Source organism: Pseudomonas sp. YuFO20, assembly GCF_035064975.1.
Taxonomy (GTDB): domain Bacteria; phylum Pseudomonadota; class Gammaproteobacteria; order Pseudomonadales; family Pseudomonadaceae; genus Aquipseudomonas; species Aquipseudomonas putida_AE.
In genome coordinates this window covers 1-47,535 of record NZ_JAXDEO010000052.1, presented here as the reverse complement: position 1 = coordinate 47,535, position 47,535 = coordinate 1, and the positions used below count along the sequence as shown (strand labels likewise).

Here is a 47,535-nt window from a genome sequence, read left to right as displayed (position 1 = left end):
GCGCCGACCTCACCGACGCCATCGCCAGCAAGCCGGCTCCTACAAATAATCGAGATCACCGCCAAACCTGTAGGAGCTGGCTTGCCAGCGATCGGCCCTCAAGCCAAGCGCCGACCTCACCGACGCCATCGCCAGCAAGCCGGCCCCTACAAAGAATCGAGATCACCGCCAAACCTGTAGGAGCTGGCTTGCCAGCGATCGGCTCTAAAGCCCTGCACCGACGCCATCGCCAGCAAGCCGGCTCCTACAAATAATCGAGAACAACCAACGAACCTGTAGGAGCTGGCTTGCCCGCGATTGGCCCTCAAGCCTGGCGCCGACCTCACCGACGCCATCGCCAGCAAGCCGGCTCCTACAAGTAGGGCGAGTACATCCGACAGATTCAGGTGCGGTGATCAGTTCGCAGTCAACCGATGGCGCCCGCCCGAGTTACTCGGCGTCAACGCCAACGCCAGTTGCGTGCGGTTGTGCATATGGGTCAACCGCAGCACCTGCGACACGTACAACTTCACCGTGTTCTCGGTAATGCCCAACTCGCAGGCAATCTGGTAGTTGGTCTGCCCCTTGCCCACCAGGCGCGCCACATCCAACTGACGTGGCGACAGTTGATTGAAAATCGCCGGAATCTCGGCCCGTCCGGCATCGCTGACAGCGCCGTCATCCGTACCCGGTGCAGACGGTGTGCGCCTGACCCGGTCGAGGTCCTGGTACAAATCATCCAGCGACTCGGACAGGTATTGCAGCTTCTGATTCAGATGCCCCAACTGCAACGCCTTGTGCCGCTCCTGCAGTACCACTTCCTGGCGTTGCACGCCTTCGAGCAATTCATTCAGATCAATCGGCTTCTGGTAGTAATCGGCAAAGCCGGCGCGCAGTGCCTTGATCACATCCTGCTTGCCCGCCTGCCCGGTGAGCATGATCGCCTCGAAAGCCCGGTGCTTGCCGGACAGCTGTTGCAGCTCCTGGACCATCTGGATGCCGTCCAGGCCAGGCATATGCAAATCGCAGAGCACCAGGCCGATTTCCGTGTCCTGGTTGAAACGTTCGATCGCCTGATGGCTGGATTCGCAGGCAACGCAACGGTAGCCGCTGTTCTCAAGAAATTCGCAAAGTTCTGCAACGATCTGGGGCTGATCGTCGACCACAAGGACTTTTACTGCCGAAGTACGCTTGTTCACGTGCAACTCCCTGCAAGGCCAAGGACTGACCGTCCCTTTATCGACAGCCTGAGGCTGTACAACCTCTGAATGAAAGTAGTCGCTCTTTGGCCGCTGTACAAAAACGGATGTCTAGCCGAACCAGGCCAATGTCAGCATCAGACCCACCAGGAGGAAGGGGGCAAAGGGTTGTTTCTTTGACAGACCAGGCTCCAGGTAAACCAGGTGACCTCTAAGCCCTTGACCGATATGAAGCCAGACTCTTGGCGCCAGCAGCCACCAACACACACTGGCGAGACCCGCGCCGATCAATACTCCCAACACATGCCGACCATCGGTCGCCAGCCCCAGGGCGGTCATGAGTTTGACGTCCCCGGCGCCCAGTCGGCGCATCCCATAGCCGGGCAAAGTAAACGCCAATGCCAGCAGCGCAGCCCAGCCGCCCTGCTCGGCCGGCGCGCCGATCCAGGTGGTGCCGCTCCATAACAGATACGCCAAAGCCAGCGCCCCGACGCCCAGGGTCAGGCGATTGGCGATGTGCCGTTCCCGGGCATCCTGCGCTGCGCATAGCGTCAGCCAGATCAGTAGTACAAAGCTCTGCATCCGGTAAAAAACGTCCGTTTTGGCTGAATGATTCTATGCTGACATTACCTCGAGTTGTCAGGGTAGACGCACTCATGAAAAGCAGCCTCCCACGTAAGCAAAAAGGTGCCGTCGCGATTGAATTTGCCTTGGTGTTCGTGATTTTTTTCGCGGTGTTCTACGCCATCGTCGCTTACAGCCTGCCGCTGCTGCTGATGCAGTCGTTCAACCAGTCGACGGCCGAAGCCGTGCGTCGTAGCGTGGCGCTGGACCCGAACACGCCCGGTTACGAGGCTGCGCTGAAAAACGTCGTCAAGCTGGAACTGACCCGTCAGTTGGCCTGGATTCCCGCCGGGCTGAATTTCGATGTCGCCACTGACACGACCACCACTTACACAGGTGGCGTGTTGAAGGTCGTCATCCACTATCCCTCGCAAAAGTTGAACGCGGTGATTCCGTTTCTGAGCCTGCCGGGGATTGGCTCCGTGCCGAGTTTACCGGTGACGCTCACCGCCAGTTCGAGTCTGCAGTTTTGAGTGCCGGGGACAAACTCTTCGGGCGTCTGCTCAATCGCCATCCGCCCGCGCCCCAGGAAATCCCGGAGCCCTTGAGTGTGCTCGGCGTCGGCCTGCAGATGCAGCTCAATGCCCAAGGACGCGTGCTGCTCCTGACCGGCCCGTTGCGGCATCAGCTAGCCCAGCAGGTCCCCACGGCACAGCTGCCGCACCTGCTGGATTTTCTCTTGCCCCATTGCAGCCTCGCCATCGAGGGCGCTCCCGCCGATTGGCAGGGCCAGCTCCTGGACCTGGATTTCTACAGCCTCAACGGCCCACCCCTGCACCTGCGTGGCTGGGTGCAGCCGATGGCGGACGCCTGGCTGCTGCAGTTGCTGGACATCGGCGACTTGCTGCTGGAACGCCGGCAAGCGCGCCTGCGCGAGCAGTGCCAGTTGCTCGCGGCACAGATCGGCGAGCAGTTGCGCCTGTGCAGCCTGACGCGCCTGCCCGAGGTGTTGATCGACCAATTACAGGCACTGGCCCAACGCTTTCACATTCCCTGTATCGCCCTGGCGTTGCTCGATGAGCAAGAACAGGGCTGGCAGATTCACCAGCACTACACAGGCTTCGATACGCCCAGCCTGTGGCGCACCGGTCAGCGCCTGGGCACCGGCCTCGATAGCTTGAACGGCTCCACGCCGCATCACCTGAACCTGGGCGAACATCCGCGCCTGCAAGGCATCTTTGCCAGCACGGAGGGTTTCGCCGTGCCCTATCACGATGCCCAAGGCGTGGTGGCCTGGTTGCTCTGCGGCTGTTACCCGGTCCAGCAGCAGGCCCCGGATGTCAGCGAGCGTGACTGGTTGCAGTTCGCCGCCGCCCTCGCCGGCCCCTTGCTGGAACGCTTGCGCGAACATCGCCACCATCTGCAGTTGGAGCGCCTGGAGGCGTTGCAGGCTTTGCTCGGCACCGGCTGGTGGGAAGTCTTCAGCGACAGCGCCGAGGTGCAATTGGCTCCCTCGCTGACCCGCGCCCTGAATCTTCAGCAAGAGCGTTTGCCGCTGCAGGACTGGCTTGCGCAAGTGCACCCCGCCGACCGCGAAGAGTTGCGCAGCCGCCTGCAGGATTTGCAGCACGAAAGCACGCCACTGCTGTTGTGCGTACGCCTGTACCGCGCCGACGGCAACGCCCCGGCGACCTGGTATCGCTTGCAGGGCCAGGCCCTGGGCGTGGGCAGCCAGCAGCGCCTGGTAGGATTCATGCTCGACATCAGCGACATCAAGAACCAGGAGCAACTGGCCGCCGCCGCCCATGCGCGACTGGACAATCTGATCGCCAGTTCGCCCGCGGTAATTTATGTGCAGCGTTATGTCGAAGGCGCGCTGCAACCGACCTTCTTCAGCGACAGCCTGCAACCGTTGCTGGGCTGGACGCTCGCCGAGTGTGCCGGTGCGGCGTTGATCGAGCGCGTGCACCCCGAGGATCGCGAGCGCTATTTCGAACGCACCCGCCTGCTGCTGCGCGAAGGTTCGGCACGGGCACGCTATCGCCTGCGCGACAGTCGTGGCGATTACCACTGGTTGCTCGACGAAGCCCGGTTGCTGCGCGATGACCTGGGTCTGCCGGTGGAGGCCGTCGGCCTGTGGCTGGACGTCACCGAAGCGACGCTGGCAGCCGAGCACGTCAAACAGAGCGAGGAGCGTTACCGGATGTTGGTAGAGGACTCGCCGGCGATGATCTGCCGCTACCGCCCGGACCTGACCCTGACCTTCGGCAACCGGCCGCTGGCGACCTATCTGGAATGTTCGCCCGAGGGCTTGCCGGGAGTGAACCTGGGCAGCTGGATGTCGGCGCAGCAGCGCGAGTCCTTCCTCCAGCGCCTGAGCCAATTGAGCCCGGAGTTCCCGGTGAGCACGGCGGAAATCAACCTGCAGTTGCCCGGCCGCGAACACGCCTGGTGGGTCTGGTCGGATCGCGGGGTGTTCGACGAGGAAGGTCGCCTGCTGGAAATCCAGGCCGTGGGCCGCGACAACACCGAGGTTCGACGCGCCCAGCAACAACTGACCCAAAGCGCGAAGATGGCCACGCTGGGCGAGATGGCCACCGGCCTGGCCCATGAAATCAACCAGCCGCTGAACGTGATGCGCATGGCGATCGTCAATGTGCTCAAGCGCCTGGACAATGGCAATCTGCAGATCGATTACCTGACCGACAAACTCAACCGCATCGACACTCAGGTCCAGCGCGCCGCGCGGGTGGTGGACCATATGCGCGTGTTCGGCCGGCGCTCGGAGATCGAACAGCACCCGTTCAACCCGGCCCAGGCCATTGAAGGCACGTTGTCGTTATTGGCCGAAGGAATGCGCGGTAAAGGGGTGGAACTGCGGGTCAGCGAAAGCGGTTTTTCGGTGCAGGTGCGCGGGCATGTCGATCAACTTGAACAGGTGTTGATCAACCTGATGGTCAACGCCCGCGACGCGCTGCTCGGCAAGTGTGAGAGCGACCAGCAGTTCAAGCCGTGGATCGCGCTGTACGCCGAGCGCGATCAACACGCGGTGCGCCTGTGGGTTGAAGACAACGGCGGCGGCATCGATCCGCGTCTGCTGGAGCGGATCTTCGAACCCTTCTTCACCACCAAGCCGGTGGGCGTTGGCACCGGCCTGGGGTTGTCGGTGAGCTACGGCATCGTGCAGAACATGGGCGGAACGCTCAGCGTCAGCAACTCGACCGAGGGCGCGCGGTTTTGCATCGAGCTGCCGATCGTGCCCGACGATCAGATCACCAGCGATGCGCGACCGGCGTGACAGCTGAGGTTGGCGCCAACTTCGACCTTGTTCAAGTCGATGCCCAGGCTCGCCAGCAAGGTGTTGATGAGGGTATCGAGCAGCGGGCTGAGCACGCTGTTGATCGCATTGCCCAGCGCGGTGGTGACGTCGTTCAAAAGGCTGCCCAGGCCACCGATGATGCTGCCCGACGGCCCATACATGTTCACCCCGAGGTCGCTGACCGTGGTGCCCAGGCTGTTGACGATGTTGTTGGTGGTATAGGCGAAGAAAAACGGCGGCTGGTTGATTTCCGGCAGGTTGGCGGCGGCTGGCGCGGAATACACGTGGAGCATGTTGGGGTTTTGCGCCACCGAGGTGTTGACCCGGATGCCGATGTCGCCGGTGGGCCGGTGGTTGTAGCAGACCGCTGGTAAAAACAGCAGCCGCTGGCAGGTCTGCACGCCGACATAGATGAGCTGTAGCGGGTTCACGTCATTGGTCGGCGGGACCAAAGCGGAGCCAAACACATCGGCCGGGTCGATCTGCCCGACTTTCAATCCGATCAGCGTGGTCGTGGTGTTGGTCGTCAGGCTTTTGTTGGTCGCGCTGATGCAGCTGTAGGCCGTGACATAACTCCAGGCACCGCCCGCCTCCAGGGCGACATCGAGCCGTATCGGCGGTGGCAGGAGCTTGGTTTCCGGCGTGTCACACGGCGCGCCCAAGCCGCAGGTCAGCAACTTGTCCACACGCAGTCCCAACAGGTCCTGGAGGAAGCTGGTCAGCGACGTCGCAAGATCCAGTACGGCATTGACCAGGGGCGTGATGGCGTCCAGCACCGGCAGGTTGATCGACAACAACGTCTTCACCTGCGCCGTTCGAACATAGATGCGGTTGGAACCCAAGGGCGCCAGCGCGGCGTTTTTCGGATTGCCTACGGCCGACAGTTGCGGCGGCTGCATGACCTGCACCCGCGCGGTGATCTGCGCCAGGCCCGCGAGGTTGATCGGCAGGGTCGCCACCAGGCCGGTTTGCTTGTTGGCCAACTGCACGACGCCTTCAATCAGGTCGAAGGCTTTGAGGTTCACTGCCAGGGCCGAGATGTCACTGCCGCTTTCGACGTGCAGCAAATCGCCCAGCACCACGCTGGTGGTACCGGCCGCCACCTTCAGCGCCTTCAGGCTGACGATCGTGGCACTCGCCGCCAGAGTTCCGTTGGGGTCCAGGACATTGATGGCGGCCTGGATCAACTGGCTGACGTTGATGCTGTTGGCCAGCACCTGGTCATAACCTGCGGCGGTCAGGCCGAGGTCGATTTTCAGGCGATTGAGGTAGCCGAGCAGGCTGATGTTGCTATTGACCAGGCCATTCCAGCCGGCGGCATTGATCGTCACGTTGCCGCCCAGCAACCCTCCGAACAGCAAGCTGGTGATGGCTGCCTTGCTGGTATCGAATGCCAGGGCGGTGCTGCGGATGGTCAGTGCGGCCAAAGGCGGCGGCAGCGCGGCGACAGCCGTCGCCTTCAGGGTCAGGGTCGAGCCCGCAGCGGCACCACCAAACAGTGCGCCGATGCCGCCGACAAGACTTTGCGGCACGACATGGCTGGCGATGACCTGAATCGCTTCGCTTTTAGCAGGGTCGACGGCAAACACCCGAAGGCTGTTGGCATCCAGGGACAGCGCGCCGCAGCTGACCGCCAGTGCACGCCCGTCGCCGGGCAGGGTGAAGCCGTTGCGCTGGGCGCTGGCAGTGGCGTAGCTGGTGGCGGTTGCGCCGGTGGAACAATCACCGCCCCGTGTGGCGGCTTCGAGGGCGGCCATGTCGGCGATGCGCTGCAGGTTGCGTTTTTCCAGGTACAGCCGCCCGCTGTCGATGACCAGCAGCGTGAATGCCAGCGCCAGCGCCAGCGTCACCGCCGCCATCAAGCCAATCGCCCCCCTTTGCCGGGCCGGGCCGCGAAACTGCATGCGGGGCGACATCACGCACTCCTTTGCCGGCGCACTGCCGAACGTGACCTCCGTGGGTGTAAGACAGTGTAGACAAGGGATGGCGCGACTGCTGGCAACTCACCACTTCCCAGCAACAACATTCCCTCTGTAGGAGCTGGCTTGCCAGCGAAGAGGCCCGCACAGCCGACATCTTCCTCGCCTGACAAACCGCCTTCGCTGGCAAGCCAGCTCCTACAAGGTGATCACCGCCAAACACAATTCCCGGCAACACCCAACAACCTGTAGGAGCTGGCTTGCCAGCGAAGAGGCCCGCACAGCCAACATCTTCCTCGCCTGACAAACCGCCTTCGCTGGCAAGCCAGCTCCTACAAGGTGATCACCGCCAGACGCAATTCCCGGCAACACCCAACGAACCGGCTCCTACAGATGTGTGTCGCTTAGCTTCTGACGAAAGCCAGCAAGTCGGCGTTGATGGCATCGGCGTGGGTGGTCGGCATGCCGTGGGGGTAGCCCGGGTAGGTTTTCAGCGTGCCGTTTTGCAACAGCTTGGCTGACAACGGCCCGGAGTCTTCATAAGGCACGATCTGGTCGTCATCGCCATGCATCACCAGCACCGGGATCGTGATCTTCTTCAGATCTTCGGTGAAGTCGGTCTGGGAAAAGGCCACGATCCCGTCGTAATGGGCAATGGCACAGCCCATCATGCCTTGTCGCCACCAGTTCTGGATGTTGCCCTCGGACCGTGTTGCACCCGGGCGGTTATACCCGTAGAAAGGCCCCGCCGGAACGTCACGGTAGAACTGTGCGCGGTTGGCCTTGAGCTGCGCCTGCAAGTCATCGAACACCGACTTGGGCAAGCCGCCCGGATTGCCAGGGGTCTGCACCATCAAGGGTGGCACGGCGCTGATGATGACGGCCTTCGACACGCGGTTTTCGCCGTGCCGGGCAATGTAATGGATGACTTCACCACCGCCGGTGGAGTGCCCTACATGGACGGCACCCTGCACGCCAAGATGGTCGACCACGGCCCTGACGTCATCGGCATAGTGATCCATGTCGTGCCCATCCCAGACCTGACTGGAGCGCCCGTGGCCGCGCCGGTCGTGGGCAATCACCCGGTAGCCGTTCGCCAGGAAAAACAGCATCTGGGCATCCCAGTCATCGGCACTCAGTGGCCATCCGTGATGAAACCAGATCACCGGGGCCTCGCGCGGCCCCCAGTCCTTGTAAAAGATCTCGACACCGTCCTGCGTAGTGACATACCCCATGTTCGCGTCTCCTCAATGAAAGGTTGCACCGCCTGGCCGCCAAAACACCTGGGAACTGAAGGCAACTTCAAGGTCAATGTTTTTGGCTGGAGTTTGAGAATAGGCGAACCGGGGAAAATCAGCGGATGTTCAAACAATTGATCAGGACGACTGACGGGCGGTCGCTCGATGTGCCTGCCATCGAAAACAATGAATTATGCGTTGCCGCCGACACCTACATGCGAGCACTGCACAGAGATAGGGTTTCACGGAAATGGTCGTTGGTAACCGACAAACCAGGCCGAGATCACCGTGGCTGGCCATTGCAAATAATCAACGTAATCCGAAACCCGCTCCCTTTTAAAATGGCATCCAATACCCCGTCCGATGCCGTGTTCGGCCCTATCGCCTGGAGCGACATCTTGCCGTTTCGTTCCAGGACCGCAAACGTGCTCCTACCCTCGTTCACCTGCCAGCGCGCGGCGGTGGAAGTGCGGTAAATGCTTCAACGCGTATTCGGCGGCCTGGAGCTGCACCTGGCAACGAGTGTCGAAAAAGCGATGCAGGTCTTCGCAGTTGACCCCTGCAAGGCTCGTTCATTCCAAATTCTGCTCACCGGTCATTCATTTCCCTATTCCAAGCCAATGCACTGCGTGTACGACAACCAATCCAAGCTTATAAAATCAATAAAATCAATGAGTTACCATACCATAAAATTGCTTTGAATTTTTTCTGACGCCGCCACTCCTTTGTCTATGAGCGAATGGAGGGGGATCTCATGAATACCGGTCTTTACGTCATTGAATACAAGCTTCATGGGGAGCCAAGGTCATTCATTATCAGGACGAAGATAAAGAGCAGCGCTGATGCATGGCACTGGGCAAGTTGTGACGCAGGAGTGGCGCCCATACCCAAACCGGGAAGGCCGCCGCTCAAGGTCGTTTCCAAGCCTCAAGCCGAGAGGTACGGTATCAGTGACGTGACATGGCGTGAGACAGCAACGTTGAGCTGGACGGAGGTTGCAACTTGATGAGCCGTTTTTTGAGGCCGATATTGATGAACTGCCTATTTGTAAATAAACCAGGTGTAAAGAGGTTTAATAAGCGCGCAGTCAATTGAGTACCATTTCGATGTCTACGAGGAGTCTTTCACTATCGGTACGGGTCCAGTCGCGTTGCAATTCAAGCAGGTATTGCAGGGATGTCATCGGACGTGCCCCAAGTTGCACCATGCGCTGAATGGCCATCTCATGAGCTTCGACCGAGATGTCACCACAAGCGTCAGCGATGAAATACACCTCGAAGATCAATGAGAAGCCTGCCGCAAGGCAGGCTTCATTTTGGAGGCTCAGTTCAAATGCGTTTTGAGCTCCAGTGCTGCCTGACGCACCGCAGCCTTGACCTCGGGAATCGAGCTCAGCGGATTGAGCAAGCCGAAGTCGTGGATCATGCCGTTGTAGCGCACAGAGGTGACCGGCACACCGGCCGCATCCAGGTGGCGGGCGTAACCTTCGCCTTCATCACGCAACACGTCGAACTCGGCTGTTTGCACCAGGGCTGCCGGCAGCCCTTTGAGCTGTTCGGCGCTGGCGTTGAGCGGTGAAGCGTGGATCTGTGCGCGCTCGGCCGGGTTGGTGGTGTAGTTGTCCCAGAACCACTGCATCATGCCCTTCGTCAGGAAGTGGCCCTCGGCAAATTGCTGATACGAGCCACTGTCGAACCCGGCGTTGGTCACCGGCCACATCAGTAACTGAAAGCGCAGGGCCGGGGCTTTCTGTTCCTTGGCCATCAACGCCACGACCGCCGCCATGTTACCGCCGACACTGTTGCCGGCAACCGCCAGCCGCTTACCGTCGACACCGATGTCCTTGCCATGCTCGGCCACCCAGCGAGTCGCGCCATAGGCCTGGTTGATCGCGGTCGGGAACTGCGCTTCTGGCGACGGCGTGTAATCGACATACACTGCGACGGCGCCGGAGCCCACCACCAGGTCGCGAATCAGGCGTTGGTGAGTTGGGAAGTCGCCCAAGACCCAGCCACCGCCATGGAAAAACATGAACACTGGCAACTCACCTTTGACCTTGGCCGGGCGGACGATTTTCAGTTTTATGATTTGCTCTCCCACCGAGATAGAGCGGTCGCTGACTTCGACGCCGGACAGATCAACCTTCACCGATGCCTGTGCTCCGGTTAGAACCGCACGGGCGTCCTTCGGGCTCATTTGCTCCAGCGGTTTTCCGCCACCGGCCGCCAGGGCTTCAAGAAAGGCCTGGGTGTTGTGTTCGACGCCCGGACTGCCTGCGGCAATGGCATTGTCTATGGAAAGAGCCAGGAGAGAGATGGCCAGGGTTTTCTGGAGGATGTTCATGGGTAATCCTTTTTGGTTGCTAGAGGTTGAGTCAGACGCGGGTGCCGCGGGCGTTACTCGATCAGCGGAACGTTGGCCGCTCGTTTGTACGGCCCGTACTCCAACGGCACCCATTCGAAATGCTTGTCCACGGCGCTGATATGACCGATACCGGGGAACGGCAAGTGCGCGGCCGTCACCCAGGTCTTGCTCGCGGCAGCGGCGCTGAACACCTGATTGCGACTCTTGATCGCTTGCTGATTGTCGACGTCGAACCCGATCGACACCTCCGGGTGCAGGAATTGCACGGCGAGGTTGTGCACCAGGTCCCCCATGAACAGGATGCTTTGCCCCTGGGAGGTAAAGCGGTAAGTGCTGCTGCCCGGCGTGTGTCCGGTCTCCAGTTGGGCCTCGACCACACCCGGCAACGGCGACTGACCCGGAGAGAAGGTTTTGAAGCGCCCCGCGGCGATGTAAGGTGCGGTGGAGTCCTGCGCGATCTTGAAGAAGCCTTTGGCCGCTTCCGCAGCTTTGGCCAGCGCCTGCGGGTCCAGCCAGTAATCGGCTTCGGCCTTGGCGGCATACACCGAGGCGTTGGCGAAGATCGGCTGCTGCTGACCATCCACCAGACCGCAGACATGATCCAGATGCAAGTGCGTAAGCAGGATGGCATCGACCTGCTCCGGCTTGTAGCCGGCGGCTTGCATGTTGGCCGAGAGCTGGCCGGCGGTGGCACCGATGCACTGCCCTGCCCCGGTGTCGACCAGAATCAGTTGTTTGCCAGTGTTGATCAGGAAAGCGTTGAACGCCGTTTGCACGCCCGGTGTTTCAATTGCGCGACGGGCGAGCAGCGCGCGGATCTGACTCTGGTTCATGCCCTGCAGCAGCTTCGGTGAAAGATCGTTGTAACCGTCGAACAGCGCCGTCACTTCGTAATCCCCCACCGCCAACCGGTAGTAGCCGGGGACCTGAGTGGCCTGAATCGGCGCCTGAGCCTGTGCGCCAACCGAAGTCAGCACGAATGCCAGGCCTATTCCACGCAGTGTGCAAACCAGAGAATGCTTCATGCCTCACCTTTGATCGAGTCAGAAAACGGCTGATCATGTCAGCCGGGTAAACTCGATCATGCACCTGCCCGACACCCTGAAAATTGCAGCGATGTGCTGATTAACGCCTGTGGCAAGGCCCACTTCATAACTCTTAAGGTTTGCTTAAGGACTTTAAATGTCGCTGGCGGACAGACTTTCCTGAACGATCAGGAGAGCCACCATGAACCCGCCATCGGTGAATACAAACCATCCATGCCCTGTTGTACGGCCGTTGGGCGCCCTGTCCGGCTGGCAGGAGCGCCGTGCCAAGGAGCTGATGCTGCGTGACATGGGCAGCTGCGTTCGCATCAGCGCGATTGCCGAACACTGCAACCTGTCCCGTAGCCATTTTTCCCGAGCATTCAAAAAAGTTACCGGCCACTCGCCGCAGGGCTGGCTGGTGATGATGAAAATCGAAAAAGCCAAAAGCCTGCTGATCACCTCGATGCCGATCACCGATGTCGTCTATGAATGCGGTTTCGCGGACCACTCGCATTTCACCCGCACCTTCAGCCGCCTGGAAGGAATGACCCCCAAGGCATGGCGCCGGGCCTTTGTTCCTGCAATGAGCCACCCTCTCCAGACGCCAGTGATTGATCGGGACATACCCAACTGGCGCATTCACGAAAGCCTGGTCGAAGGCGTGGGACAGTCGCACGCGCGAGAACTACACGCGTGAAATGATCGAGACCGACAAAACGAACTCCTCCCTTTGGCCGCTCATGCGGCCTTTTTTCATCCGGCGCTGGCCGGTGCCAGGGGCAAGTTGAAGCAAATTCGCGCACCCTGCTCGCTGTCCTGAACCACCAATGTCCCGCCATGCGCACCGATCACCGACCTGCAGATGGCCAGGCCCATTCCCATGCCGCTACCTTTGGTGGTGAAGAAGGCATCGAAGATCTGCTCGCGCTGGTGTGCGTCAATTCCGGGGCCGTTGTCCTGGAAGCAGACCTGGACATGAGCGTCCTTTACCACTGAGCCGATGATGATGCGTCCATTGGGCAACCCTGCTCCGGCGATGGCATCCAGCGCATTGGTGATCAGGTTGAACACCACCTGCTGGATCTGCACCTCGTCGACCGACACCGGGCATTGCGCCTCAAGCCGGGTCTCCAGGCGCACATTGCGGTTCGCCGGGTCGGTGGCGGTCAGGCGCACGACCTCTGCGATCAAGTGATCGATTTGCACCGGTAACCGTTGCAACGGAGCCTGTTTGGCGAGTGCACGAAGTGCCTGGACTATGTCCGCGGCGCGAGCGCTGTCCGAGCGAATGTCTTCCAGCCCCTGAATCGCCTCCTCCAGATCGGGCTGGTCACGCTTGAGCCAGCGCAGACTGGCCGAGGCGTTGGACACAATGCCCAGCAGCGGCTGGCTGATTTCATGGGCAATCGAAGCAGAAAGCTCGCCCATGACCTTGAGGTGCGAGCTACGCGCCAGTTCCGCGCGAGAACTGCGCAAGTCCGCCTCCATTTGTGCGTGTAGCCGGTTATCCTCGACCAGCTGTTCATACAGCTTGGCGGTTTGCAGTGACACCGCGGCCGCAGAGGCGAGAATTTCCAGCATGGTCAGGCGCTGGGCGTTGAACAGCTTGGGGACCAGGCTATTTTCCAGATAGACCAGGCCGACCAACAGGCCTTGTTTGAGCAACGGCAGGCACAACACCGACCGCACCTGGCGCCGTTGCAGATCGCTGCTGTAGGCCTCGGGACAATCGGCCCGGGCATCGTCGAGCAGCAGGGTCGTGCGCGTGCGCATCGTGGCGTTGAGCACCGAGGCCGGCGCCATCGCTTCGAGCGGTTGTGCGCAGTCCAGAGTGACCCGCACACTGCCGGCTTCGACCGAAGCCGTCGCAGCCAGTTGCAGTTCGGCGCCGTTGACCATCATCAGCACGCCATTGTCGGCACCGGCCTGAATCATCAAGTGATTCATCAGGGTTTCGACCAGTCGCTCGTGCAGAACCTCCTGCGACAGTGCACGCGCCGCTTCGATCCCCACTTCAAGATCGAGGCGGGCCTGGGTCATTGGCCGGACCGGTTCGAACGATGGCTGCGCACTCAAAAACGGGTGCAAGGTTTCCAATAGGCGTGCCTTGCTGTTGGCGCCCCAAAGGTCGTAGCAATCGCGCGCGACACGCAGGTGGTAATTGGCACCCGACACCAGCCCGTTGGGTAGGCAGATATCGGCCAGCTGTTCATGGGCCAGCGCCTGCTCATGGATGAAACCTGCCGCCGCTGCAGCGATCTGCGACTGATCGAAACAACGGATAGCGACCAGTTCCTGACCACGCAAACGGGCGATGACTCCCTCGATCAGCAGCAGTTTGTTGCGGAAGGTTATCGGGTTGAGTTCGACCCAGGGCAGGAAGCGCAGGCGTTGCCGCTCGAGTTTTTCCAGTTTTTCCGTCACCTCGCCCGGCGCTTGCGCACTACCCAGGGACAGGCTGTAGAACAGGTAGTAATCGGCGAGATTGATATGCGCCGGGATGGACCAGGCGAGCGCGGCGGCTTCTTCGAAACGTCTTAATGCGTAAGGGATATCGCCAAAATAAAACGCCGACATGCCTGAATACAGCCACGACCAGAACAACGTCGGCTGCGACACACGGGCACGGTCGATGGGGCCGAAACGGTCATGCTCGATGCCATCCAGTTCGGCCAACGGTCGATGGAGGCGCCCGTCACGCAGATCGGTGGCGAAAGCCTGTTGCGCCAGCAGGATACGCTCGATATCGATGTAATGAAATTGCCGTACCCACGCCAACCCATGCTCCAGTTCGTTCAACACCCCTTGCAAGGGTTCGCCCATGAACAGCAGGTCGGAACCGATGTGGTTGCAGGCGTAACAGGACATGCCCAGGTCGCCGCCGGCCTGGCCGCACTCGAATGCGGCGAACGCCTTCTGTCGAGCGTACGCCATCGGTCGGGTCCACGGGCTGACTTGATCGAGCGCCACCAGCGTGCCTGTGCGCCCGGCTTCGTAGCCTTGCTTGTCGGTGATTTCAAGCGCCACTTCGGCGAAGGCCTGCCCGTCCACATATTCGCCATAACGTTCGGCAATCATCACGCCAAACCAGGCAAAACCGTAACCGCTGCCTGACGTGGTGCCATGCAGCAGTGTGAGTTCGACCATTTTTGCCAAATGCAGAAAACGAATGTCGTCGTCGACGAAGAACGAAGAAATCAACGTACTGAGCAACTCCATGGCCGCTTCGACAGACGGGTCATCGGCCTTGGGCAAATGCACCAGATCGGCGATGCGGCGTGAGCCTACATACTCACGAACCTGGGTAAATGCCAGGGTCAAATCGTCCTGCGAGGGCCTGCGCTGAAGGGGAATATCGAGCAAGGCCAGACCGTTCAGCGCCTCGGTGATCGCCCCCTCGTAATCGGAGTGCAGCGTGCGCAAGGTGGCCCGTAACCGGTAGGTCTTCGCGCGGTCGAGCACTGTGGTGGCCTGGGTGAGGCAATCGTCGAGGCGGCGCCGGGCGCCTTCCAGATCGGCCAGGAGCATGTCGCACTCGGCAGCCAGCCATTGGGTGGCAAACGCCTGCCTGTAGAGGCTCGACCAACCTGTCTGGCCGAGCAGGCTCTCGGCCGTGCGAAGATAGCCCACGGCCTGCTCGACAGCGGCGGTGTCGCGGGCGCGTTCAGCGGCTTCGACCAACAGCTCGACGAACGCCGCCCGGCGATGCGCCTGCAGTTCATCGGCTTCAATGCGCTGGACCTGACTGGCGATTTCGAACACACGCTCATGGATCTGCTTGCCACAATGATCAAGCATGGCGCCAGCGATACGCGCATGCTCGGCGGCGCGTCCCGCTGACGCCGCAAGCTGACAGGCCGCCTCAAGCACACGGTCATGGGGAAACACCAGTTGCTCGCGTTCACGCAACAGAAAACCTCCATCGACCAGGCTTTGCACATCACGGGTGATTTGCTGCGGCTCACACGGCAACAGCCGATGCAGCAGTGACACATCACAGCGTCCGCCGATGTAACCGGCCGTGCGCAGCACTTCGCGCTCCATCGGTGACAGGCGCTCGAGTCGCAATACCATCAAGTCCGCGACGTTGTCGGCGTAGCGATAACCGTCCACGTCCTGTTGATTCCAGACCCAGCGGCGCCCCTGCACGTCAAAGCGCACCAGATGCTCATCGATCAATGCGCGCAACACCTGGCTGACGAACAGAGGGTTGCCGGCCGTCTTGTAATGCACGACTTGCGCCAGGGCCGCAATCTCCCTGGTTTCGGTGTCCAGTTCAGCGGCGATCAGCTGCGCGACAGCGGCCACCGACAATGGCCCCAGCATGACGCTTGCACAAGGCAAAGATTGCTCGCGGCCCAGCACCTCCAGCACTCCCCCTTCGCGCTCGAGAGCCTGCGTCTGCGCCTCGCGATACGCCAGTATCAGCACCAGATGCCTGGGCCGCCGATCGACGAAGGCCTGCAAAAACGACAGCGTCGAATCATCCGCCCATTGCACATCATCCACGAACAGCACCAGGGGACATCCCGGCTGAGCGAAGACTTCCAATACATCGAGCAGGGTCCGGTTGGCGCGATCGAGCGCATGTCGGGCCGGCATGTTCGGCAGCTCAGGTGTGACCCCGATGACCAGCTCGGCCTCGGGCGCCAGTTCCACCAGAAGCCTGCCCCGCCCCTTGAGCCGTTCGACCAGTTGCTCGCCCAGCGTCTGCAGCTCCAGAGCCGGCTTGCCCAGCAACTGGGTCATCAGCGACTTGAGGATTTCTGCCAAGGGCGCAAATGGAATTTCCTGCTGCAACAGATTGCTCTTGCCGCTGGCCCAGTAGCCTGGCGCCAGGGGCCGGACACCCTGATGTATCAGCGTCGACTTTCCGGCGCCCGGCGCTCCACCGACCAGCAGGACCCGGGCAACGCCATCGCGACCCACCTGATCCATCAGCTCGACCAACTGCGTGCGTTCGGCCTCTCGACCGAACAGCACATCGCCGCGGGCCGAGGCAGGCAACACATCGATCGCGCCCAGGCGGAACGCGTCGATACGCTCATGTTCCAGCCACTGCTGTTGGCACCAGGCCAGATCTACGGCCATTGATTCGGCACTCTGGTAGCGGGCACCCGGTTCTTTCGCCAGGCCTTTGAGCAGCACTCGGCAGATGCCTTCCGGCAGATCGGTGACATGAATCGCCGGTGATTCAGGCTGGACAGCGGCATGCACGTGCAGCCATTGGGCCGGGTCGCGAGCAGTGAGCGGCAGGCGGCCGGTCAGTGCCTGATAAAGAATCGCGGTCAGCGCGTAGATATCGCTGCGCGCATCAAAACTGGCGGCATCGCGTCGTACCTGCTCGGGGGCCAAATAAGGCCATTGCTCCAGGTCGGGAAGTTCAACGGCGGGCGCCTCCCCGGCATGGTTGTGAACACTCAGCAGCCTGACCGAGTCGGCCGCATCCACCACCAAGTGGTGGGGTAGCAGGCTGGCATGTCGCACACCCCTCTTCTGGGCGCCCGCCAGTGCGTTGGCCGCGGCTACGGCGATACCCAGCAAGCGTGCCAGTGGCAGCCCTGTGTCACTGATCAAATCAGTCAGCGGCACCCCGGACGCGGGATAGATCAACAAAGGCCCCTCGGCCGAGCGGATGAACGCGACAGGGGCAATCGCCCAGGCCGGATCCAGACGCAAGTGAAACTCGCGTTCCAGCCGCTGACATAGGGAAGGCCGCTGGATCGGCGCTCGGGCGGCGAGCCAGCGTGTGCCCGATGGACGATCCTGGAGCGCGAACCAGGTCAGGTCGTTTTCCCTGCGCACCAGGGTGAAGGTGCATCGCTCAAGCCAGGCTTCATCGTGTACGACATCAAGAATGTGCAAACCGGATGCTGAGAGAGAGCTGCTGGGCATGAACAATCACCGCTGAAGATTCGGGCTGAGCCGGTGAGTATACGCAAGGCTCTGGCCCGGGGGCTGCGCTTGAGCGATCCTGTCCGTTATCGGCATCAGGATGGCAGTCGAGGGCCCCCCGGCCTGTAGTTTTTTGCCTACCGGAATCGCTGCGTGTTATCCCTCGGGATAATTGCATTATGCGAGGCCCTCCCCTAGCGTGTAGCCCTGATGAAACGACGTTGCGGCGTCACTCCCCGTCAACGCAGTGCAGAGGTACCTATGATCCGACTCGGCCAGGCCACTATTTCCCTGGAACGGCGTGAAGCCTTTCTTGATGGACGGCCGCTGCGTGTCGGGGGCCGGGCATTCGAAATCCTCTCGGTGCTGTTGCAAGCCGATGGCCGAATCGTCAGCAAGGATGAATTGATCACACAGGTCTGGCCTGACACCGTCGTCGAGGAAAACAATCTCCAGGTGCAGATCTCCTCGCTGCGCAAGTTGCTTGGAGAAAAAGAGTTCATCCAGACGGTCCCGCGCCGAGGTTACCGATTATTGAAAGAACGTGAATCGCCCCTGCCCCTGTTCCATCCGGTATCTCCGGTCACCAATGCGTCCGAGGATCAGGAGAAGATCGATCCTGACAGCGTGCCGGTGTACATCGTGGATGATGAAGCGTCCGTACGCACAGCACTCAGTCGTTTGCTGCGGGCCGAAGGCATCGCACACCGGATATTCACCTCGGCCGAAGAATTGCTCAATGCTGACCTCGACATTGGCCCCGCCTGCCTGTTGCTGGACATCAGCCTGCCCGAGGCGACAGGCCTGGAACTGCAATCGACACTCGGACAACGCGGACATCCGTGGCCGGTGATTTTCATGACAGGGTTCGGCACCATCCCGATGTCGGTGCAGGCCATGAAAGCGGGAGCGGTCGAGTTCATGACCAAACCTTTCAACGACGAGCAGTTACTCGATACCCTGCGCACCACCCGTCAGCGTGCAGCGATGGCATTCGAGCTATGGCGGCGCATTCAGGCCGCCCGTAAAAAAGCCGCTCTGTTGACCCCCCGTGAGTGCGAAGTGCTGCCACTGATCGTGGAGGGTCTGTCCAACAAACACATCGCCAATCGGCTGGGTACCAGCGAAATCACCGCCAAGGTCCATCGCAAACACATCATGGAGAAAATGCAAACGCGCTCGCTGGTGAGCCTGGTCAGCCTGTATGGGTTGATTAGCGCAGAGCCGACGTCTGGCCCGCAGAGTCCTGCATGACTACCCACAATGATTGCGCCGCACCCGGGTCATCGGTCAGCGCCATGATCATCGTCTGTATCGTGGACGACGATGCGTCCGTTCGCAAAAGCCTGGCCAATCTGCTGCGGTCGGCGGGATACCGCTCTCGGGTATTCACTTCGGGAGAGGAGTTCCTGGCCCTCGAAAACTTCGATGAGATCGCATGCCTGCTGCTGGATTTGAAGATGAACGGACTGTCAGGGATCGAGGTCATGCACGCGCTGACGCTCAAAGACAGTAGATTTCCAGTGATTTGCATGTCGGCACACTGGGATGAAGCGACACTGGCCGAAACCAGCCGCTATGAGCCCATCGAATGTTTGCGCAAACCCTTCAGCGGCGAAGCTTTGCTGAGTGCGGTCGAGTCTGCGCTTCAATGTGAGCGTTGAAAGTCTCTGATGCTGCCGCAAGTCAACCGGCCAAGGCTGCGTCCGCAGTAAGCCCGGTAGAGAAAGGCAAACTTCAGTTGGAATATTCCAGCCTCAATCCAAACTTTTCCCTTCGCCGGGCGTCCCTTGTTTAAGACAGGCCGACATGGCCTGTCTACCCCGGACAACTGACCCTCAGCCAAGGACTTGTGATGACTTTTTTCATTTTCCTTCTCGCCTGCGCCGCTGCCGCCAGCACTGGCATCCTGTTCAAACCGGGCCAGTGGTACGAATCCCTGGTCAAACCCGGCTTCACGCCGCCCAATTGGGTGTTTCCCCTCGCCTGGACGACCATCTACCTGCTGCTCGCCTGGGGCGGATACCGGATGACCTTGATACCGGGTAGCCAGGTGGTGCTGGCGTTATGGGCGGCGCAGATTGCGCTGAATACGCTGTGGACGCCGGTGTTCTTCGGCGCGCACCACCTTCTCGCCGCCATGCTGATCCTGGCACTGCTCTGGCTGGTGGCCGTGGCAATGGTGGTAATGGCAGTGCGGCTCGATGTCATCACTGGCCTGATCTTCTTTCCTTACGTTGCCTGGCTGTGTGTAGCGGCCGCGTTGAATTTTTCCATCTGGCGCAATAACCGCTGATGCCACCTAGCCCAACGAAGTCGCCCTTTCAGGTTGTGTTGGGTGCCGGGATGTCACCAGGCCGATAAAGGAAATCGCCAGCGCCAGGCCGATGGTGGTGCTCACTTCGGTGCGGTGCTCGGGGGTGATCATCATCACCGCCAGCGCTGCGCAAATGAACACAATCACCAGCCAGGTCAGCCAGGGAAACAGCCACATGCGAAAGGTCAGCTCGACCTTCTGCCGACGCAACATCCGCCGCATGCGCAACTGCGACACGGCAATGGCCAGGTACACCAGCAAGGCGATGGCGCCTGAACTGGCAAGCAGGAATTCAAACAGCCCGGCGGGCATGAAGTAGCTCCACACGGTGATCGCCGCGCCCAGCACGGTGCTGGCGATGACTGCTGCCCGCGGCACGCCTTCGCTGGAGGTCGCCTTCAGCGCTTTCGGCGCATCGCCACGCTTACCCAGCGAGTAGAGCATGCGCGAGGCAATGTAGATCGAGGAGTTCATGCAACTGGCCACGGCGATCAGCACCACCACGTCCACCATGAACTTGGCGTGGGGAATGTTCATGATTTCCAGGGCCCGCTGGTAGGAGCCCACGGAAGCCAGCAGCGGATCGTTCCAGGGCACCACGGAGATGACCACGAAAATCGACAACAGGTAGAACACGCCGATGCGCCAGATCACCGAACGCGTGGCCTTGGCAATGTTCTGCGAGGGATTGTCGGATTCGGCGGCGGCGATAGTTACGGCCTCGGTGCCGATGAAGCTGAACATGATGGTGATGAAGGCGCCCACCACCGCCGACAGGCCGTTGGGGGCGAACCCGCCGTGTTCGGCCATCAAGCCGCTCAAGCCGCTGACCTGCCGATCGGGCACCCAGCCCATCAACACGGCAAATCCCACGCCGATGAAACCGATGATCGCCACCACCTTGGCCATGGCGAACCAGAATTCGAACTCGCCGTACTTGGAGACACTGAACAGGTTGGTGATCACCAACGCAATGATCGACGCCAGGGCGAACAGCCAGGCATCGATCTGGGGAAACCATTGGTTCAGCACATGGCCGGCGGCCAGTGCTTCGATAGGGATCACCAGCACCCAGAACCACCAGTAGAGCCAACCGATGGTGAAGCCGGCCCAGCGCCCGATGGCCTGGTCGGCATAGGTCGAAAATGACCCGGTATCGGGATTGGCCACCGCCATTTCCCCGAGCATGCGCATGACCAGCACCACCAGCAGGCCGGAGAACAGATAGGCCAGCAATACGGCCGGACCGGCCGCCGCAATGGCATGCCCCGAGCCTACGAACAATCCGGCGCCGATGATGCCGGCGATGGAAAGCATGGTGACGTGACGAGGCTTGAAGCCCTGCGCCAATTGGCCGTTCGAATCCTTGGAACTCGGGCTTGTCATTGTGTGCACCGCGGCAAAAGATGCGCCACCTTACCCGGCTTTTCCGCCAAATCAGTTACCTGATCACGCCGCCTCCGTGTCTGATCTCGACACGGGCGAGCTATTCGTTCACGGCCAAGACTCGTCGGTCAATTAGCTGGCATCGCAATCAATTGCGCTCGGACGGCTGCAGGCGTGGCTTGTACATGCCGTTGGCGATCATCAGCGCAGGCTCTTCATCGTCGTGCTGCTGGCTGAGGAATTCGCGTATCGCTTCGGCGGTTCGCCTGGCGCTGGTCACCACGAAAAAATGCCCCTCGCCCTGCAGGACGTACAATTCGGCACGGCGGATGGCGCGGCGCAGGATGTGCGCGTTGTACAGCCGTACCAGGGTGTCGCGTTCGCCGGTGAGAATCAGCGTGCGCTGGCGCAGACGGAACAGCCGCAGCAGGCTGGTCCAGCCGATCAGGGCGGCTAGCTGGTGGTAATAGGTCCGCGGGTTGGCCGTGAGCATGCCGTTCACCACACCGAAGCGCAGCAGCGTCTGTAGCGAATTGCTCGAGCCTTCCTGCTTGCCCGGTTTGACACGTTTGCTACTGCGAAAAAAATCCAGGATATCGGCGGGCTTCACCAGCATCGCCGGGCCGGCGGAGGTCGCGGCAAGGATCAGCCGACGCACCATGCCCGGGTAACGCAGGGCGAATTCCTGCGCCAATGCACCGCCCCAACTCACACCGAACACATCGACCTGTTCGATCCCCAATTGCTTGAGCATCTCGGCGATCAGGTCGGCATGGCGCGGCAGACGCATCGGCCTGCGGGGCATTTGCGATTTTCCGACCCCGGGCACATCCAGCGTAATGGTCCTGTAGCCCACCAGTTCGTCGCGCAGGGGATCGAAGGTACGGATCAAACCACCCAGGCCGTTGAGCAAGAGCAGCGGTGAACCTTGGCCGCGGATTGAAACGTTCAACTGCAAATCTTGAATGGTCAACTTGTGTGTTGTCATGGATTCCCCCCTGGCGTGCCTCATGGATCTCAATGGCAGTAACAACACCCTCGACGGTTATGGGGCCTTTCATTGGCGCTGTCCAGGTCGATCTTCAAGTCGTGGGCACTGATGATCTTGAGCATTGAAATCTTCCCCGCTCAGGCGCCTGGGTTTGAAACTTGAATGAAGATCGACCAGGCCCCGAGCAGTATCCAGAATGTGGTAAAGATCCATGGCGTACGCACCGAAAACAACAAGGCTTTGCGGTAGCCTTTATGCGTGGACTCTCGTTCGGAAAACAAAGGGGATTCGTCGTAGGCCAATCCCATCAGCGGCTCACTGCGCAGCAGCTCGCTCTGCTTGAAATACCAGTGATCGATAATGTCATAGGCCGCGCGAATGCCGGGCCAGGCATTCAGGGAACTGAGCACCCCAAACAATGCCAGAAACGGGGGTACCACCAACGTGAACAGCTTGCCCCACTCGGGGTTCAGATTGGCCATGCAGGAAGCAAAGGCAATCACCAGAAAGGACTGTGCGGCCAGGTAAGCGTCCGTCCGATTGGCGAGGATACTGGTCTCGTACTGAATCTCCCTTCGGTAGAAATCCAAGCGTTCTTTGGGCGAGCCAAACATCTTTGCGTTGTGCTCGCTCAGCTCGGTTTGATCGATGTGAGAGGTCAGGATTTTCGGCACGATGGTTTCACTCTGATCGGTTGGTACGGTGGCCATTTCATCTGAAGGTGATGAGCCTGAGAAAATTTTCTAAAGATTCTTCAAATTCGACGAGCGGCACGGCGTACTGCCACTCGGGCATTTACTTCACCAGTCGTCGCTCGATCCTTCGCTGAGCCAAACTTACACAACGCAAACGCTCTCTACATCGCGCGGAAAAACCAGCGGCCCAGAAGCGCCATGTCGCGATTTTTTAAGGAATGGGTCAAGGAACCTGATTTTCAAACCGGGAAGGCCGCCGCTTAAAGTCGTCTCCAGGCCTCAAGCCGAGAAATACGGGATCAGTGACGTGACATGGCGTGAGACAGCCACCTTGAGCTGGACAGAGGTGGCCACTTGATGAGCCTGAAAGCCTGCATAGGGCCAAAAGCCCCCTCCACCCTCAACCCCGTCCAACCACCGGCGCATGCTCGGCCATCAATTCCATGACCCAGTCGATGAATACCCGCACCTTGGCGCTGACATGGCGATTGGGCGGGAATGCCAGGTACATCGGCATCGGTGCCATGTGCCAGTCCTCAAACAGTGGCAGCAGCTCGCCGCTGACCACGTGCGGTTTGGCCATGTACTGCGGTAGCCAGAGCGTGCCCAGACCCGCCAGACCTGCGGCGAGGTAGGCATTGCCGTCGTCGACCGTCAGCTGCGGGCGGCCCTGGGCCTCGATGCGTTCCTCGCCCCGCTGCATCGCGTAGGGCAAGGCTTTGCCTGTACGAAACCAGAGAAAGCCGACGGTACTGTGCCCGCCCTCCTCCAGCTCACGTGGGTGCGTCGGCGTACCGCAGCGCTGCAGGTAGCCCGGCGCGGCATAGATACCGAGTTGCAGGTCGCCCACATGCCTTGCCACCAGGGACTGATCGGTGATCTCGCCGCCACGCAACACGCAGTCGACGTTTTCGCCAATGATGTCGACGATTCGATCGCTCACGCCCACGGTCAGCTGGATTTCCGGGTAGCGTGCAAAGAACCCAGGCAAGGCGGGTATCAGCAGCATTCGCGCCAGCGGACTGGGCACATCCACCCGCAGCCGCCCGCGCGGTGTCATCGACGCGCTGGACAGGCTGGTCTCGGCGTCGTCCATATCGGCCAGCAGCCGGGTGACGCGCTCGTAGTAGGCCGCGCCATCGGCGGTGACGTTGACCTTGCGTGTGGTGCGGTTGAGCAGGCGCACGCGCAGCCGCGCTTCCAGTTGCTGGACGAGCTGCGTCACGCTGGTCTTGCTCATGTGCAGGGTGGCTGCCGCCTTGGTGAAGCTGCCGGTTTCCACCACTCGGGCGAAGGCCTGCATCGCATCGAAACGGTCCATTTCACGCCTCACTCGGGTCTGGATAGTTTGGATTCTACAAACAGTCATGACCAGAGTTGCTTGTTTATCCAGGTCGGCCGACTTTCTACAGTAGTTCCATCATCAGCAACGGGCCACGATGGCCCCGAAGGAGCTATGCAATGACCATTGAACGTGATGTCGTTTTCCCGCCTGATCGCCATGCACTGTACGAACTGCACCGCTACTCGCCGGCGATTCGCTCCAACGGTTTTCTGTTCGTATCCGGTCAGGTCGGCAGCCGCAAGGATGGCTCGGCCGAGCCGGACCTCGCGGCGCAGGTGCGCCTGGCCTTCACCAATCTCAACGCGATCCTGGCCGAGGCCGGCAGTAGTTTCGAGGATGTGGTCGACACGACCATCTTCATGGTCGAGCCCGACTCGACATTCGAAACCATCTGGGAGGTAGCGGCCGAGTACTGGGGCGAAGCGCCCTACCCGACGGCGACCGCTATCGGCGTGACCTGGCTGTCCGGCTTCGACTTCGAGATCAAGGTGATTGCCAAACTACCGCAATAGACCCGACTCAGTCCCTCCTCCGATCGCCAAAGGAAACAGTTTGTTTTTTCCAGAGAACGCTATTCGTTCACGCGGACTCAAGCGTCGACTGGATCGTAATCGTTCACGTTGGCGACCTGGGCATGCAGGCGGCCCAACAACTCGATCAACGTGTCCACTTCCGAGGCTGAGAGCCCACTGAGCAACCGCCGTTCGCGTTCCAGTGCAACCTTGAGCACCCGCTCATGCAGCGCTTTGCCACTGTCAGTCAGGCTGACGGTGTAGCGCCGTGCATCCTTGGAATCGACCTGGCTGCAAATGTGCCCGGCCACTTCCAGCGATTGCAGTGAACGGCTGACCGCACTCTTGTCGAGGCCGATCGTCTGACAGATTCGATTGGCGGTGATGTCGTTTTCCACGGCGAGCATCGAGAGCATTCGCCACTCGACCACACCGATGCCGAAATGCTTGCGATAGCACTGCGACGCCCCCGAGGAGAGCTTGTTGGACAGGAAATTCAACAGCGCGGGGACATAACGCGTCAGGTTCAGCTGGGATTCTGCGGACATTGAGCAAACACCTTGGATCGGCGGGTCTTGGAATATTAGTTGACACCGCAACTAAATAATCGGAGGATTTCCCTACCGAACGTCACGGGCGATGATTCGCATGATAGGCCGTCGCCCTGACTCATAAAAATAATTATCAGGTCCTGGTCATGAACCCCTTCACTCTCATCGCCTTCGCGTTGCCCAAGCAAACGATCGTCCTCCACGCGCCAGCGCCCGGCTGACCTGCCTCCCTGGCCAATGCTCTAACCCAGTTTTTTTCAGCAGCCACTTCAGTGTGGAGGGACAAGTCATGCTTCAAGTCAACGTCACCCGCAAAGCCGACGAAGCCGAAGGTATCTGCAGTTTCGAATTATGTGCCGCGGACGGCAGCACGCTACCGGTGTTCGAAGCCGGTGCCCACATCGACGTTCACATTGCCGACGGCCTCACCCGGCAGTACTCCTTGTGCAACGATCCCAGGGAGCGCCATCGCTACCTGATCAGCGTGCTCAAGGACCCGAACTCCCGTGGCGGCTCCAAAGCCATGCACGAGCAGATACGGTCAGGGCAAACGCTGACCATCAGTGCTCCGCGCAACCTTTTCTCGCTGGAGCACTCAGCCAGCCGACACCTGCTGTTTGGCGGTGGCATCGGCATCACGCCCATGCTGGCCATGGCCTATGAGCTTTCGCACCAGGGCGCCGACTTCGAGTTGCATTACTGCTTTCGATCCAGCGACCGCGCGGCGTTCGTTGCGCTGCTGGCGCAGACGCCTTTCGCCGATCGCATCAAGCTTCACGACGACAGCGGCTCGCACATCCAGAAGCTGGATGCACCCGCCTTGCTCGCCACACCCGACGCCGGCACCCACCTTTATGTGTGCGGACCGGGCGGTTTCATGAACTACATCCTCGACGCTGCGCAGAACGCGGGCTGGTCCCAGGACCGCGTACACAAAGAGTTCTTCGCCGCAGAACCTGTCGATCAAAGCGCCAATGCCCCCTTCGAAGTCGAGCTGGCACGCAGCGGCCGGGTCTTTCAGATTCCTGCCGAACGTACGGTGTTCGAAGTGCTGGACGAGGCCGGTATCGAGATCGAGTCATCCTGCGAGCAAGGCGTCTGCGGTACCTGCGTAACCCGGGTTCTGAAGGGCATACCCGAGCACCGGGACCAGTTTCTGACAGTGGCTGAACAGGCCGCCAACGACCGCTTTACCCCCTGCTGCTCTCGCGCCAGATCATCGCGCCTGGTGCTGGATCTCTGAATCGAACAACAACATGAAACCTGGAGAACACCCATGAACATCCAGTCGCTTGCCGAAGAAATTGCAGCGCCGGCCTTGCCTGACTTTCCCCTGAACCAGTGGTACGTCGCTGCGCTGGGTTGGGAGTTGAAGGACAAACCCGTGGGCCGCACGCTGCTCAACAAACCTGTCGTGCTGTTTCGCAAACCCAGTGGCGAGGTCGCCGCGCTGGAAGACCGCTGCTGCCACAGGGCACTGCCATTATCGAGCGGCACACTCGAAGAATCCGGCATTCGTTGCGGCTACCATGGCCTGCTGTACGATGAACGCGGAAAATGCGTCGAGATCCCTGGCCAGGACAAGATTCCGAGCAAGGCCAAAGTACCCGCCTACCACGTGCGTGAGCAGGACCAGATCGTCTGGATCTGGTTTGGCAGCGAGTCACAATCGGAGCCGACCTGCGAGCCGCCGACCTACCCTGTCCACAGCAGCGGCAAGTACCTGTTCGACGGCAACGTCTACCACTACGACGCGCCTTACCAGCTGATTCACGACAACCTGATGGACTTGAGCCATCTGGGTTATGTCCACCTGCGCACCATCGGCGGCAACGCCAGCATCCACATGAATGCCCGGATGAGTGTGGAAAGTGAAGGCGATGTGGTGCGGGTCGTGCGCCACATGCCGGACTCCGTTCCACCGCCCACGTACACGGCCGCCTACCCGTTCATAGGCACCGTGGACCGCTGGCAGGAAATCGAATTTCACGTCAGCCATCTGCGCATCTGGACCGGAGCGGTAAATGCCGGTACCGAGGACCTGGACGACCCCGATCGCGGTGGTTTCCATATGCGCGGATTCCACGGGGTCACACCCGAGACTGCAACCACCAGTCACTACTTCTGGACCATTGCCACCAACCCCGAAAGCGATCCGGAAGCCATCAAGGCCAAGGTGGTTGAGCAAACGATATTGACCTTCGATGAGGACAAGGTGGTGATCGAAGACCAGTACCGGAACATGTGCCGGTTTGGCGTGCGCCCGATGATCGACATCCATGTCGATGCCGGTGCCAATCGCGCCCGCCGCATCATCGAGCAACTGCGCCAATCCACTTCCTGAAGTACCCAGCGCACGCGTACCGATTAAGAGTGCGTGCGCATTTTCCGGGCCCTTGCATGCTCCACTGACTCACAAAAACAAGAAGGTATCGACATGTACTCACTGCAATCCCTGCTTTGGCGGGGTGGTTTCGGCTGCCCGTCGTTCATACCCACTGTCTATCCACAGCTTCGGAGCCTGACGCCATGAGCCAGTCGATAGGGCAACAGCTGGACGAAAAACCCATGGTCAGCTTCCAGTGGGGCGTGATTGCGCTCTGCTTTCTGATCAACATGCTCGATGGCTTCGATGTATTGGTGATGGCGTTCACCGCCGCTTCCATTTCCGCCGACTGGGGCCTGAGCGGCACTCACCTCGGCTACCTGCTCAGCGCCGGGCTGGTCGGCATGGCGATTGGCTCGCTGTTTATCGCGCCCTGGGCCGACCGCATCGGGCGACGGCCGCTGATCCTGCTGTGTGTCGGCATTGCCGGGCTGGGCATGCTGGCGTCATCCAGGGCGACCTCACCGGAAATGCTCGCCGTATTGCGCCTGATCACCGGACTTGGCATCGGTGGCATCCTGGCCAGCAGCTACGTCATCGCCGGGGAGTACGCCAACAAGAAGTGGCGCAGCCTGGCCATCAGCCTGCAATCCACGGCCTATGCACTGGGCGCCACGATCGGCGGCCTCATCGCGGCGCAGATCATCCCGTCCCTGGGCTGGCGTTCGGTGTTCTTTTACGGTGGCGTAGCGACGCTGCTGACCCTGCCCATCCTTGCATTCTGGTTGCCCGAGTCCCTGGCTTTCCTGCTGTCTCGCCAACCCCGGCGTGCGCTGGAACGTATCAATATCCTGCTCAAACGCGTGGCGATCACCTCGCTCGAGCGTTTGCCCGAGGTGTTGCAGGACGCCAGGAAACCGCTACGGGCGACCTTTGCAGAACTGTTCTCGCCAGCCCTGCTGCGCTCGACCTTGCTCGTCTGGTGCGCCTTCTTCCTGGTGATGTTCGGCTTCTACTTCGTCATGAGCTGGACGCCGAGGCTGCTGGTGTCGGCCGGCCTGTCGAATACGCAGGGAATGACTGGCGGCGTGCTGCTCAACGTCGGCGGCATTCTCGGCACTTCGCTGATCGGCCTGCTGGCGGCACGCTTTCGTCTGTCCCGGGTACTGATGGCTTACCTGGTGATCAACGCGGTACTGCTGGCAATCTTCGTGAAATTCACCACCCACCTGAACCTGGCCTTCGCCCTGGTCCTGCTGATCGGCATCTTTGTGAACGGCTGCGTCGCCGGGCTCTATGCCCTGACCCCAAGCATCTACAGCGCCACCCAGCGCGTCACCGGCCTGGGTACCAGTGCGTATTCGGCCGCCCGTGAGTGGGCCAACAAACCTGTGAGCTGGCTTGCCAGCGAAGAGGCCGGCACAGCCAACATCTCCTTCATCTGACACACCGCCTTCGCCGGCAAGCCGGCTCCTACAGATGTGTGCACATGCCCCTGCAGCTACTTGACTCCTGACGAAAGCGAGCAAGTCGGCGTTGGTGGTCGGCATACCGTGGGGGGTAGCCCGAGTAGGTTTTAAGCGTGCCGTTTTGCACCAGCTTGGCTGACCGTCAGGAAAAGTGTCTGCCCTCATGCATCCGTGCCGGTGCATGAGGGCAACCCGGTCAATGCGGTGGGAACACCACGCCGACCCGCTCGGCATACTTCAACCAGGCAGCCTTGAGCCGTTGCACCGTCTCGGGTTGGGCGGCCGCCAGGTCGGTGGTTTCGCCGCGGTCCTGGGCCAGATCGAACAATTGCCATCGCGGCGGCTGCGCGTTATCGCCAAAACCTGCTTGGGGACGCATGCCTAGCAGTTTCAGGTTTCCCTCGCGGTAATAGGCATTGCCAAACAGCTCGCCGGCCAGGCTATCGTCAATGTGCGGGCTGCCCTTGCCGGCAAGCATCGGCAGCATGGATTTGCCGGTAATCGGGTGTTTACCTGCGTCCGTTGGCGCTTCGATACCCGCCAGCTCGAGGAAGGTCGGCGCCAGGTCATCCACCCGCGCAACCCCGCGTTCCACACCCTGGCGACGCAGTGACTTGGGCAGTTGAACGATCGCCGGCACGCTGATGCCGCCTTCTGCGGTGGTGCCTTTGAACAGGTGGAAAGGTGCCGCGCTGACTTCAGCCCAGCGCAGGCCATAGTCGATCTGCGAACCCTTCTGCCCGAGGTTGGCATAGCTATTGTCGGTGTGTGGGCCCGGTGGATAGAACTGGGCGTGGTTCTCCCCTGCCGCGCCGTTGTCCGACATGAACATGATCAGCGTGTTGTCGTACTGTCCACTTTGCCGCAGGTAATCAACCAGGCGGCCAATGTTATGGTCGAGGTTGTCGACCATGGCGGCGTAGATTTCCATCTTCCGCGCCTCGACCTTTTGCTGCTCAGGGCTCAGTTGCTCCCAGCCCGGCAGCTTGGGATTCACCGGTAGCGGCTTCGCCGGTTGGGCATCGCCCGCCATCAGGCCGAGTTTTTTCATCCGTTCGATCCGCGCCAGCCGTACGCTGTCATAGCCCTGGTCAAACCGACCTTTGTACTTGTCCAGGTACACCTTCGGTGCTTGCAGCGGCCAGTGCGGCGAGGTGAACGCCGCATAGGCGAAAAACGGCTTGCCGTCCTTCTGGCTGTTTTGCAGGTAGCTGATCAGTTTGTCGGTGTAGAAATCGGAGGAATAGAAATTCTCCGGCAACTCCACGGCCTTGCCGTTTTCCCGATAGTGCACTTGTTCGATCCTGGCCGGGTCGACACTGGCGGGTTTGAAGTGCGACGAACCGCCCTCCAGCAAGGTAAACGACTGCTCGAAGCCACGCTGATCCGGTCCCTGGTCCGTCTCCAGACCCAGGTGCCATTTGCCGACCATGAGGGTGCTGTAGCCGCCCTGTTTCAGCAGTTCGGCGATCGAATAGGAACGTTGGTTCAGATAGCCCTCGTAACCCGGCTTGCCCCGTTGAAAGGGTTGCAAGGCTTCCGCCATGGTGCCGAGTCCGGCGAGGTGGTTGTCCGTGCCGGACATCAGCATCGAGCGGGTGATCGAACAGGTCGGCGCGGCGTACAGGTTGGTGAACTGCAAACCATCCCTGGCCAGTTGATCCAGGGTGGGCGTATTGATTTCGCCGCCATAGCTGCCCAGGTCGGAATACCCCAGGTCATCGGCCACGATCAGCAGGATATTGGGCTTTGCCGAGTCAGCGCTGGCCGCCATGGCCAGGCTGCTACTCACTGCCAGCACGGCCGTCAGTAAGGTTTGAGGCAGACGCAAAAGAGGCATGTGTTCTCTCTTATTGTGTTGATCGAGGAGGGTTTCCAGCGCGGCTTACTCTTCGAAGATCGCCACCGCGCGAACAAACCCCGCCGAAGCATGCTTGATCTTGTAGGGGAAACACGACACCAGAAATCCACTGGCCGGCAAGGATTCCAGGTTGGCGAGCTTTTCCATTTGCCCATAACCGATATCGCGCCCGGCCTTGTGCCCTTCCCAGATGATCGAGGCATCGCCATCGGCGGCAAAACGCTCGCGGGTGTACTTGAAGGGGGCGTCCCAGCTCCAGGCATCGGTACCGACCACCCGTACCCCACGCTCCAGCAGGTACATCGTGGCTTCACGGCCGATGCCGACGCCGGCATCCAGATACCCCGGCTGGCCGAACAACGCGCCGGCACGGGTGTTGATCAGCACGATATCCAGCGGCCGCAACACGTGGCCGATACGCGCCAGCTCCGCTTCGATCTCGTCGGCGGTCACCACATGACCGTCCGCCATGTGCCGAAAGTCCAGCTTCACCCCCGGTTGCAGGCACCAATCCAGCGGCAACTCATCGATGCCAAAGGCCGGCTGACCGCCATCGGTGGTCGAGGCGTAATGCCAGGGCGCGTCCATGTGCGTGCCGCTGTGGGTGGTGATGTGCAGTCGTTCGGCGGCCCAGGATTCATTGCCCGGCATCTGTTCGAGCTGCAAGCCGGGGAACATCGCCGCCATTTCCGGCCAGCCTTGCTGGTGATCCATGTAATCGATCTTCGGCAGCAACGGTGGCGGATCGGTGTAGGGGTTGTTGTCGAGGGTGACCGAGAGGTCCACGAGACGACGTTTAGGCTTGGTTGGCTGTGACATGAAAGGTCTCTCCGGTCAGCGGCAGGTGTCGGGGGGCCGCGGGGTTAAGGGCATTGCGCACCAGCGCGGCAGCATTGCGGTCATGGCTGAAACCGGCGGCACGGGCTTGTGGGGTTTTCAGGGAGGGCATGCGCCCGAACAAGGCTTCCAGCCCGGCGTCGGGGGAAAAACTGATCAGCCTGCGGCGCTCCTGTCCATAACGCTCGGCCAGTGCGTCGATCACCTGGGCGATGGACAACTGCAACACCGGCAATTGCCAGACCCGCTGAGCCCCGAGCACGGCGCCATCGAGCTCGGCCGCGTGGATCAGGTTGTTCACACAGCAGCGCGCCGACATCCACCAGGCCGTCGCCTCTGGCGAGACCGGGCATTGATAGGCTTCACCCTCGGCAAACGCGCGCATCAGGTCGCTCATGAACGCCGACCGCAAGCCATTGGGCTCACGGGGCCGGGCGACGATGCCCGGCAGGCGCAACGCACGACCGTCGACATCGCCGCGCCGGGCCAGGTCGCTCACGGCGCTTTCGACCATGGCCTTGTGCGTGCCATAGGACAATTGCGGGCGCAGCTCGGCGGCCTCGCTCATGCGTTCCGGCAGATGACCGCCGTACACCGCGACGCTGCTGGCGTACACCAGGACCGGTGGCTGGCTTTTGTTGCGCAGTTGGTTGAGCAGTTCCAGGCTGGCCAGCAGGTTGACCTGATAGCCCAGTTCGTACTGCTCTTCAGCCGCGCCTCCGGGAATGCTGACCAGATGGAATACCACGTCGATGCCGTCGGCCAACACCCGGCGCATCAACGCCGGATCGGTCACGCTGCCGAAATGACGGCGCAGACGGGCGTCATCCGGCAAACCCTGCAAGTCCCTGTCCAGCACCAACAACGAACCAATGTGCTGGCCGCGCAAACTGCCCCGCGCCAGCAGGCAACGCACCAGCTCTCGTCCGACAAAACCATTGGCTCCGGTAATCAACACTCGCATAGAGCGCCCCTCAGCCCTGGGCCTGAACGACACGTTGATCGATCGCGCCGAACAACGACTGGCCATCGTTATCCAGCACGTCCATGTGCACGCGGTCGCCAAAGCGCATGAAGCCGGTTTGCGCGGCGCCCTGCTCGATCATCTCGATGGCGCGACGCTCGGCGATGCAGGCCGACCCGGCACTGCGTTCGGCATTCGACACGGTGCCGGAACCGATGAGGGTGCCAGCGCCCAACCGGCGAGTCAGCGCGGCATGGGCGATCAACTGGCCAAAGTTGAAATTCATCTGTCCACCGTGGGGCTGACCGAACCATTGGCCATTCCAGTGCACCTGCAACGGCAGGTGCACGCGACCGTCGCGCCAGGCGTCACCCAATTCGTCCGGGGTAATGGCCAGCGGGGCGAAGCTGGACGAGGGTTTGGCCTGGAGGAACCCGAAGCCCGTGCGCATTTCCCGTGGAGCCAGGGCGCGCAAGCTGACGTCGTTGATTTGCAGGATCAGCTTGATGTGCTGCAGCGCCTGTTGCGCGTCGCAGCCCATCGGCACCTCATCCACCAGCACGACGAATTCGCCTTCGAAGTCGATGCCCTGGCTCTCGCTCGGCAACGCGATGTCGTCGCGCGGGCCGATGAAATCGTCACCGGCGCCCTGGTACATCAACGGTGTGTGTTCGACGCCGTCGATGGGGTCGAGGTTGAACGCTTTCTGCATCAGCGCACCGTGGCTGAGGAAAGCGGAGCCGTCGCACCACTGATAGGCGCGGGGCAACGGCGCCATGGCCTGGGCGGGATCGAATGCGAAAGCGTCTGCCGCTGTGCCCGCATTCAACTCACTCGACAGCGCCTGCAAGCGCGGCTCGACGCTGCTCCAGTTCTCGATGGCCTGCTGCAAGGTCGGCGCCACGGAACTGGCGTCCAGTGCCCAGGCGAGATCCCGCGAGACCACGACGAGCTGTCCATCACGACTGGCGTTTTTCAGGGTGGCGAGTTTCATGCGGATGCTCCTTGGGCAAGGCTCAACTCAGCCGCGAAGCGTCCGTCGAGCAGGATGAAGACCATGCGCGCCATCGCTTCGGTGCGGTTGCTCCAGGCATGGTTGGTGCCGCGTTGCACCACGACGTCGCCGCGCTTGAGGTGCACTTCTTCCTCGTCCAGTACCAGCCACACTTCACCCTCGGTGACGATGCCGTAGTCGAGGGTTTCGGTGCGGTGCATCAACTTGTGCCGGGAGTCGGCTTTGCCCGTGCCAGCGTGGGATTGGCCAATTTCGGCGAACACTGCCGCGGCACTTTCAGCGCTGACCTGGTTCTGCACGCTGTCCGGTGGAATATCCACCACCCGAATCACGCTACCCAGGGGGCCGGGGCTCAGTTGCAGGGGTTTGCTGCTGGGATCACTGGCGTTGTCGAGCAACGCCGGGCTGGTGCTGCTGTTCCACAGTTCATGAAACACCGTGCCCGGTACCGACGTCAGCGGGAACACGTTCGGCGTCGGCCCGTTGCTGGCGACGATGGCCTGGCCATGTTCATCGTGCCCGGTGACCACTCGTTTGAATTCAGGAAGCGTTTGCATGGGAAATCCTCGTTCACTTTCCGTCGCCGGTGGTGGTGCCACCGACAACAACATTCGCGTGGGGCAACAGGCCACCGAGCCGAGGTACGGCCAGGCAGAACACCGCCACCAACAGTTGCAGGCCACCGACAATGGCCAACGCATGGGGTAGCGCAGTGACGACGCCACCGGTCACTCCGAGCACCACCAGGGGGCTGATGAATTCGCCGGCGAAGATGGCCGCGGTAAAACACCCGGCCGCCCGCCCGCGTTGATGAAAATTGACTTGCGCCATGATCCAGGTGATCAACGTCGGCAGCATCAGGCCAATGCCCAGGCCATTGATGGTCACGGCGACCACGACCTGCACATGGGTCAAGGCGTCCGCCATCAGCAACCCGCCGCTGCCCGCCAGCACGTAGGCGATCAGCAGCATGTGCTGCCCACGCATCCCGCTGAACAGGCGAAAACTCAACGCGCCAATGAGCACGCCCAGTTGATTGGCGCCCATGGTCATGCCGATCTGTTGCGGGGCATCCACGTGCAGCAGGTTGAGCAGGTATCCGGCCTGCACCGGTACGATAAACAGGCTCAAACCCGCCAACAGCGACAGCCCATACAGGGGCGTGAGCGCGCGCCACGGAAACTGGCCGGCGGGCAGCGGCTGGGTGGTTGGTCCGGGTTGCGCAGCGGCCTGTGGCTCCCACAGTTTCCAGGCCATCAGCGGCAGGAAAACCAGGCCCACGGCGTACAGCGCAAAGGGCGTGCGCCAGTCGTTTTGCCCGAGGAAGCCACCCAGCGCGATAAACACCGCCGCCGACAACGAGGTGGCGACCATCTGCAAGGCAAACAGGCGCTCACGCCGGGCGCCGCTGTAGTAGTCGCCCATCAGCGTGGTGCAGCAGGTCATGATGCCCGCCTCGGCCAGACCGATGCCCGCACGGCTGAGCACGATCGCCGGCAGCGAGTCGAGCCACAGCGGCAGCACGCCGCAGAGCACGTACAGCGACATGCTGGCCAGCAGCAACGGCTTGCGCCCCAGGCGATCGGCGATCAGCCCGGCGAACGGCGCCAGCAGGGCAATCACCAAGGCCGGCAAGGTCAACACCACAGGCACCAGTACGCTGCTGCCGGGCACGTCGGCGAAATGCGCCTGCATCCGCGGCAGTACCGGGGCCAGCAGTACCGCGCCCAGCACCGGCAGACAACTGCCCAGCAGCAACAACAGCGATTGCACCCATCCGGCCTTTCGGGTGGAGTTTTCTACAAAGGCGTTAGCGACCATGGCACTGCTCCTTGATGCGCAGGTGTGGAACGTTGGCTAGCACCGCCGTCTCGGAACCCGCGCCATTACGCACCGTCACTGGCCCCTGCGCCTCGCTACGCGCGGGCAACAGGAAGTACGCCAGCGCAGGCAGCAATACCAAGGCGCCAACCATGTTCCAGACGAACATGAAGGCCAGCAGCACGCCCATGTCGGCCTGGAACTTGATCGGTGAAAACGTCCAGGTCGCGACACCGATGGCCAGGGTGATACCGGTCAGCATCACCACCTTGCCGGTGGACACCAGGGCGCGGTAATAGGCTTCGGACAGGCTCGCCCCTTGGCGCAGATGGCCGAGGAGAATGCTCATCACGTACAGCGCATAGTCGACACCGATGCCCACGCCCAGGGCGATCACCGGCAGCGTGGCGACTTTCACGCCGATGTTCAGCCAGACCATCAAGGCTTCGCAGAGGATGGACGTCAGCATTAACGGAATCACCGCGCACAGCGTGGCGCGCCACGAGCGGAAGGTGATCAGGCACAGCAGAATCACAGCGCCATACACCCAGATCAGCATCTCGCGGTTGGCTTGTTTGACGACGATATTGGTCGCCGCCTCGATGCCGGCGTTACCCGCGGCCAGGAGAAATTGCACCTCGTCGGTATTATTCGCCGCGGCGAATTTTTCCACGTGCTCGACCAGGCGGGTCAGCGTCTCGGCCTTGTGGTCGGTGAGGTAGGCGTACAGGGTCAGCAGGCTGCAGTCTTCGTTGTACAAGCCGCGCGGTGCACTGGCGGTGATCATGTTGAGCATCGCCTGGTTGTTCTGCAGCTCGTACCACTTGGGATTGCCTTCACTGAGGCCGACCAGCATGCGCCGGTTGAGCAACGCCAGCGAGTTGGTCGAGTCCACCCCCGGCAAGGCGCGCAGCTGCCAGTCCAGGGCATCGACCTTGGCCAGGATGTCATAGCGCGCACAGCTGCTGGCCGGGGTTTTCACCATCACCGCGAACAGGTCGCTGCTGGCGCCGTAATGACGGGTCAGGTAGGCATCGTCCTGGTTGTAGCGCGAGTCCGCACGCAGCTCCGGCGCACCGGCGTCGAGGTCGCCGATTTTCAGTTGCAGGCTGACCACAAAACCGAGCGCCGCCAGCGCCAGGCTGATGGCGATGCACAGGCTGGCCCAGCGACGATGGGTGAACAGGTCGAGAAAACGCCAGAAGGCATGGCGCGTCTGACCGCTTTGTTCGGCCTGTTCGCTCTTCAGGCTCAGTTGCGCCGCACGCGGTGTCACACCGACATAGGAGAGCAACACCGGCAGCAGGATCAGGTTGGTGAAGATCAACACTGCCACGCCGATGCTGGCGATCACCGCGAGGTCTTGAATGACCTGGATCTTGATCAGCATCAGCACGGCAAAACCCACGGCATCACACAGCAGCGCCGTGAGGCCGGCGAGGAACAGCCGGCGGAAAGTGAATCGCGCCGCCACCACCCGGTGCATGCCCCGGCCGATGTCCTGCATGATGCCGTTCATTTTCTGCGCGCCGTGGCTCATGCCGATGGCAAACACCAGGAACGGCACCAGCACCGAGTACGGGTCCAGTTGGTAGTCCAGCAAGGGCAGCAAACCGAGCTGCCAGACCACCGCCACCAGCGAGCACAGCACCACCAGCACGGTGCTGCGCAGGCAGCGGGTGTACCAGAACAGCACGGCGGTGGTGATCAGGATCGCGACGGCAAAGAACAGCAGGATCTGCTTCAGGCCGGCAATCAGGTCGCCGACTTTTTTCGCGAAACCGGTGATGTGAATGTCGATGTTGGCGTTTTGATAAGTGCTGCGCAGGGTCTCCAGCTGTTCAGAAAGCACCGCGTAATCCAGCGGCTTGCCGTCGGTGGTGGCGGCCAGCAACGGCACGTAGATGATGCTCGAGGTCTGGTCGAACGCCACCAGTTGCCCGAGTTCATTGGAGCGCTGCACATTGCGCCGCAGTGCTTCGAGGTTGGCGGCGCTGCCGCTGTAGTCATCCGGAATTACCGGGCCGCCGTCGAGGCCGTCTTCGGTCACGGCGACCCAGCGGGTGGCCGGAGTCCACAGCGACTTCATGTACGCGCGGTCGACGCCTGGCAGCAGGTAGAGTTGGTCGCTCAGGGCCTGCAGGGTCTTCAGGTACTCGGCGTCATAGATATCGCCGTGACGGTTGGCGACCACGATGCGCAAGGCATTGCCCAGGCCGGTGAGCTGTTTCTGGTGCTCAAGGTAGTTGGCAATGTACGGTTGCTGCGTGGGGATCATCTTTTCAAAGCTGGCGTTGAGCTCGATACGGGTGGCTTGATAGCCGAGCACCAGGGTGGTCAGCACACACACCAACAGCACCCACAGGCGGTGGTTGAACAGCGTGCGTTCCACCACCGAACCGGAGCGCGGATCGAAATTCGCCAGGCTGGCCGTGGCGTTGTCGAAAGACTTCATAACCTCACTCCGAAGCGGTAGCGATTGACGGCGAGATGCGCGTCAACCCGGTGAAACCCGCCAGCGTCAGGCTGCCGTCGGCGGCCTGGACAACACTGGCAACGGGCTTGTCGAGCGGTTTGCCATAGGGCTTGAGCAATGCGCCGGGCTGGCTGTTGGTACGAAACAGGGCGCCGCTCTGGTTGACCAGCAGCAACTGGCCGTCATCGGTGCGGATCGCATCGCTGAACGACACCGGCATCGACACCGGCGCGGGTTGGAAGCTCTCGCCCAGGTCGCTGGAGGCAAACGCGTTGCCCTTCAAGCCAGCCACCAGCAGCACACCGTCATCGCGCATTTGCAGGGTGAAAAAACTCCCCGCGTAAGGGCTTTGCAGCTGGGTGAATGACTGGCCGGCATCGTTCGAGCGAGCGAGGTAACCCTGCTCGCCGGCCAGGAACCAGTGCGTTCCCTGTTGCGCGATGGCAGACAGGTGCGCGCCCATCGGGTTATCGATTTGCCCCATGACGGATTGCCAGGTGGTGCCGCCGTCGTCGGTGCGAAAGGCCAGGCCGTACGCTCCCACGATCAGGCCATGTCGGGCATCGACGAACTGCAGGGCGAGAAACGGCTTGTCGGCACCCTCGCCGGCCAGCCGTTCAGCCGTTTGTACCCGCGCAGCGGCGGCATCCTGGTCGCTGGCCGAAGGCAATTGCGCTTTGGCGGCGTCCAGCTCAAGTTGTGCCGCACGCAGGCCGTCCAGCTGCATGGTCCAGTGCTCGCCCCCGTCACGAGAGGCCAGCACGACACCGCCATGACCCACGGCCCAGCCTGTGTTGGCATCGACAAATTGCACCGACGTCAGGCTGACCGAAACCGGCACCTCGGCCTGCCGCCAACTCATGCCGTTGTCATCGGACAGCAGCACGATACCCCGCTCCCCCACCGCCACCAGCCGCGCACCCGCACGTGCCAGGTCCAGCAGCACCGCGGACTTGGCTTGCGGCGCCTGCATGGCCGGCGTAGAGAGCGCATCGCCCACCGCGGCGGCCTGCACCAGGCTCAACGGCAATGCCAGAGGCAGCGCCACAAGCCACATCAGTCGACCAACCACCTGACAGAATCTGTTCATACCAACCTCGAAAAACCGTTTGAAACCGGATCACGCCAGGCTAGCCGCGATCCGGTCTGACTCAGCGAACCCCGGCACCCGCCATCGCCGCCGGCGAGAACTCGGAGGCCCTGTAGCGATCCACCATGCCGTACTGCTCAGGCAGGCCGGTGTAGACGTTCTGGATGAACCAGGCGCCGGAGGTCAGGTCGTAGAAGCCCGAGGACAGTTGCGCTTGCGCAGGCAGATCCGGCATCACCGCCGGCAACGACCACAGGGTCTTGGCCAGTTGGCCGTTGGCGTCCCAGCGGTCGCCCAGCATGGCTTGCCAGGTGTCTTCATCGAGGTAGTAACGGCCCTTCGGCAACTGGTGACGCTTGCCCGGTGCCAGGTCGGCCTCGACCACCCAGACCCGGTGCAATTCCCAACGCACGTAATCGGGGTTCATGTGGTGGGGCAGGAACAGGTCTTCAGGTTTGGCGGCGGCTTGCACTTTGTTGGTGTTGTAGGGGATGTACATCTCCTGCTTGCCCACCAGCTTCCAGTTGAAGCGGTCCATGCGGCCCTGGAACACGCTCAATTCGTCGAACGACATCACCCCGGCGGTCGCCGGTGTCGGCGTATCGCAGCAGGCATTCGGCAGCTTGCGCACACGACGTTGCCCGGTCAGGTAGACGTGCGCCTGGGACAGGTCGCCGTTGATGTTGGTGCGGCCCATGATCTGCTCGCCGGCACGCAACGGTGGTCCGACGTTGAGCAGGCGGAACAGCCAGTAGTCACCGGCAAACGACTCAGGCGTGCCTTCCTTGTAGTAATACGGCATCTCCTGGATGGCCTGGCCGTCGGTGGTCATGACCTGCTTGCCATCGGCGGTCATCAGGTAGTGACGGAAATGCATCGACACCGAGGTGCCGCGCCAGTTGAGCACGTGGTTCCACATGGCTTCGGCACCGTTCTGCGGGATCGGGAACGGGATGCCGCCAAAGGCGCCTTCGGGCACGGGGCCGGCGCTGCTGTCGACCAGTTTGGCGCGGGTGGCGTTTTTCAGGGTGTTGTCATACACCCACTGCGGCGCGGCGGCGGTGCGCCGGGTCGGGTAGACGTCGATGCGATAGGAGTCCGGGAAACGCTTGAACATTTCCTTGGTGCCATCGCTGAGTTTGTCGGCGTATTGCGCGAGGTTTTTCGAGGTGATGCTGAACAGCGGCTTGTCCGCGGCGAACGGATCGGAACGCCTGCCGCCTTCCTTGTACGAAGGATCGACCTTGGTGTAGCCACCGTCCCAGGCCGGGATGGAGCCGTCGGCATTGCCGGCGCGCTCGGCGCCGAAAGGCGTGAGGTTTTTCGACAGTTTGGCGGCATCTTCCGCTGTCGCCGCCAGCGTCAGCTGGCTGCACAGAGCCAGGCTACCGAGCAGTGCAAAGCCCAGGGCCTTGAGGGTGAAGGCTGCGGTTTTCTTGTTGTGGGTCATGCGCAAGTCCTCTTAAAACGTGGTCTTGACGGAGAAAGCCAGGTAGTCCCGGTCTTTCAGCGATTGCTTGTAATTGAACTGGCTGGCGGCATTGAGGTTGGTGTCCTCGGCGCCGTAGTAATGCGTGTAGGTCAGGCCGGCGGTGACGCGATCCAGGTAGGTGGCGGTGATGCCGATGTTCATGTCGCCGCCGTTGTCCGGGCCGAAGGAGCTGACCACCGCCGATTTGCCCAGGGGGAAGTAGCTGAGGCCGACCGGGATACTGATGTCGATGCCGGAGAAGAACTGGCGGTAGGTCGGGGTGTAGACCACCTTGAAGCCGAGGCCGTCGTCGGTGGCATTGGGGTCGAGGGCGGCACGGTTTTTGGTGACGCTGAGCAGGCGGTTCCAGGCGATCTCGCCGACCAGTCCCGATTCCCTGGCCAGGAAGTTCGGCCCGAACGAAGCCAGCACGTTGAGGTTGACGTGGGCGGTACGGCCAACCGCGTAGAGGGCGTCGTCATCGTTGTCGGCGACCACGCCGGGCAGGACGGTCTGGCCGTTGGAAACCAGCGGCATGTTCCAGCGCATCGAGGCTTCACCGGCGAAGCTGTACTCATCGACGGTGGTGGAGAAACTGGCACCAAAGGCGCGAATGTCTTCCGGGTACACCCAGTAGTACTCGCCGATCTGGCCGGTACTGAAGTTCGGTGTGCCGGTGGACGGCTTGAGGTACAGCTTGGGGGTCTTGTCGTGGTACTGGATCGCGTACAGGCCGTACTCGACCGTTTCCGCGCTGTACTTCAACTGCAGGCCGCCCTGCCCCGAACTTTTCGCTTCCTTGTCATTGCCATGGAAGAACGCCGCCGGGCTGGCGGGATTGCCACCGAGGAACGGAGGAAACGGCGCACCCACGATCAGGCGTTCGTTGCCTTCACCAATGGTGTCGCTGGTGGAGAAGTAACTGCCGGCACCGGGCAGGCGGGTCTCTTCCCATTCCAGCTGGTAGAAGGCACCGAGCGACACGTCGTCGGTCAGTTGGAAGGTGCCCGACAGCTGATTGACCGGGCGGGTGATTTCCTTGAACTGGGTGTTGGGTACCGACTGCGCTTTCACCACGTCGACCGGCGCCATGCCACCGGCAATACCGTTGGCCCCGAAAAACAGGCTCTCGCCCCAGATCAAGCCGTGGCGACCGGCACGCACGGACGTGGCGTGGTCGGCCAGCGCGCCGTTCCAGTACACGAACGCATCGAGCAATTCGCCTTTACCGCCATGCACATGGCGGGTGTCGTCGGTGAACTCGTCGTAGGCCACGGAACGGGCGTTGGCCCGTGCCGGGTCGTCGTTATCGTTGTCCTGCTGGTATTCGGTGTCGTACCAGGCGGCGCCACTGAGGCGCGCGCCGACGTCCTTGAACGACATGTCCAGCTCGGACAGGATGTCCGTGCGGTTGGAGATCAGGCCCTTCTTGAAGGCCCGGTCGCCGTCGTCCTGGTTGAGAGCCACCTGGCCCTCGGTCAGTTTGCTGCTGGGATTCTGCGTGCGCCAGGCGGCGCTGTACTTCACGGTGTTATCCCAGCGCAGGTTGAAATCCGGATTGCCGGTATCCACCGAAAAGGCATGGGCCGCCTGGCTGCACAGCACCAACGCCGCGGCCAGGGTGAAACCAAAGGGTGCAGAGGTGCTGACCGGGCGGCGCGCAAGCGTCGCAGTCGTGGAACTAACCATCGCGTTAACCTCTTGTTTTTATAGTGGTAACTGCTGTGGGGTGAATCAGATGGGCTCGGCCGTCAGCGCGAGCATCTGCTTGACCAGGCCGATGCGGTCGAACTCACGGTCGTGCTGCATTTCCTTGTCGCCGGCCAGCACCGAGCTTTCGCTGATGAACTTGCAGCGCTCGAAACGGCGCGCCATGAAGCGCTGCAGCTGTTGCTCGACGCTGCCGTCGCGGGTCAGTTCTTCGCTGAGCACGATGGCATCTTCAATCGCCATGCCGGCGCCCTGGCCGAGGTGCGGCGTGGTCGCGTGGGCGGCGTCGCCGATCAGCAGGACGCGGCCGCGGTACCAGGACTCGTCGACGAAGACCACTTCCATCGGCTTGTAGACCACCTGGCTGCTGTCGGTGATTTGCTCACGCAGTTCGCCGATGAGGCCGGTGAAACCCTGCAAACGCTGGCGCATCTGCTCGGCCAGCGTCGCCGGGTCCATCCATGGGTTGGACGGTTCGTGGGACGTGAGGAACAGGTACATCAGGTCACCGGCCAGCGGCACCAGGCCGGCGTTGCCTTCGGCACTCTGGTAGTTGGCGAGGTGATCGATCTGCGGGTCACGCGGGAAGTTGTAGCGCCACACCGACTGGCCGGTGAAACGCGGGGTGTAGGTGTCGCCGAAGATCAAGTCGCGAACCCTGGAGAACAGACCGTCGGCGCCGACCACCAGGTCGTACACAGCGCCAGTGCCATCGGTGAACAGCACATCGACGCTGTCGCCTGTGTCCTTCAAGGATTCCACGCTGAGACCCAGGCGTACCTGCGCGCCCAGTTCCAGCGCCGTTTCGCTGAGGACCTTGTGCAGCGCCAGGCGTGAAATGCCGACGTTGGCCGGGTACGCAGGCCCCGCCAGTCGTTGACCCGGGATGCGCGCCAGTTGCTGGCCGGCCGGGCCATAGATGGCGACGTCTTCAAAGGCATACGCCGCATCGAGATACCCATCCAGCACACCCAGCTTGGCCATCTCGCGGACCACGTTGCTTTGCTGGATGATCCCGACGCCGTACACCGTCCACTCTGACTTGAGCTCGATCAGATCGACCTCAATGCCCTTGCGCCGCAGTGCGATGGCCGCGCACAAACCACCAATGCCACCGCCCACGATCAGAACTTTGTTCACTGCACTCATGGTTTTCTCACTTGTTATTCTTGTGATTCGATGCAGCGTCGGGCACTGCGTCGTTGGGTCCAGCTTCCCGGCAAAGCAGGGATTTGACTAATCGCGAGTAGGGATGCGATGTATCTGCAAACGCGATACCTCAAAACGGGGAGACGCGCTTTCAATGCCGGGCATTTGCAGCACCAGCCAGCCCTCCTCCACCCGCCACGCCAGCGCCTCCAGCTTCTGGCCCAGACAGGGGCCGTAGACGCATTCGCCGGTACTCGGCAGAAACTGCGCACCGTGGGCGTAACAGACGATCAACTGGCCGTCGGCGGATAAAAAACGGTCCTTGCGGTACTCCAGGCGTACGTCCAGATGCGGGCAACTGTTGCGATAAATCCGCACCTGGCCGTCGTGCACCAAGGCAAAGACACTGTCTTTACCGCGCTGCAATGGATCGAATCCGCGCGCCTGCCCTTCCACCAGTTCGTCCATCAGGCACAGGTAAAAATCCCGTTGGCTCATGGCAGACACCCGTGTTCAACCCTGTTTGGGTGGCGGGCCGCCGGGTGCCCATTTCGCCTTCGAATTGAACAGGAACAGCTGCGAGTTATCCGCCGACAACGGCGCGCGCCGGGCCTCCCAGGCGTCATCGTGTTTGTCCATGTCGGCGTCGTATTCAATGTGGCAACCCAGTGGACTGTTGAAGTACCAGAACCAGTTGGAGCCAAAGAGGTGACGGCCCGGGCCCCAGAAACTGGTCCAGCCTTTTTGCTCGAAACGCGTACCGGCCAACAGCACTTCGGTGCCACTGCCCATGTGAAAGGTGAAATGCTCGCAGCCCTTCATGTGCGGCGGGGTCTGGATCATGAACAGGCAATGGTGATCATCGGAACCTGCGGGGCGCATGAACGGCCCGGCGCCGATGAAGGTGTCGGTGGTCCGAAAGCCCAGGCGCTCGGCGTAGAACGCTTCGGCCTTGGCCGCGTCGGGGACGAAATACACCACGTGGGACAAGGTGCGGGGCACCGCGCTCATGTCGAGGGTGATGCCAGGCTGGTTCAGCGGGCGCTGCGGCGCATGGCCGGCGGCGTTGGTCAGGTCGTCCGGGGCGTCGTACGCCTTGCGCACGGTGACCTGGAAAGCGATCGCGAAGCCCATGTCGTCGACGCTGTGCAGCACGCCGTTTTCCCGGGAGACCTGGCGGTCTCGCGCCAACTCGTCCTCGATGGCGTCGAGGTCCGCCACGCTGGCAACGCCGTAGACGGTTTCGCGAATCGATGGCGCCGGGCCGATGGCCGCTGGCAGGGTCGGATCGTCCGCACGGCGTATGATCACGGCCGTGCCGTCCAGTGCTTCAAAACGCCCGCCAGCGCTGTCGACGTCAACCGGCGCAAGGCCGTAGTCACGCAGGCAATCGGTACAGGCTTGGATGTCATCGACGCCAAAGATCAGGGCATCAAGGCCAATGATGTTCATGGCTTACCACTCCATTGAAATTATGATCCGGAGACTGCTCGACCAGGCCGTTCAGCTGCGCATGGAATCCGGTGGTGGTGTCGGCCAGAGGTCCGACTGCGGCGAAGATTGACGTGCGGTTTGGCAGCTGACTAATCGCGAGTGGGGATGCGACCTATCGGCAAACGCGATACCTGAAGGCGCAGGATGAAGGCGTGAAGACGGGGTTGACGGGACGATCAATTCACCGGAATGTATCGTGAAAATAAATACAACAGCGGACATGCCTGATGCGTTTCAACCACCTGGATCTCAATCTGCTGGTGGCACTCGATGTATTGCTCGAAGAGCAGAACATCACCCGTGCCGCCGAACGCCTGCACATGACGCAGTCCGCAACCAGTGGCGTGCTCGGGCGTCTGCGCAGCTATTTCGAAGACGAACTGCTGGTGCAGGTGGGGCGCAAGATGCAGCCCACGCCCTACGCCCAGGAGCTGGCCAAACCGATCCGCGAAGTGCTGCTGACGATTCAATCCTCGATCACCGCCAAGCCGGTGTTCGACCCCACCACCAGCAAGCGCCACTTCCGCCTGGTGACCTCGGATTACCTGATCAGCGTGCTGTTTGCCCAGGTGATCCAGAAGATCCATCAGGAAGCGCCGAACATCACGTTCGAGATGCTCGGCCCCGGCGACAACTCCGGCGAGTTGCTGATTCGCGGCGAGGTCGACCTGATGATCGTGCCTGAGCGCTACATCATCGACGGCCATCCCCACAAGCTGCTGTTCGAGGAAGAACACGTCTGCGTGGTGTGGGCTGGCAATACCCAGGTCGGCGACAGCCTGACCCTTGAGCAGTACATGGACATGGGCCACGTTTCCGTCGGTTTTGGTCGCACCCGGCACTTGAGCATCGAAGAGTGGTTCATGAACCAGTACGGCTTCAACCGCCGCATCGAAGTGATCACCAACGACTTCAACACCCTGCCGCAACTGGTCGTCGGCACCCAACGCATCGCCACCATGCACCAGCGCCTGGCGCGGTTGTATGCCCAGCACCTGCCGCTGCGCATCCTCAATCCGCCGGTGAAGATTCCGGTCATGCGCGAAGTCATGCTCTGGCACCGCAGCGTGGACGGTGACCCGATGCACCGCTGGCTGCGCGAGCGCATCAGCGAATTCATCCAGCACCTGGAACAGGATCCTATCGCCGCTCGCGATACCTCGCATCCCGAGTCACGATTGGTCAATTAGCCGGGCCGTCCTTAACGTGCCTTGAACGCTCAAGGCAACCACAAGGACAACAACAATCATGTTCCGTTATTTCCCGACCAATTACGTGTGGAATCTCTCAGTCAACCTGGCCATCGAGATGGGCGCCCGCATCGGCGAAATCGAAGAGATGTGCGCGCCACTGCAGGAAGCCGCCCAGCAGCCCGACGCCGCTGGCACCAAGGCGTTTCGCGAAACCTGGGCAAAGATGGCCGACAAGCTCTGCGGCCTGGCCGAGGAAGACGAAGGCAATGGCCGGCTGCTGTCCGCCGGTGAAAAGTACAACCGGGCCGCCACCTATTACCTGACCTGCGAGCGCTTGCAGGCCCATGGCGCGCCGGGCCGTACCGAGTTGTACCAGCGTTTTTTGCAGACTTTCAAGCGCGGTATCGAACTGTCGCGGGAGAACTGCGAGCGCGTTGAAATCCCCTACGAGGGCAAACATATTTCCGGCTTGCTGGTGCGTGCCGAAGGTGTGAGCGGCCCGGCGCCGATCCTGGTGCAGGTCAACGGACTGGATTCGACCAAGGAAATGAAATACCGCGTCGGTCTGCCGGCCTGGCTGGCAAAACGCGGCGTCTCGTCGTTGATCATCGACCAGCCCGGCACCGGTGAAGCACTGCGCCTGCACAACCTGATTGCGCGCTACGACAGCGAGCACTGGGCCAGCCGCGTGGTCGACTGGCTGGAAACCCGCAGCGACGTGGATGCCAAGCGTATCGGCCTTGAGGGTGTCTCCCTCGGCGGTTATTACTGCCCGCGCGCCGTGGCCTTCGAGCCACGGTTTGCCTGCGGTGTGGTGTGGGGCGCGAACCATGACTGGCGCGATGTGCAAAAGCGTCGCCTGGAAAAAGAAGGCAGCTTCCCGGTACCGCACTATTGGGCGCACGTGCAGTGGGTGTGGGGTGCAAAAGACATGGAGGAGTTCATGGCCATCGCCGAGAACGTCCATCTGGACGGCGTGCTGGACCGGATCAAGGTGCCGTTCCTGGTGACCCACGGTGAAAAGGATTCGCAGATCCCGCTGAAGTGGGCACAGCGTACTTACGAGCAACTGGTCAACAGCCCCAAACGTGAACTGAAGATCTTTACCGAACGCGAAGGTGGTGTGCAGCATTCGAGTTTTGACAACAGTATCAACGCGGGTCAGTACATCGCCGACTGGGTTACCGAAAACCTGGGTGGCCATACGGCTTGACCGGCCCCGTCTGACTTGCCGCGATGGCGGCATAACGGCCACCACCGAATCGCCAGCAAGCCGGCTCCTACGGATTTGTGTCGTACCCAACAATCCGCATGCAGCCCAAAACCTGTAGGAGCTGGCTTGCCAGCGATGGCGGCA

Annotated in this window: 38 protein-coding genes and 2 pseudogenes; 13 read left to right on the top strand and 27 right to left on the bottom strand. The window is 61.4% G+C overall.

The features are described from left to right. Positions 1 to 395: 395 nt before the first annotated feature. Positions 396 to 1,178: a response regulator transcription factor gene (locus SOP85_RS24620; RefSeq protein WP_323628512.1), complete on the bottom strand. Its 783-nt coding sequence runs from the start codon at positions 1,176 to 1,178 to the stop codon at positions 396 to 398. A gap of 111 nt (positions 1,179 to 1,289) precedes the next feature. Then, positions 1,290 to 1,760 (bottom strand): prepilin peptidase, encoded by a 471-nt coding sequence (locus SOP85_RS24615; protein WP_323628511.1) that lies wholly within the window; start codon positions 1,758 to 1,760, stop codon positions 1,290 to 1,292. Between the two features lie 74 nt (positions 1,761 to 1,834). Between SOP85_RS24615 and SOP85_RS24610 the strand changes: the two genes are divergently transcribed. Both SOP85_RS24610 and SOP85_RS24605 read left to right on the top strand, forming a co-directional pair. Next, the gene (locus tag SOP85_RS24610; protein WP_274077469.1) at positions 1,835 to 2,275 is read left to right on the top strand and encodes a TadE/TadG family type IV pilus assembly protein; all 441 of its coding nucleotides are present in this window, start codon (positions 1,835 to 1,837) and stop codon (positions 2,273 to 2,275) included. After that, complete coding sequence (locus SOP85_RS24605; RefSeq protein ID WP_323628510.1) at positions 2,272 to 5,040, top strand: PAS domain-containing sensor histidine kinase; 2,769 nt, start codon at positions 2,272 to 2,274, stop codon at positions 5,038 to 5,040. The genes SOP85_RS24610 and SOP85_RS24605 overlap by 4 nt, the downstream gene beginning before the upstream one ends. Here the strand turns inward: SOP85_RS24605 and SOP85_RS24600 are convergent. Continuing rightward, positions 5,010 to 6,977, bottom strand: coding sequence for a pilus assembly protein TadG-related protein (locus SOP85_RS24600; protein WP_323628509.1), 1,968 nt, complete (start codon positions 6,975 to 6,977; stop codon positions 5,010 to 5,012). The two genes, SOP85_RS24605 and SOP85_RS24600, sit on opposite strands and share 31 nt — an antisense overlap. Positions 6,978 to 7,384: 407 nt before the next feature. Then, on the bottom strand, positions 7,385 to 8,215 hold the full coding sequence (locus tag SOP85_RS24595) for an alpha/beta fold hydrolase (RefSeq protein ID WP_323628508.1): 831 nt from the start codon (positions 8,213 to 8,215) through the stop codon (positions 7,385 to 7,387). Positions 8,216 to 8,972: 757 nt separating this feature from the next. Between SOP85_RS24595 and SOP85_RS24585 the strand changes: the two genes are divergently transcribed. Beyond that, positions 8,973 to 9,224 (top strand): DUF6555 family protein, encoded by a 252-nt coding sequence (locus SOP85_RS24585; RefSeq protein ID WP_323628507.1) that lies wholly within the window; start codon positions 8,973 to 8,975, stop codon positions 9,222 to 9,224. 120 nt (positions 9,225 to 9,344) lie between these two features. Here the strand turns inward: SOP85_RS24585 and SOP85_RS24580 are convergent. The 3 genes and pseudogenes from SOP85_RS24580 to SOP85_RS24570 form a co-directional block, all read right to left on the bottom strand. Beyond that, positions 9,345 to 9,497 (bottom strand): annotated as a pseudogene (locus SOP85_RS24580) (isochorismatase family protein); the annotation flags it as partial. A gap of 44 nt (positions 9,498 to 9,541) precedes the next feature. After that, positions 9,542 to 10,561, bottom strand: a complete 1,020-nt coding sequence (locus SOP85_RS24575; protein WP_323609061.1) for an alpha/beta hydrolase — start codon at positions 10,559 to 10,561, stop codon at positions 9,542 to 9,544. A gap of 53 nt (positions 10,562 to 10,614) precedes the next feature. Then, a complete protein-coding gene (locus tag SOP85_RS24570; protein ID WP_323628506.1) occupies positions 10,615 to 11,607 on the bottom strand; it encodes an MBL fold metallo-hydrolase in 993 nt (330 codons plus the stop codon). 202 nt (positions 11,608 to 11,809) lie between these two features. Between SOP85_RS24570 and SOP85_RS24565 the strand changes: the two genes are divergently transcribed. Further along, positions 11,810 to 12,307 (top strand): helix-turn-helix transcriptional regulator, encoded by a 498-nt coding sequence (locus SOP85_RS24565; RefSeq protein ID WP_323609060.1) that lies wholly within the window; start codon positions 11,810 to 11,812, stop codon positions 12,305 to 12,307. Between the two features lie 56 nt (positions 12,308 to 12,363). On the opposite strand, the gene SOP85_RS24560 is transcribed toward SOP85_RS24565, so the two are convergent. Further along, the gene (locus tag SOP85_RS24560) at positions 12,364 to 17,418 is read right to left on the bottom strand and encodes a trifunctional serine/threonine-protein kinase/ATP-binding protein/sensor histidine kinase (protein ID WP_323628513.1); all 5,055 of its coding nucleotides are present in this window, start codon (positions 17,416 to 17,418) and stop codon (positions 12,364 to 12,366) included. 348 nt (positions 17,419 to 17,766) lie between these two features. Here SOP85_RS24560 and SOP85_RS24555 point away from each other — a divergent pair, with 348 nt between their 5' ends. From SOP85_RS24555 to tspO, 3 genes are all read left to right on the top strand, one after another. Next, complete coding sequence (locus tag SOP85_RS24555; protein WP_323609059.1) at positions 17,767 to 18,759, top strand: response regulator; 993 nt, start codon at positions 17,767 to 17,769, stop codon at positions 18,757 to 18,759. Between the two features lie 44 nt (positions 18,760 to 18,803). Beyond that, positions 18,804 to 19,169 carry a response regulator transcription factor gene (locus SOP85_RS24550; RefSeq protein ID WP_274077822.1) on the top strand — a complete coding sequence of 122 codons (366 nt, stop codon included), beginning with the start codon at positions 18,804 to 18,806 and terminating at the stop codon, positions 19,167 to 19,169. Positions 19,170 to 19,360: 191 nt separating this feature from the next. Then, a complete protein-coding gene (gene tspO / locus SOP85_RS24545) occupies positions 19,361 to 19,801 on the top strand; it encodes a tryptophan-rich sensory protein TspO (RefSeq protein ID WP_274077823.1) in 441 nt (146 codons plus the stop codon). Positions 19,802 to 19,807: 6 nt separating this feature from the next. Here the strand turns inward: tspO and gabP are convergent, their stop codons facing one another. The 4 genes from gabP to SOP85_RS24525 all read right to left on the bottom strand — a co-directional run bounded on the left by gabP (position 19,808) and on the right by SOP85_RS24525 (position 24,215). After that, positions 19,808 to 21,208 carry a GABA permease gene (gabP, locus tag SOP85_RS24540; protein ID WP_323628505.1) on the bottom strand — a complete coding sequence of 467 codons (1,401 nt, stop codon included), beginning with the start codon at positions 21,206 to 21,208 and terminating at the stop codon, positions 19,808 to 19,810. 148 nt (positions 21,209 to 21,356) lie between these two features. Then, positions 21,357 to 22,196: an alpha/beta fold hydrolase gene (locus tag SOP85_RS24535; RefSeq protein ID WP_323628504.1), complete on the bottom strand. Its 840-nt coding sequence runs from the start codon at positions 22,194 to 22,196 to the stop codon at positions 21,357 to 21,359. 140 nt (positions 22,197 to 22,336) lie between these two features. Continuing rightward, positions 22,337 to 22,873 carry a hypothetical protein gene (locus SOP85_RS24530; protein ID WP_414920315.1) on the bottom strand — a complete coding sequence of 179 codons (537 nt, stop codon included), beginning with the start codon at positions 22,871 to 22,873 and terminating at the stop codon, positions 22,337 to 22,339. 421 nt (positions 22,874 to 23,294) lie between these two features. Further along, positions 23,295 to 24,215: a LysR family transcriptional regulator gene (locus SOP85_RS24525; RefSeq protein WP_323628503.1), complete on the bottom strand. Its 921-nt coding sequence runs from the start codon at positions 24,213 to 24,215 to the stop codon at positions 23,295 to 23,297. Positions 24,216 to 24,355: 140 nt separating this feature from the next. Between SOP85_RS24525 and SOP85_RS24520 the strand changes: the two genes are divergently transcribed. Then, positions 24,356 to 24,751, top strand: a complete 396-nt coding sequence (locus tag SOP85_RS24520) for a RidA family protein (RefSeq protein WP_274077827.1) — start codon at positions 24,356 to 24,358, stop codon at positions 24,749 to 24,751. Between the two features lie 77 nt (positions 24,752 to 24,828). Here the strand turns inward: SOP85_RS24520 and SOP85_RS24515 are convergent, their stop codons facing one another. After that, a complete protein-coding gene (locus SOP85_RS24515) occupies positions 24,829 to 25,299 on the bottom strand; it encodes a MarR family winged helix-turn-helix transcriptional regulator (RefSeq protein WP_274077828.1) in 471 nt (156 codons plus the stop codon). A 292-nt stretch (positions 25,300 to 25,591) separates the two neighbouring features. On the opposite strand from SOP85_RS24515, the gene SOP85_RS24510 reads away from it, so the two are divergent. The 3 genes from SOP85_RS24510 to SOP85_RS24500 all read left to right on the top strand — a co-directional run bounded on the left by SOP85_RS24510 (position 25,592) and on the right by SOP85_RS24500 (position 29,073). Then, entirely contained in the window at positions 25,592 to 26,545 is a 954-nt protein-coding gene (locus SOP85_RS24510) for a PDR/VanB family oxidoreductase (RefSeq protein WP_323628502.1), read from the top strand. Between the two features lie 33 nt (positions 26,546 to 26,578). After that, a complete protein-coding gene (locus tag SOP85_RS24505) occupies positions 26,579 to 27,646 on the top strand; it encodes an aromatic ring-hydroxylating dioxygenase subunit alpha (protein WP_323628500.1) in 1,068 nt (355 codons plus the stop codon). Between the two features lie 185 nt (positions 27,647 to 27,831). After that, a complete protein-coding gene (locus tag SOP85_RS24500; RefSeq protein WP_323628499.1) occupies positions 27,832 to 29,073 on the top strand; it encodes an MFS transporter in 1,242 nt (413 codons plus the stop codon). Between the two features lie 66 nt (positions 29,074 to 29,139). On the opposite strand, the pseudogene SOP85_RS31475 reads toward SOP85_RS24500, so the two are convergent. The 14 genes and pseudogenes from SOP85_RS31475 to SOP85_RS24435 form a co-directional block, all read right to left on the bottom strand. Next, positions 29,140 to 29,236, bottom strand: a pseudogene (locus tag SOP85_RS31475) (alpha/beta fold hydrolase); the annotation flags it as partial. Positions 29,237 to 29,293: 57 nt separating this feature from the next. Beyond that, positions 29,294 to 30,937: an arylsulfatase gene (locus SOP85_RS24495; RefSeq protein ID WP_323628498.1), complete on the bottom strand. Its 1,644-nt coding sequence runs from the start codon at positions 30,935 to 30,937 to the stop codon at positions 29,294 to 29,296. 45 nt (positions 30,938 to 30,982) lie between these two features. Beyond that, on the bottom strand, positions 30,983 to 31,777 hold the full coding sequence (locus SOP85_RS24490) for a cyclase family protein (protein WP_274077832.1): 795 nt from the start codon (positions 31,775 to 31,777) through the stop codon (positions 30,983 to 30,985). After that, positions 31,755 to 32,759 (bottom strand): NAD-dependent epimerase/dehydratase family protein, encoded by a 1,005-nt coding sequence (locus tag SOP85_RS24485; RefSeq protein ID WP_323628497.1) that lies wholly within the window; start codon positions 32,757 to 32,759, stop codon positions 31,755 to 31,757. The genes SOP85_RS24490 and SOP85_RS24485 overlap by 23 nt, the downstream gene beginning before the upstream one ends. Before the next feature lie 10 nt (positions 32,760 to 32,769). Then, a complete protein-coding gene (locus tag SOP85_RS24480) occupies positions 32,770 to 33,753 on the bottom strand; it encodes a fumarylacetoacetate hydrolase family protein (RefSeq protein ID WP_323628496.1) in 984 nt (327 codons plus the stop codon). Beyond that, complete coding sequence (locus SOP85_RS24475; protein WP_323628495.1) at positions 33,750 to 34,331, bottom strand: cupin domain-containing protein; 582 nt, start codon at positions 34,329 to 34,331, stop codon at positions 33,750 to 33,752. The genes SOP85_RS24480 and SOP85_RS24475 overlap by 4 nt, the downstream gene beginning before the upstream one ends. A 13-nt stretch (positions 34,332 to 34,344) precedes the next feature. Further along, positions 34,345 to 35,595 carry an MFS transporter gene (locus SOP85_RS24470; protein ID WP_323628494.1) on the bottom strand — a complete coding sequence of 417 codons (1,251 nt, stop codon included), beginning with the start codon at positions 35,593 to 35,595 and terminating at the stop codon, positions 34,345 to 34,347. Further along, positions 35,585 to 38,050 carry an efflux RND transporter permease subunit gene (locus SOP85_RS24465; RefSeq protein ID WP_323628493.1) on the bottom strand — a complete coding sequence of 822 codons (2,466 nt, stop codon included), beginning with the start codon at positions 38,048 to 38,050 and terminating at the stop codon, positions 35,585 to 35,587. Before SOP85_RS24465 ends, SOP85_RS24470 begins: the two co-directional genes overlap by 11 nt. A 4-nt stretch (positions 38,051 to 38,054) precedes the next feature. Beyond that, a complete protein-coding gene (locus SOP85_RS24460) occupies positions 38,055 to 39,161 on the bottom strand; it encodes a WD40/YVTN/BNR-like repeat-containing protein (protein ID WP_323628492.1) in 1,107 nt (368 codons plus the stop codon). Positions 39,162 to 39,222: 61 nt separating this feature from the next. Continuing rightward, positions 39,223 to 40,611, bottom strand: coding sequence for a DUF1329 domain-containing protein (locus SOP85_RS24455; protein ID WP_323628491.1), 1,389 nt, complete (start codon positions 40,609 to 40,611; stop codon positions 39,223 to 39,225). 12 nt (positions 40,612 to 40,623) lie between these two features. Then, positions 40,624 to 42,321 carry a DUF1302 domain-containing protein gene (locus SOP85_RS24450; protein WP_323628489.1) on the bottom strand — a complete coding sequence of 566 codons (1,698 nt, stop codon included), beginning with the start codon at positions 42,319 to 42,321 and terminating at the stop codon, positions 40,624 to 40,626. Positions 42,322 to 42,366: 45 nt separating this feature from the next. Further along, entirely contained in the window at positions 42,367 to 43,491 is a 1,125-nt protein-coding gene (locus tag SOP85_RS24445) for an FAD-dependent oxidoreductase (RefSeq protein WP_323628488.1), read from the bottom strand. A gap of 87 nt (positions 43,492 to 43,578) precedes the next feature. Then, positions 43,579 to 43,989, bottom strand: coding sequence for a Rieske (2Fe-2S) protein (locus SOP85_RS24440; RefSeq protein ID WP_323628487.1), 411 nt, complete (start codon positions 43,987 to 43,989; stop codon positions 43,579 to 43,581). A gap of 15 nt (positions 43,990 to 44,004) precedes the next feature. Then, complete coding sequence (locus tag SOP85_RS24435) at positions 44,005 to 44,943, bottom strand: VOC family protein (protein ID WP_323628485.1); 939 nt, start codon at positions 44,941 to 44,943, stop codon at positions 44,005 to 44,007. A 269-nt stretch (positions 44,944 to 45,212) separates the two neighbouring features. Between SOP85_RS24435 and SOP85_RS24430 the strand changes: the two genes are divergently transcribed. After that, positions 45,213 to 46,175: a LysR family transcriptional regulator gene (locus tag SOP85_RS24430; protein ID WP_274077844.1), complete on the top strand. Its 963-nt coding sequence runs from the start codon at positions 45,213 to 45,215 to the stop codon at positions 46,173 to 46,175. A gap of 58 nt (positions 46,176 to 46,233) precedes the next feature. Continuing rightward, positions 46,234 to 47,391: an alpha/beta hydrolase family protein gene (locus SOP85_RS24425; protein WP_274077845.1), complete on the top strand. Its 1,158-nt coding sequence runs from the start codon at positions 46,234 to 46,236 to the stop codon at positions 47,389 to 47,391. The last annotated feature ends 144 nt before the right edge of the window (positions 47,392 to 47,535 follow it).

Excerpts from the sequence above, each read along its gene's own strand:
- SOP85_RS24565 (WP_323609060.1), top strand. The coding sequence starts at position 11,810 with ATGAACCCGCCATCGGTGAATACAAACCATCCATGCCCTGTTGTACGG.
- SOP85_RS24575 (WP_323609061.1), bottom strand. The coding sequence starts at position 10,561 with ATGAACATCCTCCAGAAAACCCTGGCCATCTCTCTCCTGGCTCTTTCC.
- SOP85_RS24520 (WP_274077827.1), top strand. The coding sequence starts at position 24,356 with ATGACCATTGAACGTGATGTCGTTTTCCCGCCTGATCGCCATGCACTG.
- SOP85_RS24485 (WP_323628497.1), bottom strand. The coding sequence starts at position 32,759 with ATGCGAGTGTTGATTACCGGAGCCAATGGTTTTGTCGGACGAGAGCTG.
- SOP85_RS24450 (WP_323628489.1), bottom strand. The coding sequence starts at position 42,321 with ATGGTTAGTTCCACGACTGCGACGCTTGCGCGCCGCCCGGTCAGCACC.
- SOP85_RS24425 (WP_274077845.1), top strand. The coding sequence starts at position 46,234 with ATGTTCCGTTATTTCCCGACCAATTACGTGTGGAATCTCTCAGTCAAC.
- SOP85_RS24445 (WP_323628488.1), bottom strand. The coding sequence starts at position 43,491 with ATGAGTGCAGTGAACAAAGTTCTGATCGTGGGCGGTGGCATTGGTGGT.
- gabP (WP_323628505.1), bottom strand. The coding sequence starts at position 21,208 with ATGACAAGCCCGAGTTCCAAGGATTCGAACGGCCAATTGGCGCAGGGC.
- SOP85_RS24435 (WP_323628485.1), bottom strand. The coding sequence starts at position 44,943 with ATGAACATCATTGGCCTTGATGCCCTGATCTTTGGCGTCGATGACATC.
- SOP85_RS24500 (WP_323628499.1), top strand. The coding sequence starts at position 27,832 with ATGAGCCAGTCGATAGGGCAACAGCTGGACGAAAAACCCATGGTCAGC.
- SOP85_RS24430 (WP_274077844.1), top strand. The coding sequence starts at position 45,213 with ATGCGTTTCAACCACCTGGATCTCAATCTGCTGGTGGCACTCGATGTA.
- SOP85_RS24595 (WP_323628508.1), bottom strand. The coding sequence starts at position 8,215 with ATGGGGTATGTCACTACGCAGGACGGTGTCGAGATCTTTTACAAGGAC.
- SOP85_RS24480 (WP_323628496.1), bottom strand. The coding sequence starts at position 33,753 with ATGAAACTCGCCACCCTGAAAAACGCCAGTCGTGATGGACAGCTCGTC.
- SOP85_RS24555 (WP_323609059.1), top strand. The coding sequence starts at position 17,767 with ATGATCCGACTCGGCCAGGCCACTATTTCCCTGGAACGGCGTGAAGCC.
- SOP85_RS24505 (WP_323628500.1), top strand. The coding sequence starts at position 26,579 with ATGAACATCCAGTCGCTTGCCGAAGAAATTGCAGCGCCGGCCTTGCCT.
- SOP85_RS24475 (WP_323628495.1), bottom strand. The coding sequence starts at position 34,331 with ATGCAAACGCTTCCTGAATTCAAACGAGTGGTCACCGGGCACGATGAA.
- SOP85_RS24490 (WP_274077832.1), bottom strand. The coding sequence starts at position 31,777 with ATGTCACAGCCAACCAAGCCTAAACGTCGTCTCGTGGACCTCTCGGTC.
- SOP85_RS24610 (WP_274077469.1), top strand. The coding sequence starts at position 1,835 with ATGAAAAGCAGCCTCCCACGTAAGCAAAAAGGTGCCGTCGCGATTGAA.
- SOP85_RS24470 (WP_323628494.1), bottom strand. The coding sequence starts at position 35,595 with ATGGTCGCTAACGCCTTTGTAGAAAACTCCACCCGAAAGGCCGGATGG.
- SOP85_RS24615 (WP_323628511.1), bottom strand. The coding sequence starts at position 1,760 with ATGCAGAGCTTTGTACTACTGATCTGGCTGACGCTATGCGCAGCGCAG.
- SOP85_RS24455 (WP_323628491.1), bottom strand. The coding sequence starts at position 40,611 with ATGACCCACAACAAGAAAACCGCAGCCTTCACCCTCAAGGCCCTGGGC.
- SOP85_RS24570 (WP_323628506.1), bottom strand. The coding sequence starts at position 11,607 with ATGAAGCATTCTCTGGTTTGCACACTGCGTGGAATAGGCCTGGCATTC.
- SOP85_RS24460 (WP_323628492.1), bottom strand. The coding sequence starts at position 39,161 with ATGAACAGATTCTGTCAGGTGGTTGGTCGACTGATGTGGCTTGTGGCG.
- SOP85_RS24585 (WP_323628507.1), top strand. The coding sequence starts at position 8,973 with ATGAATACCGGTCTTTACGTCATTGAATACAAGCTTCATGGGGAGCCA.
- SOP85_RS24515 (WP_274077828.1), bottom strand. The coding sequence starts at position 25,299 with ATGTCCGCAGAATCCCAGCTGAACCTGACGCGTTATGTCCCCGCGCTG.
- SOP85_RS24535 (WP_323628504.1), bottom strand. The coding sequence starts at position 22,196 with ATGACAACACACAAGTTGACCATTCAAGATTTGCAGTTGAACGTTTCA.
- SOP85_RS24525 (WP_323628503.1), bottom strand. The coding sequence starts at position 24,215 with ATGGACCGTTTCGATGCGATGCAGGCCTTCGCCCGAGTGGTGGAAACC.
- tspO (WP_274077823.1), top strand. The coding sequence starts at position 19,361 with ATGACTTTTTTCATTTTCCTTCTCGCCTGCGCCGCTGCCGCCAGCACT.
- SOP85_RS24495 (WP_323628498.1), bottom strand. The coding sequence starts at position 30,937 with ATGCCTCTTTTGCGTCTGCCTCAAACCTTACTGACGGCCGTGCTGGCA.
- SOP85_RS24600 (WP_323628509.1), bottom strand. The coding sequence starts at position 6,977 with ATGTCGCCCCGCATGCAGTTTCGCGGCCCGGCCCGGCAAAGGGGGGCG.
- SOP85_RS24465 (WP_323628493.1), bottom strand. The coding sequence starts at position 38,050 with ATGAAGTCTTTCGACAACGCCACGGCCAGCCTGGCGAATTTCGATCCG.
- SOP85_RS24510 (WP_323628502.1), top strand. The coding sequence starts at position 25,592 with ATGCTTCAAGTCAACGTCACCCGCAAAGCCGACGAAGCCGAAGGTATC.
- SOP85_RS24440 (WP_323628487.1), bottom strand. The coding sequence starts at position 43,989 with ATGAGCCAACGGGATTTTTACCTGTGCCTGATGGACGAACTGGTGGAA.
- SOP85_RS24550 (WP_274077822.1), top strand. The coding sequence starts at position 18,804 with ATGATCATCGTCTGTATCGTGGACGACGATGCGTCCGTTCGCAAAAGC.